Below are 57,671 nucleotides of genomic sequence, written 5' to 3'. Positions count from 1 at the left end.
TCACACATTCGAAAATGGAATTGAACATGAACATTAAACAGACCCTCGCCGCTTCCCTCCTCGCCCTGTCCATCGGCAACGCGTTCGCCGCCGGAACCTCCGGTGTCGAACACAACACCCAGGCCTTCCTCAACGCCCTCGCCGCTGGCGGTGGCAAACCCCTTGAGCAACTCAGCCCGAAGGATGCCCGTGCGGTGCTGACCGGTGCGCAGGCTTCGGTGAAAGTCGACTTGTCCGGTGTTGAAGTCAGCGACAAAGCAATCAAGGTCGACGGCCAGACGATCAACCTGAAAGTGGTGCGTCCGGCCAAGGTCAAAGGCGAGTTGCCGGTGTTCATGTTCTTCCACGGTGGCGGCTGGGTACTCGGTGATTTCCCGACGCACCAACGCTTGATTCGTGACCTGGTGGTGGACTCGGGCGCTGTCGCGGTGTACGTCGATTACACACCGTCGCCGGAAGCGCAGTACCCGACCGCGATCAATCAGGCGTACGCCGCGACAAAATGGGTGGCTGAGCACGGCAAGGACATCGGTGTCGACGGCAAGCGTCTGGCGGTGGCCGGCAACAGCGTCGGCGGCAACATGGCGGCGGTTGTGGCGTTGATGGCCAAGGAACAGAAAACCCCGGCACTGCGCTTCCAGCTGTTGATGTGGCCGGTGACCAACGCGCAGTTTGACGACGGTTCGTACCAACAATTTGCCGAGGGCCATTTCCTCACCAAAGGCATGATGCAGTGGTTCTGGGACAACTACACCACCAACCCCGCCGAGCGCGCGCAGATTCATGCTTCGCCGCTGAACGCCAGCGCCGAACAGCTCAAAGGCTTGCCTGCTGCACTGGTGCAGACCGCCGAGTTCGACGTGCTGCGTGATGAAGGCGAAGGCTATGCGCGTCACCTCGATGCGGCCGGCGTGGCGGTGACCTCGGTGCGTTACAACGGGATGATTCATGACTTTGGTCTGCTCAACCCGCTGAGCCAGATTCCTGAGGTGAAGGCAGCGGTGCGTCAGGCGGCGGCTGAGTTGAAGACTCATCTGAATCCTTAAAAACAAAAGATCGCAGCCTGCGGCAGCTCCTACATTGCAATGCAATCTTCTGTAGGAGCTGCCGCAGGCTGCGATCTTTTTACTGGCAAGCACCGCGGAGCTTCGGTCATGACATTCTTCTACACCCACCTGCTGTCCCTGAGCGCCGCCCTGCTGCTGCTCGACGCGGTGCTCTGGCACTTCACGCCTTTCACCCATCGTGCGCCAAGAGTGGCTGTGCGGTTGGCGCTGTTTCTGGCCTTCACCGCGCTGGTGATCAACGCCGGTGTCAGCCCGCTGCAAGCCCCGCTGTTCGCCGAAGACCGCGTCGCGCAACTGGGTGCAACGGCGTTGGGAATTCTCTGGTGGCTGTACGCCGCACGGGTTTTGACCGAAGTGATCGGCCTGGCGCTGATGCGCCGCATCGGCCACAGCGGTCGTTTGCTGCAGGATGTCATCGGCGCGCTGGTGTTTCTCGTGGCCATCGTTGCCGCCGCCGGTTACGTGCTGGAACTGCCGGTCAAAGGCTTGCTGGCGACCTCCGGCGTCGTCGCCATCGTCGTCGGTCTGGCGCTGCAAAGTACCTTGGCCGATGTGTTTTCCGGGATCGTCCTCAACACCACCAAGCCTTATCAGGTCGATGATCTGGTGATGATCGACGGCGTCGAAGGCAAGGTCTTCGACATCGACTGGCGTGCCACGCATCTGCTGACCAGCGCCGGCACCATGGCTGTCGTGCCCAACTCGGTAGCGGCGAAGGCGAAGATCGTCAACCTCAGCCGCCCGAATAACATGCACGGCGTGTCGATCAGCATTCAGGTGCCCAATCACATTCGTCCGCGCCGGGTGCTCGATGCACTGGATCGTACGCTGCAAGGCAGCAGCTCGCTGTTGCTGAGTCCGGCGCCAAAAGCCGTGCTGAAAGAGGCCGGCGAAACCATGTCGGAATACGTCGCCAGCGGTTTCATTGCTGAGTTGGGCAAGAAAGGCGAAGTACGCAATCAACTGTTCGACCTCGCCCACCGGCATCTCGAAGCAGCAGGGATTTCGCGGCATCCGGACGGCGTGATCGAACCGTCGACCCGCGCACGTGCGTTGCTTGATGAAGTGAAAATCTTCCGCTCGCTGAGCAGTGAAGAGCGTGATCGTCTGGCGGAATCGATGGTCGCTCAGCAGTACACAGCAGGCCAGGTGGTGCTGGGGCTGGATGAAGTACCGGACAGTCTGTTCCTGATTGCCACGGGGGTGGTCAGTGCGACGGTGCCGGATGGTAATGAGCAGGCTGAAGCCGGGCGCATGGGCCCGAGTGAGGTCATGGGTGAGCAGAGTATTCTGGCTGATACGCCGTCGCAGGCTACGTTTACCGCGCTGACGTCGAGCATCATTTATCGTCTCGACAAGAACCTCACTCGTCAGTGCATGGAACAGCGGACGGAGGTGGGTCGGGCGTTGAATAAATTGCAGGCGGTACGTCAACAGAACAGTCGCCTCGCGTTGATGGCTAAACCGGTGGCGGTGCGGAAAGGCGGGTTTTTGGGGTGGTTGCAGAAGCGTTGAGGCGTAGATTTTTAAGATCAAGAGCCTACCCCCTCACCCCAGCCCTCTCCCCCAAGGGGGCGAGGGGAAAGGGAGCCGATCTTCAAGCTTGTCAAAATTGAAGTTCGGCTCGGTATTGCAGGTCGGCGTGCCTCGCAAGACCCACTCGGTCAGTCCCCTCTCCCTCAGGGAGAGGGGAAAGGGAGCCGATCGAGGTGGGCTTCAAAACTTGAGTTCGACTCGGTATTGCACGTCGGCGTACCTCGCAAGAACCCCTCGGTCAGTCCCCTCTCCCTCCGGGAGAGGGTTAGGGTGAGGGGCTCTTCCAGCGCTCACCAAATTACTTGGCGGTGAACTTGGTATAGCTGTTGATCAAATTGCGATAGTTCGGCAAACGCTCCGACAGCAAGTGCGCCAAACCTTCCATGTCATTGCGCCAATCCCCCTGCAGCTCGCACGCCACCGAGAACCAGTTCAACAGGTGTGCACCCGCCGCCGACATCCGCGCCCACGCCGCCTGCTGCACGGTGGTGTTGAAGGTGCCCGACGAGTCAGTCACGACAAACACTTCGTACCCTTCGGCAATCGCCGACAAGGTCGGGAACGCCACGCAAACATCAGTCACCACACCAGCGATGATCAGTTGCTTGCGACCGGTCGCCTTGATCGCTTTGACGAAGTCTTCGTTGTCCCACGCATTGATCTGCCCCGGACGCTGAATGAACGGCGCATCCGGAAACTGCTCGCGCAGTTCAGGCACGATCGGGCCGTTCGGGCCGGCGTCGAAACTGGTGGTGAGGATCGTCGGCAGTTTGAAGAACTTGGCGATGTCGCCCAGCGCCAGCACGTTGTTCTTGAATTCGTTCGGGGTGAAATCCTGTACCAGCGAGATCAGGCCGGTCTGGTGATCGACCAGCAGTACAACCGCATCATCTTTGTTCAGACGTGTGTAAGGAACGCTCATGGGAAAACTCCTGATGGACGGATGGATGAAGCGTTGAGCGCCGACCGGATGGCCGGCGCTTCAGAGGAAATCAGAAAGCGAAGCAGGAGCAGCCGAACGCGCCCCAGAACCCGGCAAAGTCGCTGACCGGCGCGTTCGACATCCGCGCCTTTTCATGGCTGTGGGTGTGCACGGCGCAAGGGCCGCTGCACTGGTGAACCTGCGCCTGCAACGGCGAATTCGGCCGCCAGTGGCCCGGGACTTTGACCACCGGCGACCAGTCCGGCAGCACCGGAATCGAGCGCGGCCCGAGGTCTTCAAAGTCACCAGCGGCGTAAACAATCTTGCCGCCGACCACGGTCAGTACCGACTCGATCCACTTGATCGCTTCTTCCTCGACATGGAAAAAGTCCGCACTCAACGCCGCCAGATCCGCCAGTTGCCCGACCTTGATCTGGCCTTTCTTGCCCTGCTCCGAGGAGAACCAGGCGCTGCCGTGGGTGAACAGTTCCAGCGCGGTGGTGCGCGGCAGACCTTCTTCGTACAGCGCCAGCCCGCCGACGGTGCGGCCGCTGACCATCCAGTACAGCGACGTCCACGGGTTGTAGCTGGAAACCCGCGTCGCATCGGTACCCGCGCCGACCGGGACACCTTCGGCAAGCATGCGTTTGATCGGTGGGGTCGCTTCGGCGGCTTGCTTGCCATAACGGTCGACGAAATATTCGCCCTGAAACGCCATGCGATCCTGAATCGCAATGCCGCCGCCCAGCGCTTTCACCCGCTCGATGTTCTGCGGGGTGATGGTTTCCGCGTGGTCGAAGAACCATGGCAAACCGTTGAAAGGAATGTCGCGATTGACCTTCTCGAACACGTCGAGCATGCGGCTGATCGATTCGTTGTACGTCGCGTGCAAACGGAACGGCCAGCGCTGTTCAACCAGGTGGCGCACCACCGGTTCCAACTCTTCTTCCATGGTCTGCGGCAGATCCGGGCGCGGTTCGAGGAAGTCTTCGAAGTCCGCTGCGGAGAACACCAGCATCTCGCCGGCGCCGTTGTGGCGCAGGTAGTCGTCGCCCTGATGCAACTTGACGCTGCCAGTCCAGTTCTGGAAATCGCTCAGTTCTTCTTTCGGTTTCTGGGTGAACAGGTTGTAGGCGATGCGCACGGTCAACTGGTCGTCTTTGGCCAGTTGCTCGATGACTTGATAATCGTCCGGGTAGTTCTGGAAACCGCCGCCAGCATCGATCGCGCTGGTCAGGCCGAGGCGATTGAGTTCGCGCATGAACTGGCGGGTCGAGTTGACCTGATACTCCAGCGGCAGCTTCGGCCCTTTGGCCAGCGTCGAATAGAGAATCATCGCGTTCGGCCGCGCGACCAGCATGCCGGTCGGGTTGCCATTGCTGTCGCGAACGATCTCGCCACCCGGCGGGTTCGGCGTGTCGCGGGTGTAACCGGCGACACGCAGCGCGGCGCGGTTGAGCAGCGCGCGGTCATACAAATGCAGGATGAACACCGGTGTGTCCGGTGCGGCCTGGTTGATTTCTTCAAGGGTCGGCATGCGTTTTTCGGCGAACTGGAATTCGTTCCAGCCACCGACCACGCGCACCCATTGCGGAGTCGGCGTGCGGTCAGCCTGATCCTTGAGCATGCGCAGCGCGTCGGCCAACGACGGTACGCCTTCCCAGCGCAGTTCGAGGTTGTAGTTCAAACCGCCACGGATCAAGTGCAAGTGCGAGTCGTTGAGTCCGGGGATCACGCAGCGGCCGTGCATATCGACCACTTGCGTGTTCGGCCCGCGCAGGGCCATGGCCTGGTTGTCGTTGCCGACGACCACGAAACGGCCATCGGTAATCGCCACGGCACTGGCCAGCGGTTTGGTGTGGTCTACGGTATGAAATTGGCCATTGAACAGAATCAGATCGGCGCTCATCGCAGTTCCTCAAGCAAAGTAAAAAGAAGCAAACCCCGCGCGCTCAGCGTGGCGAGGTTTCTTGGGAATCGAGGTGTTCATGGGCCTGACTGGCTTCGAGCCACGGCGCGAACAAGCGAGTGACGCGCGGCATGAACACGTACACCACCGACACGACGATGGTCAGAGTGATCAGGAACGTGGCAACCACGTAGTTGGAAAGCAGCGGATGCAATCTGAGCAGCGGCCCCCAGATCAGCGGCACCAGCAAGGTGTGCGGCAGAATCACCAGCAGCGTGATCACCGCTTGTTTCCAGCGCGGCGGTGGCGAAGCGGCTTCGGCCAGCGGCGAGAACCAGAACTCGTTGACCGGCGCGACTTCGGTCTGGTCGCCATCGGCAAGCATCGGCGCAGCTTCATCGACCAGCGCCTGACGCTGCGGCGATTCCAGCCACGATTGCATCGCGTCGGTGGAGCAAAAGCGCAGCACGCAGGTGTAGAAATCGAGGCCGGCACGTTTACCGCGCACAACATCAACCCCCAAGTGCCCTTCCCGCTGCCCCGCCACCCGCACGATATTGCGCAGCCAGGCTTCATACGCCGCCTCAAACCCGGCCTTGACCCGGTGCTTGACGATCAGCGTCACGGTCTCATCAGACCCCGGTGCTTTTGGACTCAGGACTTCAGGCATAACGCAGCACTCCGGGCAAACGGACATTGAGCGCCAGCCGTCCCGGCCCGGCGATAAACACAGTGGCAAACAGGATCAACAGCAACCAGCCGAACTGCCCCTCGGCCACACTCCATTGCGGATGCACGACCAACAACGCCACCAGCAGAACAAAGAGAATAGGCACACAGGCCAATCGCGCCAGTACCCCGGCGACGATCAGTAGCGGACAGACGACTTCGGCGAAGATCGCCAGCATCAGGGTGAGGTGCGATCCGAGGTGGAACGGATCTTCGATCAGCTGCAATTGCGCGCTGAAATCCAGCAGCTTGGGCAAGCCGTGTACCCACAGCAAAAACAACCCGCCGCTGACCCGCAGAAACAGCAAACCGACGTCGCGCGCCCGTTCATCGCGTTGCAAAGCGTTCATGACCCCATCCTGGAAACTTCATCGACCTGAATAATGCCGATGCCGGGAAGGGAAAAATTGAACGGGTGTGCTCAGTTCACCAGCGTGCCGAGATATTCAGCACACCGCAAAACCCTGTGGGAGCGGGCTTGCTCGCGAAGGCGTCGGGCCAGTCGAAAAATACTTTGAATGACACACCGCCTTCGCGAGCAAGCCCGCTCCCACAGGGGATGTGTTCAGGCAGGTGGATTGAGGTTATCCAGCACCCGATTCACCGCGAGCTCGCCGAGCATGATCAACTGCGCTATCCCCAACAATGCCCGGCGCTGCGCGGCGGGCAAGAGGTGGGCGACGTCTTGGGCAATGGTTTTGGCCGAGGCGAGGGTTTCGCTGGCGTCGGTCAGAAGATCTTCGTTTTTGGTGTCGGCGGTGACGGCGTACATCCCACGGGTTTTACGTGGAGGCGGCGTAGAGCCGGGTGGGCAAAGGTAATGGTCGAGGGCGCGGTCGGCGGCTTGGTGGAGTTTTCTGGAATCGATGGATGCGTAGGGGGACGTGGGATCGATGTCTGGTGGGTTTGGTGTGATTTTGAACATGGATGTTGCTCCTAGAGTCGATGGAGCTGCCACGATTCGCTGCGAGACGAATTAAGGTGGCAGCTATACGCGGGTCGCAGACCGGGACTCTAGAACCGGCAGACCCGAAGGTCTCCCACGTACAGCCGCCATTACAAAAACGAACAGATGAGTGTTCGACGATGGAAGATGTTGTGCGTCTAGAGATATGCGGGCTGCGAGACCCGATCACTGGTGTCAGTGACCGACCCACAATAGAACCCGGCTCCAGAGCGCACAAGCCGGCGGATTCTGTCTTAGCTGTAGGCAAAGGCGCAAGGTTGCGTAGCCTGAAAGAGTGTCTGCTGGTGTTGCTTAAACAGCGGTGTTTAAAACACCAAAAACTGAAGCATCACGCAGATGCCAATGTGGGAGCGAGCCTGCTCGCGAAGGCGTCGGGGCAGTCGATAAATGCTTTGACTGACACACCGCTTTCGCGAGCAGGCTCGCTCCCACAGGGGATTTTTGTTGTTTGTGAGATCGGCGGAAGGAGTCAGACCGTTGGGATATCCAGCGGCGCCGCCATGAACTGACTGATCCGCGACCGCAACCACTTCTCCGCCGGATCGTTGTCATGCACCCCGCTCCACGCCATCGACAACTGCGCCGCATCGATCGGAAACGGCGGGTCTTCGGCACGCAACGCACAGCCTTCAACCAATGCACACGCCGCATAATCGGGCACGGTGGCGATCATTTCTGTACCCGCCAGCAACGCGCGCAACCCACTGAACTGTGGCACGCCGAGCACGACGCGGCGGCTGCGGCCGAGTTTGGCCAGGTCGAGGTCAATGTTGCCGCTCAAGTCGCCGGAGAACGAGACCATCGCGTGCGGGCGGGCGCAGTATTCGTCGAGCGTCAGCGGGCCTGGGCGATCGTCGCCGCGCAGGACTTTGCAGGGGATGTCGCGGAGTTTTTTGCGTTTGGCGTTGGCCGGCAGGTCGGTGGTGTAACTGACGCCGACGGAGATTTCGCCGGACGCCAGCAGCGCCGGCATCAGCAGGTAGTTGGCGCGGCGCACCACGACGACGATGCCCGGTGCCTCTTCCTGAAGCTGACGCAACAACGGCGGGAACAGGCCAAATTCCGCGTCGTCCGACAAGCCGATCCGGAACACATCGCAGCTGCTTGCTGGCTCGAATTCCTTGGCGCGGCTGACGGCACCGGAGATCACGTCCATGGCCGGTTGCAGTTCTTTGAGAATGTCGAGCGCGCGCGCCGTCGGCTCCATGGCGCGACCGTTGCGCAGCAGCAACGGATCATCGAACAGATCGCGCAAACGGCCTAACGCGGCGCTGACGGCGGGTTGGCCCATGAACAGTTTTTCGGCCACGCGGGTCAGGTTCTTTTCGAACATCAGCGCTTCGAAGATCACCAGCAGATTCATGTCGACGCGGCGCAGATCGTTACGGTTCATGGGCTCGATTTCCTTGTATGGCCAGCCAGACGCAAGTGCTACGCACTTTACTCGATCAACAGCCCTTGCAGCGCGGGTCTGTTAAGCGAATTAACAACGATTAACTCGTCAGCGGCCAGCCCGCGCACAACAATCGGTGGCCTGCGCAGCGTTGTTTTTTGACCTGAGGGAAAGCGCCGAGTGTGCGTTCCCCACCGACACGGATCCTGGCCATGGCTCACTCTCTGCAAACCGTCGCCCTCGCCCCTGCCTGCGAACCCGTCGTGCCACGCACCGGTGGCCTCAGCCCGCAACGGGTGCGGCGGGTCAAGCAAATGATCCTCGACCGTCTCGGCGAAAGTCTGGAAGTCACCGAACTGGCGCAGGCCTGCTCGTTGTCGCGCAGTCATTTTTCGCGAGCCTTCAAGTGCAGCACCGGCGTGTCGCCACAAGACTGGATACGCAGCCAACGCCTCGCCCGCGCCAAACTGCTGATCCAGCACACCGACTTGAGCCTGACGCAAATCAGCCTGGAATGCGGTTTCTGCGATCAAGCGCACTTCTGCCATATTTTTACTCGCAGCGAAGGGATCAACCCGTTCGCCTGGCGCTGCCAGGTCATGCGTGAACCGAGAAGTCCTCGCCCACTGTCATGAAGTTTTGAACCCACCACTCACACCAGCCGTTGCACCGATGCTCAAACCTGAGGATTATGCCCGGACACCGCGAAACAGACGCCCTGCGCGCTCGCCCAGTGCTGTTTCGTCCTGTCCGCTGCAGCACCGCAGGAGTGAGTGGTTGAGTCTTCCGTCAAATCAGGCCATCGGCTTCGGCCCTTATCGGATTTACCCGGCACAACGGCTGGTGCTTGAGGGTGAGCAACCGTTGCGGCTGGGTCGCCGGGCCATGGACATTCTCCTGATTTTGCTGGCGCACGCTGGCGAAGTGGTAAGCAAGCAGGCGTTGATGGCCGGAGTGTGGCCGGACAGCGTTGTCGAAGACATCAATTTGCGCGTGCACATGGCCGCCTTGCGCAAGGCACTCGGCGATGGTCAGGCCGGTCAGCGCTACATCGTCACCGTGGCGCAGCGGGGTTACAGCTTTGTCGCACCGATTCTGCAACAGAATATCGATCAACAACCCGCTGGCACGCACGTTGGGCGACATAACCTGCCGCTGCGGCGCACACGGATGATCGGCCGCCAAATGCTGGTCGACAGCCTGATGACGCAATTGCCGCGTCAGCGCTGCATCACCTTGGTCGGCCCCGGCGGAATCGGCAAAACCACGGTTGCCCTGCGCGTTGCCGAGCAATTGATCGGGCATTATCGCGATGGCATTCGCTTGCTCGATCTGGCACCGCTGAGTGATCCGCGAATGATCTACTCGCACCTCGCCGCCCTCCTCGACACATTGCTCAACGATCACGATCCGCAGACCAGTCTGATCAACGCCCTGCGCGATCGGCAGATGCTGCTGGTGATCGACAATTGCGAGCACTTGATCGACGCCGTCGCCCTGCTCAGCGAGAGCATTTTGCGCGGCGCGCCGCAGGTGCACATTCTGGCGACCAGTCGCGAAAGCCTGCGCGCCGAGGGCGAGTATGTGCAGCGGCTGGAATCCCTCGACTGCCCGCCGGACATCGTCCACGACCGGGCGCAGGCATTGAGTTTTGCCGCGCTGCAACTGTTCGTCGAACGGGCCATGGCCGCTTGCGAAAACTTTGAAATCAGCGACGTCGAACTGCCGCTGGCGATTGAAATCTGCCGACGCCTCGACGGTATTCCGCTGGCGCTGGAGTTGGCGGCAGCGCAGATCGGCGAATTGGGATTGAGCGGTTTGTCGAAGCAGTTGCAGGGGCGTTTGCCGCCCGTGGCGCCGGACAATCAGGATCGTCACGTCACACTGCGGGCCACGCTGGACTGGAGTTTCAATTTGCTCACCGCTTGTGAGCAAACCTGCTTGCGCCGGCTGGGGGTGTTTCGCGGCGGCTTCACGCTAGAGTCCGCTGCGGCAGTCATTGGTGGCCAGCACCTAACGCCCGGTGAAGTGTTTGGCTCGATCACGCAATTGGTCGCTAAATCACTGCTGAACGTTGAAGTCGGCGATGAAGAGGTGTTCTACCGTTTGCTCGACACCACCCGCCGTTATGCCCTGGAAAAACTCTATATGTCGGGCGAGCTTGGACAGACCCGCAAGCGCCACGCGGAGCGCTGTCTGGCGCTGATGCATCAGGCGCAGAGCGCTTGGGAACACACGCCGACCACGCTGTGGATCGAGCGCTATGCGCGAGGTCTGGAAGATTTGCGCGCGGCGCTGGACTGGAGCCTGAACGGTGACGGCCCGGATGAGCTGGCGATTCGATTGGCCGCCGCTTCCGCGCCGTTATGGCAGGAACTGTCGCTGCTCAAGGAATACGGCAGTTACGTACGTCAGGCGCTGGCTTTGCTGGAGGATGCCGAAACGCCGTGTCCGCGTCTGCAAATTGCCTTGAATCTCGCACTAGGCAGCGCCTGTTATCACACTTGGGGCGGCACCCCGGAAACCATTGAGGCTTTCGCCAGTGCCACTGCGCTGGCCCATCAGCATGGCGATGTCGCCGGGCAACTGCGGGCGGTGTCGGGGCACATGGCGGTCAATCTCAGTTGTGGGCATTACCAAATGGCTCTTGAGCAGAGCGAACAATTCGATCGCCTCGGCCTGCACGGCGATCCGCTTTTGACATTAAGTACTCACCGTTTGCGCGTGCTGGCGCTGCACTACGCCGGCGACCAGACGCAGGCGCGCATCCACGCCGAACAAGTGATTCAGCGCATGGCGCAGAGCGGTCACCTCAATCGCTTCACCCACGGTTTCGGCGTGCAATACGACCAGAGCGTCGCTTCGCTGACCGTACTCGCCCGCGTGTTGTGGTTGCAGGGTTTTCCCGAACAGGCGTGGAATACGGCGCGGCAGGCGCTGGACATCGCGGTGCAGATCAATCATGGCACCTCGATTTGCTACACCCTGGCGCTGGCCACTTGTCTGATCGCGCATTACAACGGTGACCAACAGAACGCGCGGGCCTTGTTGCGTCTGCTGCTGGAGCAATCGCAGAAGCATTCGGTGCTGCTGTTTCATACGTGGGGGCGGCATTACGCGCAGGTGATTGATGCTGACACACCGACGGTTATACGGGCGGATGGTGGCGGGTTGATCCGGGAAATCATGGTGACGCTGGACAGTGGTTTTGTGGATGACGCGTTGCTGGAGCGGGCGCGCAGTGGTGCGGCGGGTTGGAGCACGGCGGAGATATTGCGGGCTCGGGCGGAGCAGCTTTTGGCTGAAGATTTGGGCTGTGAGGAAGGAAGCCTTCGCGAGCAGGCTCGCTCCCACAGAGATTTATGCCCGACGCAATGCCAATGTGGGAGCGGGCTTGCTCGCGAAGGCATTAGCCCGATCACCACAAAATCCCAAGAAGCAGAACACCTCCTGCTCCAGGCCCTGTCCATCGCCCAATCCCAAGGCGCACTGGCCTGGGAGCTACGCAGCGCCATGTCACTGGCCCAGCTCTGGCAGCAACAATCGCGCTACCACGAGGCCCTTGATCTGCTGACCCCGATCTACCAACGTTTCACCGAAGGCTACGCCACCCCGGACTTGCGCAAAGTGCGCCAGCTACTCGACAAGTTGCGCAATCAAACGCAAGCCTGAAACCCGGGATGACCGCCGCAGAAAATGTAGATGGCGATGTTCAAAATCACCGCTGATGAGTTTTGCCCGCGCGTACAACCGAGTGGTGTTGAGCATTCGATAGTGCAACGCCCCCTCCCCGCGCTTTACCGTTAGTAATGACTTCTGCACCAGTTGATCAATGATCAACTGCCCGTGTGTCTCGGCGAGCACCGCCAGCGCCGCCTCAAGCGTAAAAGCCACTTTGAACACCGACAAACGTTGCAGCACCCGCTGCTGTTGTTCGCTCAAGCGCTGATAGCTCCAGTCCAGCGCGGCTTGCAGGGTCTGATGCCTTGGCTCAGCAGTGCGCCGCCCCTGAAGCTGTAGACAATTACTCAATTGCGCCTGCAACCCCACCAGCGCCAGCGCATCGATTTGCGCTGCCGCCAGTTCTATCGCCAACGGCAAACCGTCGAGGCGCCGACAAATATCGCGTACGACCTCCAGATCCTGAAGCCGCAGGCAAAATCCCTGCTGACGTGCGCGGGCGCGGCTGACAAACAGCTGCACCGCCGAATAACCCATGGTTTCTTCGACACTGTCCAGCGCGCTCGACGGGGGAAGGCTCAGAGGTGGCAGGTGCTGCACGGTTTCCAGATCGGCTTGCAGCGCTTCGCGGCTGGTCACGAGGATCGACAAGCGCGGCGCCGCATTCAGCAGTTTCGCCACCAGAGACTTGCAGGCGTCGCGCAGATGCTCGCAGTTGTCGAGCAGCAACAGCGTATGACGACTGGCCAACGTGGCGAGATCGGTATTTAGCGTTTGCAAAACGTGATCAAACAGCGCCGTGCGATCGTCGACAAGCGCCAGATCCACCCGCCACACGCCATCGCGAAAGTGCTGCAGCAACAACTCGGCCGCGCGCAACGCCACCGTGGACTTCCCGACCCCGGCCGGCCCCGTCACGCTCATCAACCGGCACAGTGGCAGTTGCCGCACCATCGAACCGACTAACGAATCGCGGCCGGTCACCGGCGTCAGGCGTGCCGGCAGATTGTGCTGGGGCGCTTGCAGAGTTTCGAACACCACTTGCGCGGTATTGTCGCCCTGCACCGGGGCGACGAAGCTGTAGCCGCATTGCGGCACGTTGACGATGTAGCGCTGGCCATTTTCACCGTCACCCAGCGCTCGGCGCAGCGCGGCAATGTGCACGCGCAAATTGATCTCTTCGACCACCGACGTCGGCCAGACCAGCGCAATCAAGTGCTCCTTCTTGACCACTCGACCAGCGCGCTCGACCAGCACTTGCAGAATGTCCAGCGCACGCCCGCCCATGCGCAATTGCCGATCCCCTTCCAGGATCAGCCGCTGGCGCAAGTGAAACGCGTAAGGGCCAAAATGCAGCACTGACGCCGAGGTCAAATCGATGGGGCTGTTCATGCCATCATCTTGGCAGCCTCAAGTGACGGTACAACTGCCACGCGGGGCGCAACACGGACTTCCGAGTGCGCGAAACGGACAGAACCGCTCTAGCTGAACTGTTCGCGGTACTGCGCAGGGGTCAGACCGAGCTTTTCTGCAAACAGAAAACGCATATGGCGGACGCTGCCGAAACCACTTTTGTAAGCCACGGTTTTCAGCGGCAAGTCGCTGGTTTCCAGCAAATTACGCGCGCAATCGATACGCGCACTTTGCAGAAACTCCATCGGCGTCATGTCGACGTCACGGCTGAACAGGCGCGCGAAATGCCGCGCACTCATGTTCGCCAGTCCTGCCATGCGCTCGATGGTGAAAGCCTCGTCGAGGTGTTCAAGGACGTAATTCTGCACGCGGGTAATCGGCGTTTCCTGCGGCGCAACCGCTGCCATCAATGGGCTGAACTGCGCTTGACCACCTTGGCGTTTCATGACGACCAGCAACACTTTGGCGACATTCTGCGCGAGCGTCTTGCCGTGGTCTTGAGCGACTACGGCCAACGCCAGATCGATGCCCGCGGTGACCCCGCCCGAAGTGATCAAGTTGCGATCCTCGACGAAAATCTGATCGGTCGCGACGTTTGCCTTAGGGAAACCCTTGATCAGACGTTCGGTGTAATTCCAGTGAGTGGTGACGCGATAGCCGTCGAGTAACCCGGCGTGTCCCAGCACAAAGGCGCCGGTACAGATTGACCCGTAGCGCTCGGCCCGAGTGACCGCGCCCTTCAACCAATTGAGCAACGGCGGAGACTTGTCGTTGTAGGCACCGGGGCCGCCCGGCACCAACAGCAAGTCGTAGTACTCGTCTGTCTGCTCAATATGGCGGTCGGCGTGTACCAACACGCCATTTGAAGCGCGCAGGGGGCCGGGCTCGGTACCCAGAGTGGTCAATTGGTAATGTGCTTCAGCCTTCAAAAAGCGGTTGGCGACCGAAAAAACTTCCAGCGGCCCAGCCATGTCCAGCAGAAGAAAGTCGGGGAACAGCACCATTGCCACGGTTTTCATGGAGGATTTCACTGAGTTCAAAGAAAGACGCACCGGATACGCGAGGCATTATGGCCAACTGCAGCGCAGACGTCGGAAAAAATGCGTGAACCACCGCGCAAAACTGTCAACCTGATCAGGACAGTCTTTCAATTTTCACCTACTTATTGCACTCGGCAATTACCAGTAACCTTCTTCTCACTCGGACGAATTAACGTCCCGTAAGGAGATTTCATCATGCTGACTCTTCGCAAAGCCTCCGATCGTGGCCTCGCCAATCATGGCTGGTTGAAGTCGTTCCACACCTTTTCCTTCGCCAGCTACCGCGACCCGCGTGAACAGGGTTTCTCTGACCTGCTGGTGATCAACGATGACCGCGTTGCTGCCGGTAAGGGTTTCGGCCAACACCCGCACCGCGACATGGAGATTTTTTCCTACGTGCTGGAAGGCGCGCTGGAACACAAAGACACCTTGGGCACCGGTTCGGTCATCCGCCCCGGCGATGTGCAACTGATGAGCGCCGGCAGCGGCGTGGCGCACAGCGAGTTCAACCACTCGACGACCAAACCGGTGCACTTCCTGCAAATCTGGATCGTGCCGGAAGTCAGTGGTGCTAAACCGCGTTATCAGCAGGAGCACTTCAGCGCCGAGAAAAAACGCGGTCGCCTGCAACTGATCATCTCGCCGGACGGCAAAGATGGATCGCTGAAAGTGCGCCAGGATGCGCGAGTGTATGCCGGCCTGTTCGATGGCAAGGAAAGCGCCACACTGAAACTGGCCGCTGACCGTTATGCTTACGTGCATGTGGCACGAGGCAGCGTTGAACTCAATGGCGTGCAATTGCAGGAAGGCGATGGTGTGCGGGTTCGTGACGAACAGGCACTGACCTTGAGCAATGGCGTAGACGCCGAGGTGCTGGTGTTTGACTTGCGGCCGCAGGAATTGCCGCAGATGCCCTGAGCAGTATTTCAACGCCAACAGAAACGGCCTTCTTTTGAAGGCCGTTTTTCATTGGGGTGGTACCGGTATTTGCAACGAGGCCGGCTTTTGCACGCTGATGTCTTTGCCCAGTTGAATTGCTGCGAGCGTAGTCTGCAGGGTAGTCAGCACGGCGGCTTGATTGGCGAAGTGCGCGGCCACAACGATGGTGATCACTCCGAAAAAATGTACGGCAGTCGCTGCCCAGTAATTAGCCTTCACAGTCGAGGCCTGTTTGATGGCTTCTTTCGACTCTTCGGCGATTTTTTGCACTCCGGCCCACATCAAATCATAGCGTTTATCGCGCTCTGCTTGAGTCTGATCCCGCTCCAATCGAGTATTGTCCCGCTCGGCCTGGGCCGAAAGAAAGGCATCGAATCTCGCCGACACACCCTCAAGCCGAGCATCCATTCTGGCTTCTATGGTTTCTATCTTCGCATTGAATTCTTCGCGACTGATTGCACTCATGGTTTGGGTATTCCGACCTTGTCTCGACAGGTCACTGATTAAGTTTTGACTGAATTCCGTAGTTTTCAATTCGACACCTTCCTGGGTCTACCGATACCGTCCCTGGTACTTCACATCAGTGCGACCCTTTGGCCTCTCACCGAGCTGTCGTAACGATAGAACTCGCCCAGTCGGCTGACAAGCCAGCCGATTCTGCCTGTTTTGTAGGCCGTTTCGTCAGAAGACGTAGCCCTTGCATCTAGTCATTCTCAGCTGCAAACACGTCGACAATCTGCTCGATCACCGCCCTCACCCGCGCGGTATGGCGCAGATCCGCGTGGGTTACCAGCCACACGTCGTAAGGTAACGGTCGAGTACGTTCGGGCCAGAGCCTGACCAGACCATCGCGCTCGCCCATGTACACGGGAATTTCTCCTACACCGAGACCGGCCGCCATTGCCCGGCGCACCAACAGGCTAGAGCCGAGGCCGGCAACAATCCGCCCGCGAGTCATCGGTTCAGAGACCAGCGTCAGGTCTTTGTTGCCCTGCAAATACGGCTGATAGACCACCAGATCATGCCCCTCGAACGCCGAGCCCGGTTGCGGAATGCCCTTGGCATCGACGTACGCTTGCGAAGCGAACAAACCCACCGGCCATCGGGCAATCCGCCGGGCGATCAGATCCGGATTGTCCGGCCGCGTGTTGCGCACGGCGATGTCCGCCTCGCGCTTGGCCAGGCTGAGAATCTGCGTGGACGCGTCCAGTTGCACGCGTACGTCCGGGTGCAACTCGTGCAGGCGGGCAATGGCCGGAATCAGAAAATCGATGGCCAGCGAATCGGTGGTGCTGACGCGCACATTGCCGGTCAGGCGATCGTCGAGCCCCTGAATCTGTCGCTCAAGCTCCAGCGCCGAATGCTCCATCTTCTCCACGTTCTTCAGCGCGGCCTCACCCACCGCCGTCAACGCGTAACCGTCGGAGGTGCGCAGGAACAACGTCGCACTCAGGGACTTTTCCAGCGCAGTGATGCGTCGCCCTACTGTCGCTTGATCAACTCCCAGCACCCGCGCTGCGCCGCGTAACGTCGACTCGCGACAAACCGCGAGAAACACCCGCGCATCATCCCAATTCATGCTGTCTCCTGATGATGCAAATTTGCATCAGTGCGCCGCTTAATCGCTGCGCGAATGCAGCAACGATAGCCGATATCCTCAGCGCCATATACCTTCCTCGAGATCGCTCTCATGCGTACTTCATCACCTACCGGCCTGTGGCTGCCGATCTTCGCCGGACTCTGCGCCAGCCTGGTCAGCATCGGGCTGGCGCGGTTTGCTTACACACCGCTGATTCCTGCGCTGATTCAAGCGCAATGGTTTTCTGCCAACGACGTCGTGTACCTCGGCGCCGCCAACCTTGTCGGCTATTTGATCGGTGCCCTGCTCGGCCGTCCTGTGGCGCGGCAACTTGGCAACAAAAATGCGCTGCGCCTGATGATGTTCGCGGTAACTGCGGCATTTTTCGCCTGTGCCTATCCGCTGTCAGTGAGCTGGTTTTTCGGCTGGCGACTGCTGTCGGGGATTGCCGGTGGCGCGATCATGGTGCTGGTGGCTGCGACCGTGCTGCCGCATGTGCCGGCCGCGCGCAAAGGGCTGGCCAGTGGCGCGATTTTTCTGGGGATCGGTTTGGGCATCGCCGGCTCGGGGACGATTGTGCCGCCGCTGTTGAGTTTGGGTCTGCAGGCGACTTGGCTGGGGCTCGGCACTTTGTCGCTGGTACTGACGGCATTTAGCTGGTTCGGCTGGCCTGCGGATCTGCCGCAGCCGACCGCCTCACATGATGTGGCGGCGACTCAAGCGACTCCGCCCGGCGTTTATCTGCTGTTCGCTCAATACGCCTTCATGGCGGCGGGTCTGGTGCCGGCGATGGTTTTTCTGGTGGATTACGTGGCGCGTGGACTCAATGCCGGGGCGCATGTCGGCGCGTTGGTGTGGGTGATGTATGGCGTGGGCGCGATTGTCGGGCCGGTGAGTTATGGCTTTCTGGCGGATCGATTCGGCGCACGTAAAAGTATTCGGCTGGTGCTCGTCGTGCAGGCGATCCCGCTGGGGCTGCTGGCGGTTTCGCATTCCTTTCTGGCACTGGCGCTGCTCGCGGTGATTCTCGGTTCATTCCCGCCGGGCATCGTGCCGCTGGCCCTGGCTCGGGTGCATGAACTGGTGCCGAATCATCATCGCCAGCAAATCGCCTGGAGCCGCGCCACGGTGTCGTTTGCCACGTTTCAGGCGTTGGCCGGGTTTGCCTATTCGGCGCTGTTCAATGCCACGGGCGGCCATCACGCGTTGCTGTTTGTGATTGCTGCTGGCGCGATTGCGCTGGCGCTCATCCTTGAGCTAGCCATGAACTTATGGACACGCACAAAACAATGTGGGAGCGGGCTTGCTCGCGAAAGCGGTGTGTCTGGCACCACTGCATCGACTGTCCCGACGCCTTCGCGAGCAAGCCCGCTCCCACAGGGAGGTTGTGATTGACTGGAATCTTTGCAGCGTACTGACCTCCCATCTACATATCCGTTTACCGAGAGGAATTAGCATGTCTTTGCCTAACGAAATGACCCAAATTCAAATCACCGAACCCGGTGGCCCGGAAGTCCTGCAACCCAAACGCGTACCGTTGCCAGTCGCCGCTGAAGGCCAAGTACTGATCCGCGTACACGCCGCCGGCGTAAACCGTCCGGATGCCTTACAACGTGCCGGCAAATACCCGATGAAGCCAGGCATGGATCCGATTCCCGGGCTCGAAGTGGCCGGTGAAGTCGTGGCGCTGGGCGCCGGCGTCAGCCAGTTTGCCGTGGGCGACCGGGTGTGCGCGTTGACCAACGGCAGCGGCTACGGCGAGTACTGCGCGGTTCCAGCAGGCCAGACCTTGCCGATTCCCGACGGCATCGACTGGATTCAAGCGGCAGCGATCCCGGAAACCTTCTTCACCGTGTGGGCCAATCTGTTCGTGCTCGGGGCCGCCAGCCGTAGTCAACGCGTGCTGATTCACGGCGGCACCAGCGGCATCGGTACCACCGCGCTGATGCTCTGCCGCGAATTCGGCATCGAAACCTTTGCCACCGCCGGTAGCGCTGACAAATGCGCGGCAATCAGCAAACTCGGCGGCCAGCCGATCAACTATCGCGAAGAGGATTTCGCCGCGGTGATCGCCGAGAAGACCGAGGGCAAAGGCGTGAATGCGATTCTCGACATCATGGGTGGCTCGTACCTCAACGGTAATGTCAGCGCGCTGGCGATGGACGGCAGGTTGGTGATGCTCGGCTTCCTCGGCGGCGCCCGTGCCAATGACTTCGATCTGCTAGCAATGATGGCCAAACGTGCGGTGATCACCGGTTCGCTGCTGCGCGCCCGCACTGCGGCGGAAAAAGCCGAGATCGCCAGCCAACTGCGCGAGCACATCTGGCCAGCACTGGCTGGCGGGCGCTGCCTGCCGATCATCGACAAGGTCTACCCGCTCGCCGACGCGGCCCAGGCCCACGCGCACATGGAGGCCGGCGACCATATCGGCAAAATCGTGTTGCAGGTGATTTAAGCCGTTGCAGCATTTTGTAATCGTTGCCCACGGGCGCTGGTCGAAATTGTCACGCGCAGACCGAGGGTTCTGGTAAAAAGCGTTCTTTGTCTGCGTGGTGAAACGTTTAATGTTCCAGTCCTTCATGACTCGTCTGCGACGCCGCCGTCTGGCGTTCGCCTGCATGGCCGCGCTGATTATCGGCGTGCCAACGAGTTGTGCCGTGCTCGAACACACCGAACGCAAACTGCTGTTTCGCATCGAACCGGGCACGGCCGGCTGGTATCACGGCTTGCCCGGCAGCGTGCAGGAACTCGACCTGCAACCAAAGAGCTTCAAGGCCGGGCAAAACATTCACGCGTGGTGGTGGCCGGCGGAAAAAGCCAATGCTCCAGCCATTCTCTATTTGCACGGCGTGCGCTGGAACCTGACTGGGCAGTTGTTCCGCATTGAGCAATTGCGCGCAGCGGGTTACTCGGTGCTGGCCATCGACTATCGCGGTTTCGGCCAGAGCCACGGTGATCTGCCGTCGGAAAGCAGCGTTTACGAAGATGCCCGCGTCGCCTGGGAGCGCTTCAAACTGCTGCAACCGGATCCGAACAAACGCCTGATTTACGGCCATTCTCTTGGCGGCGCAGTGGCGATCGATCTGGCTGCGAAACTTGGCCAGGACGCCGAGCGTAATCACACACCGCTGCCGGTTCGTGGATTGGTGATTGAATCGACCTTCACCACACTGGCGGACGTCGCCGCGTCTGTGGCCAACACCTCGCTACCGGTGCGCTGGTTGCTCTCGCAGAAATTCGATTCGATCGACAAGATCGCCGACATTCATATGCCTTTGCTGGTCGTACACGGTCTGGCCGACGCTTTCGTGCCACCGCGTTTCAGTGAGCAACTGTTCAACGCAGCGCAACAACCCAAGCGCCTTTTGTTGGTGCCAGGAGCAACGCACAACAACAGCATGGCGCTCGGCGGTCAAAGTTATCGCAAAGCGCTGGACAGCCTGATGCAATCCAAACCCGCTCCCCGCATGGCCGGGCCTGCTTTGTTAAAAAGCTCGGGCGATTCCTGACCTGGATTCAGACGGTACTAAACCAGACGTTTTTGAGAACGAATCCATCTGGAAAACTCCGCCCTTCCTGACGTCCAACGCTTTGCTATGTTTTAACCGCCCAACGCGGAACCTGGCGAATAACCGCCGCTCTCCGCGCTACTGCCGGGAGCAGAGACATGAGAATCAACCCGTACCTGATCTTCAACGGCGACTGCCGCGAAGCGTTCACGTTTTACGAGCAAGCCTTGCAGGGAAAGCTCGAGGCGATGATGACCTTCGGCGAAACACCCGCCGCCGAGCACGTGTCCAAAGAGCATCACCATCTGGTGATTCACACCTGCCTGAAGGTCGGTGATCAGATGATCATGGCCTCGGACACCACGCCCGACCGCCCGACCCAAGGCATGAGTGGCTGCTCGATTTCATTGACGTTGACAGCATCGCCGAAGCCGAGCGCGTGTTTAACGCATTGGCCAAGGATGGTCGCGTTGATATGCCACTGGAAGCGACCTTCTGGGCCGCGCGTTTTGGCATGCTGGTCGATCGCTTCGGGGTGTCGTGGATGGTCAATTGCGAAAGCGAAAAATGACACAGACGCCTCGTCAGGCATGAAAAAGCCCAACCGGTTCAGGTTGGGCTTTTTGCGTTAACGCTGGGCCAATTCGTGGCGTATGCACTGTTCGTAATAAATTTGCTTGATCGCCGCCGGTTTGAGCTTTGAGCTGCTGTTGTAGGTCTGCTCGGTGATCCCCATCGCGGTCATGCGCATCCACGGCTGCTTAAACTTGCGCACCTGCAATTGCTTGCGCGCGCCATATAAAGAAACGCCAGACAGCTTGGACTGCTGCGCTCCGGCAGCCATGTCCGAACCCCAGGTGCAGGCAAACTGATGACTCTTGCTAATCTCTTTCGCCTCGACGGTCGAGGCAAAAGCAGCCAGGGAAAGCGTTGCAACGGTGATGGCAATCGTCCGCATATAGCCAACCTAACCTTTTGAAAAAAGGCGATTTTGACCGGATGTTTCCGATCAGGGGGCCAGCAATTTGCCGCCTATTGAGGATTTTTTCAGATTGGACATAAGGTCGGCGAGGGTTACCACTCGTCCAGCGCGATGCACCTTTAACGCCCTCGCCCTTCCAATGCGGTACATCCCCAGCGTGGAAGGCTCAGACCATGAACAAGAAAATTGCCGCCCTGTCGCTCGCCAGCCTGCTTGTGGCCAGCCCTGTTTACGTCTTGGCAAGTGAACAAAACACGGCGGGATCCGCTGCACCGCCAACCGCCATGCCGGGAGTCAATCAGTCGAAAAGCTCGAAAGCCAACGACGAAAAGGCCAGCAAAAAAGGCGAAGAATCTTCCGGCGGGAATGCCGGTGCGCAGTCCCACGAGACGGCGAAGGATGCTGCGACGTCGAGTGATTCGGAGGACATTAAGAAAGCGCCGAAACCGTAATGACAGACACAAAAAAGCCGATTTATTTAATCGGCTGTGAGTTAGCAGCGGATTTGGCACCGACCAGGACCTTGCAAGAGATTCCGTGCTGACCGCTAGAAGCCGCGGCCGACGGATCTTTCGAGGGTTCAGCGTCACTCAATCGGTGCCAACTACCTGCAAAATGGTTTGTCACCAAAACAGCCAGAAGTCGGGTGAATTTGCGGTCTGTTTGGCACTGCGGTTTGGGCCCAAAAACGTCGAATTTGGAGGTATAGGTCAGGCTCTCGGACGCGATGGTTTGATTCCAACTCAGACCCTGGGCCTTGTGATCAAAGGGTCTTCAGGAGGCCCACAGCCCGTCAACAATCAATTCGAATAGATGCGCCCTCCCCGCGCTCTGTTCCGTTTCCCTAGCGCACAATCGGAAGTCCGGCTTTCGCTGCTTCCGTTTGTCTTCAAAGGCACGGCCCGCGTGACGTACAGACTGTTTCGCGGATGTTGGATGGTGACCTTTAAGAACGAAGAATCGGAACTGAGCTTCCAGGGTTTAGCGTCGCGGAGCGGGTGAGGGAAAACGCCCTAATTGCCCGGAAACAAGGCGTTAGGCAAGACCATCTGACATGCGAAAAAGCTGAGAAAGGAAGAGAAATATCAAACAGTATTGGTGCCAAAGGCAGCGCGAAAAAGGGCCAAAAACGGCGTGAACTCACAATAAAACGAGGCAGCTCGCAAAAAGGTGGCAGCTATCAGATTGCGAGAGTGATGCTCAAAGTAACGCTGACTTAAGCTCGCCCACTCGGTCTAAGGAAACGAATGCGAAGTGAAATAGCCGATATTGGCTCTACCTCCTCGTCACTCTACGCCGTGTGGGACAGCGAAAATTCACCTGACTCTTGGAGAAAAAATGCACGACAATGTTCTTACTCCAGATGTGCTCAAGGCGGCGATTTCGCTCTTTGAGGGAAATGAAGCCAATGCACTGAATTGGCTAAACCAGCCAGCCATAGCTTTGGGCGGGATGAAGCCGGTGGATGCTGATCCAAGTGATGTGATAAAGCTCATAGGGCAAATAGAGATGGGCATCTACTCATAATGGGGATGCATACGCTTGGCTAATTGAGATAGCTCCACAGCATTCAAAGCGCCATCGAGACATATGGCGTACCGAGCTAGCCGAATGCTTACTCAAAGCATGCACGCTGCCCATCAGGCCTATTTAGATTCGAAGTCAGGTCAGAAATTTGCCCCTGATTTAAACGGTTTGCTCCGATCGCCACATACCAGCACAGACCGCTACCAGGTAAGAAATTTCACCTCGCCACCACGTGCGCAAGCCCATATGCCGCCCAACTGGCGGCTCTAGCTTCGAAGTCAGGTCAGAAATTTGTCACCGATTTTAACGGTGTGCTCCGATCGCCACATACCAGCACAGACCGCTACCAGGTAAGAAATTTCACCTCGCCACCACGTGCGCAGGCCCATATGCCGCCCAACTGGCGGCTCTAGCTTCGAAGTCAGGTCAGAAATTTGTCCCTGGTTTAACGGTTGCTCCGATCGCCGGATACCAGCACAGACCGCTACCAGGTAAGAAATTTCACCCCGCCACTACGCGCGCAGGCCCATACGCCGCCCAGCTGGCGGCTCCAGCTTCGAAGTCAGGTCAGAAATTTATCCCCGATTTAAACGGTTTACTCCGATCTCACTTACCAGCACAGATCGCTACCTGTGTTGCCGCTGACCCAAAACTGACCCTTTTAGCGATGAAGATCGCGAGGCTTAGAATGAGCACTCAGCTGACGAGTGCATCCGCATTGCTACCGAATTCGGCAAAAGCAGACGCTTTGAGTTCAGTGGGAAGGATTGAGCTGTGATGTGTGAGTGAGATCGCCGGCCAGCTATAGCTGAAGGGGACCAGCGGGTTCAAGCCAATAAGCCTGGACCATTTCTGCCCTAGGCAGGTTGAATGCCTCAGGCAGCGACACTATTGATTTCTATACGTGAGGTACAGACGACGCTCTGCTCAATCAACATGCCATTATCGCACAGCAGTTGCTTCATTTTCTCGACCGAAATCCTTACCTCCTTTCGAGTCACAGCGATCCTCGCAGTAGCCCTACCATTGTCTTCCTTCAGCACAAAAATCCAGAATGACGAACGCATTTTCCCCTCGGCGTAGATCCGGCCAGTGATCCGCTTGCGGTCAACGAATGCACCACCGCCCTTATCATTCGTTTCGAAGGAACCCACTACTAACTTTGAACCGGCATTCTTAGCAATGAACTCTTCAGCCGCTTTGTATGCTCCATGCTTTATCTTTCAGATTCCACACGACTCAACTCTCCACAACCAATAATTAATTACAACACACTGAACACTATATTTACGCGCACAGCTCAATATTAGTCATATTTTTCAAACATATTAAGTTAAACTTGGCGGGTATTTAGAACGCGGAATATATCGAACAAAACCATTAAACCAACCGATTCAAACAAAGCATTAAAATTTATTAGCCAACTCCCCAACAAAACTGCATTGAGCGCAAAAACGATTTTTGCTAATTAGCCATGAGCGTTCAGAGGCAGGTGGCTCAAAGATCTATTAATGGTCCTCTCGACTCACGTGCGGCGACCTGGGACAATCATGGAAATTCAGTTCCTCCGGCACCTCTCTCGTTTAGGTAACAATGACATCACTCCATCACAGTATCTAACTGTATCGACACGACCAACGCTCGACGATAATGTAGAGGTGATGCATGAAAATCAACGACCACCACTCGAGGAGCAACTGACATCAATGTTTTTATCCGCTCCACAGGAACTGAAACGTAGACCGAGAGCAATCGGCCATTTGCGCTCATCGAGCCAATACTCGGAGTAACAGTCTCATTAGAGATCAAGGTAATACCTTCCACCAATTGAATCTCTATCTCCGGATACTTAAATTCCTCTGGATAAACCACAGTACCTTTGAAAGTGAGGACAGCGAATTCTTGGATAGCGTCCTCCCCAGACGATACTTCGCGTCGGGTAGCCATTCGAAATGTCCACGAGAAGTCCCAAGAAGTAATCTTCGCCTGGTACCATTTAAGAGAATATGGTGAGCGAGTTTGACCACGCCTAGCAATTTCAACTCGACCGTTGTTAGGCTTGACCATATCCACCTCCCTACAGGGCGGAGTGCCGAGCTAGACAAGAAAACCAACTCCCAAACTCAATAATTAAAGCCTAGACCTATCCGGTGAATTACACACTGTGCATAGCTCTACTTTCTTTACACGAGAGTGGTCATACCTCCGGCCCTCTATAAATACATCCACTTGTACATGTCTCGTGAATACGTACTGCGGATAGCTCTGGAAGCAATGGTTTTAGCTCCTGCCAAACCCAAACGGCTAAAACCTCGCTCGTCGGATTTTCCAGTCCGGGAATTTCATTAAGATAATTGTGATCTAAGCGTTCATACAGAGGCGCGAAAATCTCCTTTATCTCGGAAAAATCCCTGACCCAACCCGACGTTCTATCGACAGGGCCATCAATATAAATTGCAATACGAAAGGAGTGACCGTGCAGGCGCCCACATTTGTGCCCATCTGGAACATTGGGCAGTCGATGAGCGGCCTCAAAAACGAACTCTTTAAAAATCTCCACTGTTCCTCCGGCATCTCACGCGACAAACCAAACAGCTAGACTAAACTTTCCAAGACTCAAGGTCGACGCATAACGTTTCAAACAAAAACTCTACAACTTTGGCTCGCCCCTCACCCAGCGCTGATGCAATGGTGATCACGGAAACCAAAATGGAGTTAACAGTGTGCAAATCGGTTACATCACTCAAACAATTCAATATTTCTTCGAATTTCCCCAACATAGCAGCTTGGGAAAAATTTAATGCCTGCACCACATGGGTAGATGGCGTCAGGTAAAGAATATTCGCACGCGTCCGTAAACCGTAGGCTTCAGTCAGCATGCCATACCCTTCCGAAGGGAAAGCTTCGTCCTGCCCTGAAAGCCTTCTCAATGCTTCCTGAAAAGCCATGGATAGATGAAGAATGACTTCAGAGAACTCTTTTACACTGGCGTCACTGGCCAGGGCTGGAGACAGATCCGAGGAAACCAAAGTAGTCATAATGCCTCCTAAATATTAGTAATGAGCACCAGTTAGCTAGGTACGAGTTCCGAACTTCGAACTACCCTGGTCAAATGATCAGTCAAAAGATGAATATCACCATGTAAATTCTGAACTCCATTCCATGGCCGGTTGCCTGTTTTAAAGGACCACTCTCCCGAATCGAGCGTCCAAGCTGTATATCCTTGTAGCTTTCTAAGGCCTAACTTGAATACTGGGGCCAGTGGCGCTCCTGTAGCACACAACTGCTCCATGACGAACCCCATGGAAATAATCCCCGCGCTATGGACGAGACGAGAGCTTTTAGGCGTGTGCCCATGCCAAGCATTTCCAAACACCTCCTGGACCGCCTGGAAAAACTCACTGATGGCCAAGAAACACCGATCCTCACCTCCCGACAACTCAATCACCTCCCGACAGTAACCGTCAGATAGCGAATTCATTACCAGTTTCTGGAGCGACGTATCACCGATGACCCCTGAGGGGTTGGTATGCTGCTTAATCTGTCCTTGCAAAGAAGATCGATCGTCATAATTCAGCATTTCCACGATGCGGGCTGCGCGGGCGCGGGAAGTCATTCTGAATGGAAGGCCGCTGACAGACGGGAGCAGTTCATATACCAGCGACTTCGGTAATGGACTGGTGTTGTTGACGAGAATAAATTGCCGGCGAAGCTCTTCCTGATTTTCACACACAAGAGCAGACACCAGTAGCTGGAACGAACTCCCCTCGAGCCCAGCTAACGCAGATAGGCGCTGCTGACCATCCACAACGAACCCAGGAGGGCCGGATGATATATCCACCTCAATTTCTGCATAGGCTCCATTTCCTTCCACCACCCGGACTCCACTGGTAAACGCTAACACCACCGCATTGGGCATTACCGCATCGGGACGGGAGAGGTAGTCGCGGATCTCTCGTATGTGCTTGGACACCTGTGGCCGCTGAAAGCCATGAAGGGCGCCACGATCATCACGCTTGACTCGGTCGATGCTAGCGATCGCCAAAATCTGCTCAACGGTAGCCGCAAACGATACCACTTGGTGGGTTGGGCTCTGTAACGCCTTGATTGCGCTGAACTTAAGCAATGAATCTCTTCCTTCATCGAACGGCCCCCCAGAAAGAGGGGTAGCAGCAGTATTGAGGCTCTTATACCAACCCTTCCACATAAAAACTAGCCTAAGCGCATTGGCCCATACAGTTATTAAATGGTAAATTGTCAGCCTCAGATAAATGCAACACCCGTCAAAACAGGCCTACAGTTTTCCCATGAGAACCGTCATCATCACCAACTGCACCAATCGAAAACGTCTCGACGGCCTGCCGCCGGTGGTGCTGAACGACGAGTGTTATTCATCGATTGCAGCCATGGCAAAGGCGTGGAAGGGGCAAATAGACGAACGTCCCACCACTCTGATGGCATCTTCACTTTACGTGGGCAGAAGCGTTTCTGACGCGAGGCGCGTAGCAACGAAGTTGGACGCGAAGCTAATGTTTGCGTCGACCGGCTTAGGGTTGATTGAAGGCGATCAGAGATGTCCACCGTACAACCTGACGGTGGCTCAGGATCCGAATTCTATCATCCCACGTCTCGAAAAATTGGGTGCGCGCGCATCAGATTGGTGGGAAGCCGTGAATGTCACCCAATCAAAGGGAAGCGCCCTAGCGGACCTCGTCAGCCAACCCGACATCGACTTGGTGCTCATTGCCCTCTCTTCAAACTATGTCCAGTTGATAGGCGAAGACCTTGGAAAAATCAGGGACACGCAGATCGACAAGCTCAGAATATTCACTTCGCGCCCTGGCATCGAGATGCTTCCCAGCCATTTACGACGCATCGCGATGCCCTATGACGAACGCCTTGAAACCTCAACACTACCAGGCACTCGCAACGATTTCCCTCAGAGAGCCCTGCGTCATTTCATTGAGATTCTTGAACTGTCGAGTGCTCCTGCTGAGATCGCTCGAAAGAGCGTCAGCGCGGCGATGGATCTTTTATCCATAACAAAAGCGACCATCCGGCGGCGCGCATCGGACAGTGAAATTGCCTACATGCTTGAGTGTGTGTGGGCTGACTACCAAGGCAGTTCCACCCGATTGTTACGCTACTTAAGGGACGACGCCCTGGTGTCGTGCGAGCAATCGCGCTTTCGGAGGATCTGGCAGGACATCAAAGGTCAAGACAGCATAGAGAGCAAAGCATGACGAGCGAAGATGCGATCGTGGTGCGTGCACTACGCACCACGCAAGGCGATAACCTTGATGTGTATGCATTATTCATCAGGGGATCTGACCTGGTCCGAATTGCCGACATCAGCCGCCTGTCGCGGGAAGACAGCAGTCCCCTCAAGGGTTTTCAGCGCCCCGAGATTAAGAGTCATGTCAAAGGGATCACTGAGTACCTCAATCAGGGAAATGTACTTTTTCCCAATGCAATTATCTTAGCGCTGTCTCCTGACCTGCGTTTTGTTGCAGCACGCGGAAGCAAGCCGACAGGCGACGCGGGGCTTTCGCAAGCGGGTACGCTGACGATCCCTATCAGGGAGGAAGGGATGAGGTCTGCCTGGATCGTGGACGGGCAACAGCGCTCATTGGCGTTGGCGAAAGCGGCTAATTCGGATCTTCCTGTACCCGTGATCGGCTTTGTGTCCGACAGTCTGACCACCCAGCGCGAGCAATTTATTTTGGTCAACAAGGCCAAACCCTTGCCCACTCGACTGATCAACGAACTACTGCCGGAGACAGGCAGCATCCTTTTGCCCCGCGAACTGAGTGCTCGCAAAGCGCCAGCTGAGTTATGCGGGCTTCTTAGCCGTGACCCCAACTCCCCTTTCCACAAACTCATAAAGCGGTCGTCCGAGCAAAATAGCAAAGCAGTAATCACTGACACCGCTGTAATAACGATGATCCGCAACAGCATCGGTAATCCATTGGGGGCGTTGGCTCCCTACACCTCCAGCATCGACGGAGCGGCGAACGTTGAGTCCATGTACAACCTACTGACGACCTTCTGGCGGGCAGTGCGTGATACGTTTCCAGAGGCGTGGGCACTTGAATCCAAGAGCAGTCGACTCATGCACTCAGCGGGGATCATCGCCATGGGAGTGCTTATGGATCGGATCTACGCCAAAATCGGTGGTCAGCGCGAAACCTACGAAGCCGTGCTACGAGAACTGGCCAGAGTCGCCCCTTACTGCGCATGGACAACAGGTCAGTGGCCGATGATTAATGTCCAGTGGAATGAAATCCAAAGCACCCCTCAAGATATCAAGGCGCTGCAAGAAACCTTGATCCGCCTCTATATGACCAGCGCTCACCAATGAAATTTTTATACGCCGACACCCAAGACTACGTAGACCCGGACTACGATTTCATCAACGATCGAAATGCGCCGGGCCGGAAGAGATACTGGGATGACCAGTATGCGCACGAAATGATGACCCCCGTCCCTTATGATGGGCTCTTGGTCTCGATGAGCGCAGTGCGACCTGCAAATGGCGTCGCTAATTCAAAGGTTCGGTACTCGACTTCCGAGCAGCAGCGCTTCCTCAGAGAAGGCGCGCGCAAATTTCTACGACTCGATGGCATTCAGTTCAAAGATACGATGGTCCTAGGTGACTGCGGGGCTTTCGCCTATGTAGAGCACCCTACCCCTGCGTATAGCCCAAGCGAAGTAGTAGAGTTTTACTCAGATGCGGGATTCACCCACGGTTGCTCGCCGGACCACATCATATTCAACTGCGACTCCAGCAATCCTCCAGCGCTGAGCCAGTCAGAAGACGTGCTGTTTCGGTACGAAATCACGCTTAAAAATGCGCAAGAGTTTCTGCGTTTAGTGAAGGAGGCGGAATGGCCTTTCGAACCTCTTGGTGCGGTACAGGGTTGGTCTCCCCAAAGCATGGCGAACGCTGCAAAACAACTCGAAGACATGGGTTATCGCTACTTGGCGATCGGAGGTCTAGTACCTTTGAAAGTCGATCAAATCCATGAGGTTCTGAAAGAGCTTCGAGCGGTGCTTAAGCCCGAGACAAATATTCATCTGCTGGGTTTCGCTAAAGCTGAGAACATCCATGAATTCACTGGATATGGCATTACCAGTTTTGACTCAACCTCCCCCCTTATACGCGCATTTAAAGATGCGAAGTGTAATTATTACATGGGCAACAATACAACCAAACTGGATTACTACACGGCTATCCGCATTCCGCAGGCGATTGAAAATCCACGCCTGATGCAAGGAATTAAAAAAGGCACTCTGAGCGCAGAAGAGTTACAAATCAAAGAAAAAGCGGCGCTGCTAGCGATCCGCGACTACGATAAAAATCTTCTCGACTTTGATTCTACCTTAGCCGTACTAGTAGACTATCTCCGACTGACTCTATCCGGCACGATATTGTCACCAATAGAAATGGAAAAAGAAATCGCCAAGCATGTCCGACTAATCTCACCCACGCTGAGAGATAAACCGTGGCAAAAATGCCAATGTTCGATTTGTCAGGCAGCGGGCATTGAAACTATTATCTTTCGAGCCAGCAATCGAAACAAAAGGCGCGGATTTCATAACTTAGGCGTGTACCACCGCCACCTTCAGAAAACTCTGGAACTTTCGAAACAATGATCTATCGATTTAAGGGTGTGCGCGCCCAACAGGCCTCCGGGCATGATGTATTTTCGTTTGCGGCCACTCCAAATGAAATTTTGGAGTTTTCTGAAATTGAGAGAGTCGGCCGCGATGAAGAAGGTCACCTCAAAGGCTTTCAGCGCCATCAAGTCGCGTCGCACATCAGAGATATTCGTGACTATCTTCAGCGTGACGATGCATTGCTTCCTAACGCAATTATCTTGGCATTCCTGGATGGGGTAACGATTAAAGACCTCGGCGAGGGTATTGTAGAAATCGTTATTGATACTGCCGAATCCAAGCCAGGCTTCGTGGTCGATGGACAACAACGACTCAGCGCCCTTGCGACGATGGAAAAACCTGGATTCCAGGTATTTGTATCTGCATTGATTTGTAAAGACTACAACGAACTGCGACAGCAGTTTGTGCTCGTCAACAATACGAGGCCGCTGCCAAAATCGCTCATCTATGAACTTTTACCGACTGTTGACGGCCTGCCAGAACGGTTCACGAGCCGTAAATTTGCTGCTCGCATTATTGATTTATTGAATTTTCTGCCTAACTCCTCTCTATTTGGCGAGATCAAACAACACACGAATCCTAAAGGAGTACTAAGCGACATGGCGATGCAGAAGTTCGTGATGAACTCTGCGAATGATGGCGCGATTCGTAGCTTCATGAAGTTTGATGACTTTGAGGGGCGCAGCATCGAACTTATCAATAACTTCTTCCATGCGGTGCGTGTAGTTTTCAAATCGGAATGGGAAGGACAAGCGCCCAGGAATTCACGTTTGAAGCACGGCGCGGGCCTGGTTTCTTTGAGCTTCGTTATGGAGTTGCTTTACTCCGATCAAGGCACAACCAGCAAGGAAGGCTTTATCAAAGGTCTAAAACTTTTGAAACCTCATACGGCATGGACAAGTGGCGATTGGCACATTTCTGAAACCGACCGACGCCCCTGGAATGGTATCCAGAACACGCCCACTGATATCGGATTGCTCACCAAGTATCTGACCGAAAAACTAAAGCAAGAATTGAAACGGCGCTAAATCTGAACCCAGTTCCAAGGAGAGAAGTATGCACACTAAAGCCTTAGTTTTATTCTCAGGCGGACAAGACTCAACCACCTGTCTGGCTTGGGCGCTGGAACGTTACGAGCACGTCGAGACCATTGGCTTTGATTATGGCCAGAGGCATCGAATCGAACTCGAATGTCGGCTGAATATTTTGCGGGAGGTACGTAATAGATTTCCGAACTGGGCCCAGCGACTCGGTGAGGACCACGTGCTTGACCTCAAATTACTCGGCCAGATCAGCGATACGGCGATGACCGCTGAGAAAACCATAGAGTTTGAAAAGAATGGACTTCCCAATACATTTGTACCCGGGAGGAATCTACTGTTTTTGACGTTCGCAGCCACGATTGCCTACCGACGGGACCTCACAGTGCTGGTCGGGGGAATGTGCGAAACCGACTACTCAGGCTACCCAGACTGCCGGGACAACACCCTCAAAGCCACCCAGGTGGCCTTGAGCCTCGGGATGGACGCTCCGGTGATCATTGAAACGCCCTTGATGTGGCTCAACAAAGCGCAGACCTGGCGTTTGGCGGAAGATCTAGGTAATCGAGATTTTGTCAGCCTGATCCAAGAAGAGTCCCACACCTGCTACCTCGGGACCCGACAGCAGAAACATGAATGGGGCTACGGGTGTGGAACGTGCCCAGCTTGCGAACTGCGCAAAACTGGATATGAGCAGTACGCTCAACAACGAGATTGATGATGGTTCAGCGGTGGCGGATCAGTGCACTCGCCACCTATTTGAATCAGATGAGTAAACCTAATGACTTACAGCATCAAAGAAATGTTTTACACCCTTCAAGGGGAAGGCAACCAAGCGGGTCGACCCGCGGTATTCTGCCGATTTTCAGGATGTAACCTCTGGTCGGGCCGGGAACAGGACAGAGCAAACGCGGTCTGCACATTCTGTGACACCGACTTTGTGGGAACAGATGGTGAAGGAGGGGATAAATTCAAAAACGCTGAAGCCCTCGCCCACGCCATTGATTCATTCTGGCCTATCTCCCATCAAAATCAAAAGTACGTAGTATTGACTGGAGGAGAACCTTTGCTTCAGGTCGATGCCCCATTGATACTCGCTCTACATAAACTAAATTTCACCATTGCCGTAGAGACCAACGGCACAATTACACCGCCTTCTGGAATCGACTGGATTTGTGTGAGCCCAAAATCAACTGCCAACCTAAAAATCACTAAAGGTGACGAATTAAAACTCGTATACCCTCAACTGGACTCGCTGCCTAACCAGTACGAACACTTAGACTTCAAACACTTCTACCTACAACCGATGGACAACACAAATACAGAAGACAACATACAAGGGGCCATGAATTACTGCAAAAATAATCCCAAATGGCGCCTAGGTTTACAGCAACATAAAATACTAAGAATACCTTAAACCACCAACAACCAACAACCAACAAATTTTCAACGTCAACTAAAGCCACTTATTTAAGCAACCACACACCAAGAAGTAACCCCGTAGCACCCAACCAGAAGATCAAAATATCGCCTTAACCCAAATCCAGATTAACACCACCAGAATACGAGAAATATGCGCAGACCAAGAAATATTAATGACATTAAATCGTGATACTTCTTAATGTACTGCGCACTAAAAAACCTAAACGAATAGAATATTATTCTACTCATCAGAATTTAGATAAAGAGGATTTCCTTTACGCCAATCAAAATCGGAGCCACGGTTATTTATAACCTGCCTTTTTAGTTCACGTATGCCGCGACTAATAATGTCCCTGCCCGCGGATGTATCCAAACTTTTCATCCTCCACTCCTCCTGCCAAAATTCCACAGGAATAGAATCAATCAGTTTTCTTGCAGCCACTCCCGCCTGATGAGCGTCTCGGGACATAATATTCCCATCAGAAAATACCGGATCAAACTCTTTAACCAAAAACTCAACAACCATTTCTGTAATTCGCTGCATCACCGGCTTTTTTGTCAAATTATTAAACGTCTCTATATTCGAATAATTCACACCGTAATATAAAAATATTTCTCTCCAGATGGCAGTAATTACTGTTATTGCATTAGCATCATCCGATTTCGCCTCTAAAAACCCACCCTTAATAGCCTTTAACCCATTCTCAATTGCCGACGGCGAAATAATAAGCTTTTTATCCTCATGCCTGTTATTTACCCAATCGACCACTTTATAAAATGGGCTTTCAGGATCCTCATTCATGACATCAACAAGAGTGGCAAATTTCGGGGCAGTAATTGAAGCCTGGGTTAGTCTAATACGCAAACCCTCCTCAACATCCGCAAAGTTAGTGATCAACGCTTTTAAATTATCCGTAGGAACCTTATGAGACTTATTATTAATTGTTATAAACTGAAACGCTCTTTCAAACTGGGATAGCGACGGAAACAAACAAACCGGCACCCAAATATCCTGATCAGCCTCGGCCATACCTTTCAAGCGGTGCTGTCCATCAATAATAAAAGAAAATGGTTGAACGGCATTAGAGAACTCTATATCAACCATGCCATCAACCGCGTCCCCCATAAAATAAGACGCATCAACGCCAGATACCTCTCCTTTTGACGCGCAGCGCTGCAAACCTTCATCAAAGGCAATGGTTACGCTTGTAGGAATGACATTCCGATCGGACGCTCTAAAAAACTTACCAACTTGCTTCCATCTAGATTCAATCAACGCCCGTTGAACATTACCTCGATCAAGACGAATATCATCTGCTTGCGCCCATTGAACTACATCTTTCGCTCTTGCAACAAAAACGACAAAATCGATCTCCGACCTATCATGCTGACGAACTAAAAAACCTTTGTAGTTATGCACTAAGAATCACTCCATTCCTTGAAAATCTGTTATTACACACCAGACATATTAGCATCATATTAAAAAAATGATAAGGCTGTGACTCTTCGCGCTTTATAAGAACCAAGCTCTCATCATCTAAATCATGAAAGTTTATCTCACAAAGAGAGCATTTTCCTTGTTGACACCACACCAACGAAAATCGTTGCTCTCTGGATATTGCCGAACTGATGTTTCTACTATCCATTGTATGTGTCATTACCTGCTCGACCGGCATATCTGAAAAAGTCAAGAAGTGCTTTTTAAACTGATTACACTCATTACAACTAGCTGCCAAATTTGACCTATCTCTGCTTCCGCCCCGTGCTCGATTCCATACATGCTCAATCTCGAACGTTCTTTTTTGTCGGATTATTTCTATATAGTTGTCTCCAGGAGAACCATACGGCCTACTTTTGTAATGCAAATCCTTTCCACAAAGATAGCAACGATGGCCTTTTATTGCTGCGAATTTACGAATGGATCTATTTTGCCCCTTTGATGGCATTGCCTCATCTCTGATCACCCGCTTCGCAATACGCTCCAAATACCATATTATTCTATGCTTTATTTCTTCATCGATATCTAAAAGAACATCAATAGACTCACTTAAAGCCTCAGCAATGACTTTCTCACTCCAAGATTTTTTGTGCGCAATATTAAAAACATACACAGCGCCAATAACCAATCTTGAAAATATGTAATTAACAAACCTCTCATGCAATACATCTTTTAGAGCTTTTTCACGTAACGAACCCAAGTCTACCGAAAATGGGACCTTTACCTTTACGAACCCCCAAAGATCTCCTGCCCAATCCTCACATCTAAATTCTTCAGCCTCGACAATAGGATATGTTTTTTTCAAATTGATTCGCCCTACCATCTCACTTAGCTCAGGCATCCTTTCACCTCTTATTATTAAATATACAAATAACTAGCCTAAATAAACCTTACCAGAAATATTTTAACCCCCGCGAAATATAGCCCTCCCAACATGCGCCACTCACACTAGAGCGCCTAATCGAACGATCACCCCACGCACAAAACTATTGTTATGGAGAATACACACAATACGCCAGCACCTGAGTCCGCATAGTTTTAGTTTCCAAGCCATTATCAATGTAGCTTATAACTAAGATCGGGATCACGCTACTACGACTGTCTACAGGCAAGATCAGAGTGGTCCGTCGCTTCGTGTGTACCGGTTTCGATGCATAAACGCCTCATCCCAGCTTTTCGAGTTCCGTCAATACACAACTCAAAATGCTGGCACTTCCCTTCCCCATGGGGAGCAGGGTTTGCAGGTCGCCGCGTGCTTCCTTCGCCGCGTAATAGGCCTGGTGCTTACTGCTCCTCCAGGCAAAAACGAAGATATCGGCGGTTACCGCCAGATGCTTAAGCCTGTCAGTTGCTACCACGTCGGCATTCAACTCTACCCGTGCAAGCGGCAAGAGCATTCGCAGGAATTGACGCGCACGCTGCCCGGCGGATTCAGTCAGCGTATAGATGCCGATTAAACCGTCGAAATCAGCATGCGCTGTTTCCGCATGCCCCTCTTCCTGAAAGGAAAAGGACTCCAGCAAGTTGGTACAACTGTAATCCTTTGCCAGTAGAGACAGGATTGCATGTTGAGTCGGCTTGAGACGATGGTGCTGGGTGCGCGCCAACTCCACGACCGCCATAAAAAACCGCAGTCGAGATTCACTGTCTGGAGATCCATGCAGGGCCAGCATTTCAGCTGCATTGAGCGCCCAGTCGATGTTACCGGGCGTACTGTTCGCGGTAATTATCTCAGAGTAGGCATCGAGCGCTTCGACGTAGTCGTCCTTCGAGGGACCAAGGCTAACCAACGCCTGTATGAGAGCAGAGGCCAATTCGAGTTCATTGGCCGAGACCACGCCATTCCATGCAACGATGCGGATTAGCATGGTGTAAAGCGGTATGAAGCCACGCACTGGATGTGCCAAGCGATCGACAAAGAACTCCACCAAGGCGCCGAAGGCATCGCGAAACACACATTCTGCCTCACCGCTCGCGTTGCCGATCTTCTCGGCCAACTGACGGCAGGCCTCTGGATCCGAAGCATAGGCCTCAGCACTCCAACGCGTGAGTGCCTCCTCCAGGATCTGCAGCGGAGGACGCTCACAGCGCCCGGCTTCAACATAGCGAACCCAGGACATCCAATCGGTGTCAGGACGCTCTTGCGACGCTTCTGACGGCTCTGACTGCAACTGCTGCAGTCTGCTCAGATCACGTTTTGTCCATGTTGCCCGCGCGGCTTCGGGTGCATTACCCACCGCTTCGAGCACCCGCCTAGTGGTTTCAATATCCTCTAGTTCCACTGCGCAACGCAGCATGGCACTGTACGTCCAAGCGCTGGGGAAGGATTCAAAGGACAACTGCAGTGCCAACTCATAGTCGTCATCAGCTAAGGCCTGACGTGCCAATTCAAAGACATCGGAACGCAACGACGGGGCAGACACCAAACGGCTGGACCAATACTCGATCAGTTCTGGCCCGGCTTGAGCCGGATAAGCGGCAGCAATGGCCCCGCAACGCGCCATATTCGGTTCGTCCTGCACAAGTTCATAAAGCAGGAAGGCCTTCAGTACATTAGGTTGACGAACACCTTTCCGTTCCTTAAACAGCGGGCCGAAGTGACGCGCGATGTCATTTCGAAAAACTGTCAGGATGGCTTCAACATTCGGGTCATCCTCGATGGCTGCGATATAAGTTGCATAAAGCGCCTCGACCAAGTCGGTGATGGTCTGAGCAGGTAAAGACAGACCTAGAACAGACTTGATCAGCGAGTAATCGTGCGCCAGTTGATACTGGCGACCGAGACCGGCCAACATGCGAATATCCAAATACTTGTGCTGTTCAACATCAATACGGCCGCTGGCAACCAATTCGTGGCGTAAACGTTGAGCATCTGCCTCGTTACCGGCCAGTAGCGCCCGATCAAACTCAGCACGGATCTTGCCGAACGGGCGTTGCGTGCGGTCAGGGATGTCTGGGCGGCGGCGCAGCAAACTAAGATACAACTGCAAGGATTGTGTAACATCGCTGCGCGCTGCCGCATTCACTGGCCGCAAGCAGAATACGAAACGGCCAAAGCGTTTCTGCAAGGCACACTCGATTTCGTCGCCACAATCGACCTGCAGTGGTTGGCCACGGAAATCGCTGTAACTTGGGCCGACAACAGCTGTCAACTCCTGCACCAATGCAACTGCCGATGCCTCATTGCTAGCCATTGCATACCAATGAGACGGCCCATCAGCATCGAATACCGGCAGCACAATAGGCAATTGGTAGCCTTGAGTAACAAAAGTTGCGATCCACGGGTTTACCTGCTCCAGCCATGCCGACGGCGCGCTACCACCGACAATGGCTTCCCAATGCAGGGCATTGCGCCCAAAGAAAAAACGCCCTAGCCAGGACTTTTCCTGAGAGGGCAAGACGTCAATCATGCAGCCTCCCTGTAGCGGGCGAATTCAAGGCGGGTTCGACCAAGATCCTGCTGATCGAGCGAGAACTCGACCCATTCGTCATTGATCATCATGCCGTTGTAGGTCAGGTTCATTGAACCCATCAACAGGCAACGCGTGAGCAGGATGCCCTTTGTATGCAATTGGCCGTGGATGTGCATCGCGAGTTGATCTTCCAGACTATGCTCACGAGTCAAATCGGCGATCCGGGTACGGAAGGCATCGTTGCTGGCTTCGCTCCGGGTGACGATATGCACTTTTGTACCGTAATTCATCAGAGTCACAAGGACATCGGCGAGGCGGATCTCTCGCCTCCCCCATTCGGGATTGAGAGCATCAAAGCTACCGGACCGATTGTCGATCAAGACAACATTGCTGATCCAAGGAGAAACGATCCAAATCTCGTGGCCGGGTTGCAACACTTCGGCCACGAACATAGTCTGCAATAACTCCTGGATCGTGGTGACGCCAGTGGTTTGCGTCTTGAAAATGCGTCGATGGAGAATGTTCATTGCACTGCCTCGACGAGTTCAATATCCGCTTCGATCATTGATTGGGTTTGGCGGATGCCCTGTAGGCGGGCATAAGCGCGCAAGTAGCCGGATTCGACCGGATTGGTTACCAGTGCATTGAGCGCGGAAGCTAGGCGAGCACGTTCGGTTTCCGGGCAGGTCAATGTAACTTGGCGGCCGGCGTTGAGTTGCTCGGCAGTTCGCAGCAACCAGTCACGGTCCAGCAGCGAAATGCAGACACGGTCGTCGCCGATGGTTTCCACCACCAAGAGGCGCTCGATCAAAGGCAATTCACTGAAGGGATTTCTTATCTTCAGTGCGGACTGGCGAATCGCCCGACCGCGGGGCCATAAGAGGCCATAGATAGCGCCAATGCGCCAAGCCGCGCGGTCGTTGCCTGGAGGGGAGCCGATGTCGGGCACAATACGATCGATATCGTCCGATTGGCTTAGGTAATAACTCATAACGCGCAGATCGACCTCTATGCCGATACGCGCCTCCTCACTCTGCCAATGATCAAGCACTCGGGAAAGGTAGAGATCCGTCGCCGCGCCCGATCCCGGTCGCAGAACACGGTTACCAAGCGCCACTAAAAAGCCGTGGAAGGGGGAAAAACCTTCCTGCAACAACTTCCGACGTAAGCGTTGGAAAGACTGTGTCATTTCTTCCTGGCTGGCGGCGGCACGGAATTGGCGCGCCAGTGCGGCGCTTTCAGAATCTCCATTACCATTGTCCTCGGCAAGCACGGTGACCATTTGTTTGAGTTGATGGTCGATCAACTCAAACTCGCCCATGCTCAGATTGGCGCGTACGGTAGCGAAGAAGCGCCGCGGGTCTTCCGCGTAGCGCCGCATAAATTCCTCGATCAGTCCGTTGCCCCCTGGACTACGCTCGGTAAACCACGCCTCCACCACTTCTGAGTCAAAGCCGACGGCTTGGCCGGGGAGTGCCGGGCCGCGTTCTAAGTCGACCGTCAGGTCTTCCGGATCGATGCTCGGGCATAGGTCGGTAATCGAACGTAGAAGTGCTGCAGCAAGCGTGGAATGGTAGACCCCACGTAGCCACAGCTCCCAGCCGGAATCGATTGGCTCCCAAAGCATGGCGCCAAACTCGTGCAATTCCGCAATCACGATGGGATCGCGCAGACAGGCATCCAGTTCCTGGCGTAACTTTTCTGGACTGCCCACCGTCTCGTCGCCGCCCTGCACCTCCACAACTTGCGACTGAAATAACAGGCCCAGCACCTCTGGAAGCGAGATCGATGCCTGACCCTGTCGAATCGAGGCGTCGGCCTCGGCCAAGCCGATCTGTCGGTGCATCGCTTCATAGGTCATGGCAGACAGGTAGATCTGTGCTAACCACTCGCGCATGAAGGGGCTCGCAATCATGGCCAAGCGCTCACCGCGCCAAGCAAGGTCAATGAACCGAGCGCTGCGTAGTGCGCGCCACTTCGCTTCATCGCCCAGAATCTGGCGTAGGTGCAAATCGGGGGGGATATCGATCTGGAACACCATACCGTCGGCGGCAAATTGCGCTCCCAGCCCCACCGCTTGGTTCTCACGTTGAAACACCGTGTCGGTTCGCACCTTCTCCGCGCCAACACCAATCTCCGCCGAAGCGCCCACCGCGAAGCGCCGAATCTCTACTGGAGCATGGCGCGAGTGCGTAAAAAAGCCGATACGGGTGACGATCTCTGCCCACCGACTGCCTGCGGGCGGCGTCAGCCAGCCCGGTTCGATGGTGGCGACGATTTGGCTATGCCATTCCAAGGAGGCATTCGACGAGTCTTTAACTGCCGCCGGGGGGGATTGCGGTGCCAGGCGTACCGGGCGGTAAACTGGCAGAGCTACCGTTTTACCGCCCCGGCGTACCAGATACTCCCCTAGCAGCACGTGGTTACCGATGGCTTCGACATCGAGGCCGAAGACATCGCTGCAGATGCCCGATCCGCTTTGGAAGTCCGGCGACGGTGCGATCCAGTGGCGCTCAGTACGATAGCGCACGCCATAGCGCCGGCTGACGCGACCGGGCGCGAACTCGCGCAGTGCGGCGAACACCGACATAACAGATGCATTGGAAGGACTTGCCGAGTGCGACTCTGGCAGATCGATGGCGACCTCGGCTAAATTGAGGTCAGCGAAAAGAGAACCCGGAATAAAGTCCGGTAACGGAGTGTTGAAGGCTTTGTAATCCTCCTGCGGGTTACCGTCTGCACTCCAGTGGCTCGCTAGACGCCGGAGCGCGGTCGGCAGCACAGTTGTCAGCAACGGTCGCGGGTACTCCCACAGTATTGCCGACAACTCCTCGTCAGACAGGCGCAGCGCGCGGCGCAAATAGTCGGAGAGACGCCCGCTACCCGCTTCGGTTTCAAGAATACTACGCAGTTCACGTATTAGGCGCTGACGACGCTGCGCATTGAGCTTGTCGCCACCGCTCAGGTCGCTCCAAACGCTACCTACAGGACCGTCCTGCAGTCGCAATGCCAGATAATCTATGGTGGCATACACTGCTTGCATTCGGGTGATGTATCGGTTCGCCAAGGGCAATGTACGAACAGGCAGTTCCGGATCGAACAGCAAATCGTAACTCTGGTAAGCAGCGCGATCGCGACCATAATCAGACAGCACGACCGCCGTCCAGGGCCGCATGCCGCGGGTGCGGCCGCCGCGGCCCTTACGCTGCAGAAAGCCCGCGATTCCGCGCGGCGCCTTGTGCTGGATCACTGCACCAACGACCGGATCGTCGAAACCCACTTCCAGGACGGCAGTGGCGACAATAACTTCCGCACTGGCGTCAACACCACGATCCTGGGAGCTAACCCGCTTGATCACTAAACGGTGCTTGAGGCCCATATGCAAGTCTTGGCAGAAGCGCCAGTCTTGCCCGTTGGCATAGCGCAAGAGAGAGGAACCGGCCTCGCGCAGCACTGCCAAACCGCCGTCAGGCGCATGGCGCATGTCAGGGTCACCATAGCTATTGCGTCCTTCAGCACTGAGCAAGTCGAAATACAAACGATTGATCACATCTAGGTTATCGGTGAAGACGAAGGTGCGCTGGCCAAAAACGCCGCGACTGACCGACTGTGCCGGCTGCGAGGCTTTTGGATCGAGGCAGCGCTGCAGCACCATGGCAGTCTGAATGGTTGTGGACAGCAATGCCGTGCGCGAGACCGGATCGCCGCGCAGGGCAATCATATACTCGGCACCTTCGGATTCGATCTCGTCAGCACGCGGTGACACTTCATCTACAAGGTTCGTGCGACAACCTGTTAGCGCCGCAAAGAACTGTGAAGCTTCGCGCAAGGTCGCCGACAAGCCGACGAAGCGCAACGATTGATCGAGTAGTCGCTGCCAGCGCCGCATTAGATATGCGACTTGCGCACCGTGCTTACCTTCGTAAGTATGCACTTCATCCATCAACACCAGTTCCGGCGCATGCAGCGCCCTGGGGCCAACGCCGAAAAGATGCATCATCGAGTTGTCCGAGAGGCGTTGGTTCAGCATCTCGGTGGTGGTGAACAGGATGTCTGGTACGGAGTTCTTGAGCGACTCCCGGGTGAGCGGAAACACACTGCCGTCTAACACTGCTTCGCAAACAGCGCACACCAAACGTTCGCGTCCCTCCTTTCGATCCTTGTGCAACCAACGCAACTCACCGCCACAGTCGAGACAGGCAAGAGTCGGACAGACCTGATCATTGCCTATTTTTGCCCACTCACAGAACTGTGCGGAAAACGGGGTATCGCCATAGAGCGCACCAACGCGAATCGACACCTGATCCTTTTGCGGTAAACCGGCTTGGAGGCTTCGGGTGCGCTGCAAGACTTCGCGCAACTGATCTTTTAGCAGTTCGGTGCGGGGATACAAGGCAACCGCCTTGACCCAGCGCTCGGCTTTGCCTTCTGCCAGCACATGGCGGTATATCGATGCTAGCGCCGGTATGTAAAAGGCAAGCGTCTTACCACTGCCAGTACCCGCGCAAACGATGGTCGCCAAGTCCTTCCCAGTTTCGATCGCGCGCAAAATGCGCTGGGCAGCGCGTACCTGAAAGCCGGACAGACGGACAGTGCGATCGGGGGGCGTTAGCAGCGCTTTTACAGCCGCTAGCAGCGCCGGACTTGAGGACGCCTCACCTATCATGGTCAACGCTTGGTCGACGGAGATGTCTCGCGCCGGATAACGACGACGACGACGCAGAAAACGGAAGTCGGCAACTAAGCTAGGGGCCTGCTGCCATCCACTTGAACCTGAGTGTTTCGGGAACAACTGCCGCAAGCGCTGCAGTAAGCGCACGGTTTCCGCCATGCGTGATCGGTAACCGATTGCGCCACCACTCAGGGGCACCTCGACAATCCATTTGCGTCGTCGTAGTTCCTCCAGGACATCCTCAGCAGAGAAAAAGGCTTCGATACCATCATCGATGGCTTCGTCGATCAGGGGATTGAGCAAGTCGCTGAGTTCTTCTTGACTGAATACACCATCGACGATGCCCCAGACCAGCAACCTTGCTTCACGCTCTTCGATGCAATCCAGTACCGAGGCAAGAAAACGTTCGCGTGCTTCCAAGGTGACTCCGTTCAATTAGCGTGCCCGCACTACATAGTTAGCCAGCATGTTATTCGTGCGTAGCCATTCAATGACTTCTTGGGTCAGCAGGTCGAGGTTAGCTCCGTTCCCAGTCGCGGTGGCGTCAAAGAACGCCTTAACCGGAACTGGCACGTCGTTACTCTCGACAAACTGGATGTTCGCTAAGTCCTTCGAACACGCGAGCACCTCGCGCAAAGCCTCAACAGTAGCAGGCACGAGATTACGGTATTGATTGAAACGCTGATACAGGCGCGTATAACGATCCAAAGATATCTGGTTCTCCGGCAGTGCCTGCAGAATGGTCTGCTTGCGTTGCTCGGGAGGGACTCCACCAAACAACTTGCTGCTGAAGTAGACTTTCCAGTCCTGCTTCTGCTGTGCCTCTGCCGAAGCTCTGAACTCGGTTAGTGTCGACACCAACTTACTCCAGCGCTGCTTGTTCACCAAGGTAGTGGCCTTAGGTGACTCGACAAAGCGGGCATTGATCTGACTGATCAGTTGTTTCGCCTTATCGATGGCCTCAATTCGCGACAGGGGAACGTTCTCCTCCCGAAGCAAGGTGTTTCGGCGTGCCACGGTCACGATCCGATTGGCCAGATCCTGCAGTTCATTCCGCTTTGCCGCCAACGCCTCAGCTTCCTCGATGCCACTGCTGGCGGCTTCAGCATGCATCAAACGCACGCGGACATTTCGTGCATCGTTTAAGAGCATGCGGTTGCTCCTTCCAATTCCAGAGCATTCATTTCACTCATGAGGTTTTCGAACAAGATCTGGATCTCGCTAGCCTGCGCCTGGGGGTCCACGCCCTGGTACTGGTCCTCCAATCCCTTAGCGCGCTTCTCCGAAGCGCGTACCACCTTGCCCGCCGCTTCGACGAACCGCGACGCCACGATGAGCGGATGGACGTCAAAACGCCCCATACGACTGATCAACTGGCCATCGCTCTCCCCCGCTTCCCCTTCTCCGGAATTCACAAGCACGGACAGTGCCTCGAGCAGCGCGCCGCTGCGGAACTCTTCGCACAAATTCTTGAAGGCCATGTGGCCCATGCCAATTTCATCCAAGTTCCAGACGCCGGACTCCTTCAACTGATCTGCGAGCGCCTTGAGTTCTACTGCAATTTCTTGCTTGTCGAAGTTTTCGCCGAGTTCTGATGTTAACTTTGCTCGAATATTACCCGCCCCCTGCAATACTCTGCGCACTAGGAGCTTCACACGCGCTTCGCTCATCACCGCGAGCGCCTGCTTCAACTCGGTAGAGATCAAGTCAAGCGAGTTCAGATTGGTCACTTCGCTCTCAGGCAGCAAGTAGTCGGTTACCCTCGCCATGTCTATGGCATATGGCGTCTTACCAGCGCCTTGGAAGCTGCCGCAGTAGAAGGCAACGAGTTGGAGTAACTCGGGACGTATTCGTAACGCCTGCTCCTGCAAGGCGCGCCAATCGCCGAATTCTGCAGGTACTCCGTCAGGCAAACGTTGGGGGATACTTGGCGCACCGAACAAGAATGCAGCGAGACTGGCTGGGGTGCGGTAGCGCTCCATAAGACCGAGAATCCTGCTATTTATGGATAGCAATCGTACTGCCATGCCGAGTTTCTGCCGTATTTTAGCCCGCAGGAGCGCCAGCGCCTGCGGCATCAGTCGGTCAACAAGATTGCCGATCCAAACCAGGTCGTCGTCAGCTCCTTCGTAGTACATCTTCCCGTCATTCAATTCGTAAAAGCGAACCACGGCGGCCAGTTCTGTTCGCAATTGGCCGGAGGGATCAGTGTGATTGTCCGCCACCAACAACGCGTTTTCCCCCTTGTTACCTCCCCCCCCGGCGTTTGGTATGAATACATCCGTGGGCATAATAGGCGACTTGATGCAACGCTCGGCTGACCAATCGATCCGCTCATTGAGAGCGGACGCGATCGATTTCCGGATTTGGTTAGCAACTGGTTGCTGGGGTAGACGCTCACTCTTTTGCGCCCATCTCTCAAGAGCCTCAGTGAGGTACTCGTCCTTTGGCTTTGGTTGTGAATTCGGAGACGGTTGAATCGGGTCAATCTTCGGCTTACGTTGTAGGGCGCTGCGGAACTCGATGTTCGGCCGACTCAGCTTGAAGGCATCGAATACCTCCTTCGGAATGCAGCCGATCTCCTCCGAGGTACGAGGAGCATTGCCCCAGATCGCGACGACACGTCGGTAGCGCTCCCGCACTTCTTCAGACACTGGAAGCGAAGCTAGCCACTGCGTGACCTCCGCATTCGTCCCAGGGGCATTGACGTCTGGTGGCGGAAACTGCCCACGTTCGAATGCTGGCCTGCCTGACAAAAGCAAGTCACGCAAAATATTGTCAATAATGAAACGCGGAGTAAAGGCCAGGGCATTGTTCCGGGTGAGCACAGACCGCGCGAGTTGTTCAATGGCTTGCTCTGTGTAAGGGAATAGCGGAATCTCGCCCTCTTTCCCAAAAGCGGCCAACACAGGGTCATCGCTAGTATCTTCATGGTCGGCATATGGCCCGATCCAGGCTTCCTGCCCGGCATGCGCACCACCCTTTATCTCAAAGTGATGCACTAACTCACGGTAGCCCCAACGCGCAGCATTCAAGTAAGAAGCAACGAGCGCCTTAGTACGGCGCAAAACTTCTTGCTCGCTGGATAATTCGCTTTCCACTTTCCATTCACGCTTCGCACGGGTTGCGATTGTGTCCTCGGAATCTAGATAGCCATCTGTCACTGCGATGACAGAACGCATCGTCGCCAACTCCCTAACCCCATTGCGCACACCTTCCTGGATGAGCACCTTTAGCAATATATCCTGGATACCGGTCAGTGCCTTGAAGTCTTCCACAAAGATCACCAGTTCGCGATGTTGCTGAAGTAACAGGCGGCGAATCTCCTGGATGACTTCTTGCAAAGTCATACCACCCAAGGATTGGTGCAGATTGAATAGCTGGCGAATCGCTTGGTCGACAACCTTGCTCTCGTTGAGCAGGCGAGTAGCTGTACGTATGCCTTCACCTTCCCGAACTAGCAATGTCCGAGTGTAATAAGCGTGCGTAGGAGAAGCGGCCTTGCTGATGTCTATGGCATCTGGCAGTTGAAAGTCGCTCGGATCAAAGTCTTTGACGGATGCCTCCTGCTCAGCCTGATTCTGCCCAGCAATAGCTCGCTGCACGAACCTTGGAAATACGTTCTCGCGAAAATAATCGACAAGTACTGGATCACCCATGAACTTTGGTAAATTAGCAGCATGGCCCCATTGCTCTTTCAATGCCGAATCTCGAGGATTAGCCCTTACACGAGCCTCTAACCCTTTCGTTAATTCGCCCAAAGCGATCTCTAGCTCTCTTTGGAACCTGACAACTGCAGTTTCGATGTTGAGTTCTTCAGTAAACGCCTTAGAAAACTCTGCCTTGACTGGCGCGTACTCCTCCCCTGGCAGTTTTTCCAGGATCAGTTCCACAACTCTCCGGAGACTGGCGCTCTTTGGGATGCGGATGATCACATATCGGTCATCCTCATTCGTGCTCTGCAGACGAGCCGTTAATATACGCACCATGTGCGATTTGCCGACACCAGATGCCCCGGTGATGGGAACAACATGGACTCCGGTGGGTACATCCTTTGTGATCAGGTACTTGAATAGATCTTCTTCGCTAGCTTCGAACTTTACGCCCGAAGAAATCTGCTTATAACTTAGTGGCGAAGGTTTGTGGACAGCTAGCAAGACGGCATCGTGGGCGCCCTCAGCTTCGTGTTTGATGCAGTCATTAATTTCGTCAGCATTAGGCCAATAACTCAGCAAACTCATGATGCGTCCCTCAACAAGCTGATATGGGTAAAGCTTTCCCATGTCCGCCCCCCCTGCCCGACGAGCGTTAGTCGTGAACCGGCATCAGCCAGAGTCACCAAGCCGATCATTCCCTGCTTCTGCAAACGCCGCAAAGCGAATGACAGCGCAGTCGACAAGTGTCCGGTAGCAGGTGCTATCCAACTCTCAGGCCTCAGGACCTGTTCCACTTCAAGACGGTAGACGCCAGAATCCAACACCGGCAAACGTACGGCCAAGCGCGACACGAACTCGGCCGCAGGCACTGTTTCGCCTATTCGAATAACCTCTTTTAATTCCGAGCGCACCGCTACTGTCGGGTCGAAGAAAAAGCTGGAGTCGTCACCAGTGGCAAAGCCAAGGAATCTCGCCCAAGACCGGAGCCCAGTCCAACGTGTGTCGTTCAGAAAGATAAATCGTCCTGTTTGCACCTGGGTTGTAATCAAACTTTCGATTTCACCATGCGTGCTTGGTAGCGCGTAGATATCCTGAGTCAGGCACCAGGCCAAACCGCGGCATAGGTCGGCCGTGCGCCCAACCTCCTCTTCCGAAATGCTGCCATTGGCGGGCCACAAGGGCATCCCGTACTCCAGGCGCAAGGCAAGGCCGCGGCAAATGGTGGGAAGGCGCTCCGTAAATGCGTCAACAGACTCCCCTCGTGTAAATTCAATATCCAAACGAACTTGGTCGCGGTCTTCGGCGAACAATCCGAGAGCGACCCAACGGAGCAGCGTTGCACGAGCCCGGGATGCCAGGTCCTTGCGTTTGTCGTTATCGGTTTCTTTGCCGCTTTCCTTATCGATGCCGGAATGCGGGACGCAGACATTAATCAGATCATCGCGGGAAATGGCTTTGTCTCGGGCGACGATTCTGGCCAGAGTCAGGAGTATCGGATGGAGACCATCGTTTTCACGGTTAAGAATGCTCATTGGGTTATCACTTGAATTAGTTTTTCCAGATGCAGCGCATTCGGGGTGACGTCGGCAAGACGGCGCAAGCTATTACCAGGATCCGGCATGCCGAGCGGTAGCAGCACAACATGGAAGGGCCGCTGCAACATCTGGGTATCCATGATGAGTTCAGGGGAGCAGTCCGGTTCCAGCACCGTCAAACGGGCCAGCGGGGAGTAAGGCTCCAGATCGGAGTCCAAAACCGACCGATGTAGCAGTACCCGGTCGCGCGCGAACTGATATAACCGGGTCCACTCGGGAAGGCACATCAGTGGCGATTCAGGGTGGGCTGCCAACTCACGTACACCGCATGACTGCACCAGCCATCCAGCGAATTGCAGGATGGCTTGTCGGACGCCATCCCTGGGTCGACTCTCGTCGTAGAAGACATAGGCAAAAGCGGGGTCCACCCAAGGAAAATTTTCCCGCCAGGCGTCGGCAGACGACGATATGACACGATTCACCGGAACGACGACCGGTTCGGCATAGTGCCTGCGATCCTCAGTGTCAAAGCGATCCGCCGGACAGCCGCCGCAAACTTGCGTTACCTGAACCGGCCAGCGCAACGACCGAATGCGGTACAACTGTGTAAGGGTGGCACCGACTTCTTGACCGATCTGCTGGTCCAGGCCGCAGGACCGGGGCAGCAGTTGCCGCATCATTTGCAAGTTCCGCTCAGCCGCCTCTAGCGTCTTGTTTCGCGAGGCTCTGATCGCGTCTTCCCAGACTTTGGAAATAAGATGGCCGTCGTTTCGGATTCGTACTCGCACGTTTGCCATTGCCGCTAGCATTGACGAAGCATCCTCGCCCGGTTCGGTATCCTGCTCGTCGCGATTGACCTCTAGTTCGAGAGTTAATAGGCCAGCACGCGCCATCAGGATGAGGGTTCGCATGTTCCAGTTAACGTTGTGTTCGCTTCCCCCCGGTAATCCTTCGCGCACGGCGTCGATATTGATGCCCCACAAGTCCTCTTCAGTAGTTGGCTGGCGTGACTGGTACATGGCCTTCCAGCGGCTGAATCCAAGCTCATCGGAAATTATCTTGGGCTTTGCGAGTCGCTCCGGCAAAGCCCAGTCGGTATCGTCGAATACCAACAGGCTGACCGACGACTTGCCATCACGGCCACCGCGCCCCACTTCTTGATAGAATCGGTCCAGAGTTTCCGGAATCGTCGCGTGGATCACCGTGCGCACATCAATCTTATCGAGACCAACGCCAAAAGCTGACGTGGCGACAATGCCATCGAGGCGATTGGCTGCCCACTCCAAAATGATTCGCTGCCGCTCGCGATCGGGCGTCCCACCGTCAAACGTGGCTAGGCGGCGCAGGCCTCCGCGAGAACGCAACACTGTGTTCCAAGACGCGATTTCTTCTCGCTTAGTGACGTAAAGAATGAACGGCCGCGGCGCATGTCGCAGTGCCTCAAGCACGCGTTCTTGCTTTTCGTACGTCGATGCAGCCTTGTAGAACCAATATTGCGGTTCCGGGCGAAGATGCACCGCCGATACCATTTGTACCCGTTCGGGGGGGCCGAATAGGCTAGCCAATGTTTCTACCGTTTCATCCGTGAAGGTGGCACTCATTAGCAAGGTTCGAAAACCACGCGGCGCCAACCGAAGCAGGCTGTGGCGCAGACCTGCCAAGGCCTGAAAGGAAGGACGGAACTCGTCACCCCACTGGGTGACCAGGTGAGCTTCATCAATCACGAAGTACCGCAGCATGCCGTCGGTGGTGGCATCCGACACAACACGTAGTAGCGAAGTGGTGAGCGCTTCTGGTGAGGTGAACAGGATTCGCTGGGTGCCATTGCGCAGACGCTGCCGAATCTCTGCACGCTTTTCTTTCGATAAGCCGCCGTACCAAGCCAGCGGCCAGTCGGGACGGGAAGGACTATTACTTCGAAACAGTTGCTGCATAGCGCGCTCCTGGTCGAGAGCAAGGGCGACCGTCGGCACGACGAAGATGGTCAGATGGCCATCCTCTTTATTTACTAAAGCGGGGGCCTGCCCGACCAAGCTTTTTCCAGAGCCCGTCGGTAAATTGACCATCAGGGTATCGCCTTCTGGGATCAGAAAGGCGGCACGCACCGCCTCGCGTTGACCCGGGGACGAATAGTTCGTAAAGCCGGTTCCATCATGAACGAAGGGATCCACCTCGCAATGCACCATCCGACGTACTTTCTTGTCGGAAAAGGTATCGGCGAACACGCCATGTTCTCCGCTACCAAGCCACTCAGGATGCCACTCACGAGCTGTTAGCAGATATGCAGTGGGTCCCGCTTCCATCGCTTCCACCCCATGGTCAGCCCAACTTGCCCGATCGGGCCACCCCCGATCGGCAGGCACACGCAGCCTCATATTCTTGCCCGCGCCGTCGCTGGCGCGGAGCAAAACATGCCGCAACAAGGGTTGCAGGTCGGCATGCCATGTTAGTTCGCTAGGCTGGGCTTGCGCTGCACTCAACAACTGGAAAATCCGCTCCAGCAAGCTGTCATCTGCCTTTTCCGACCAATCAGTGGCTACTGGCCAAATCCCGAGGACAGTCTGTAATTCATCGAAACCGAAACTCATGCGCCTTCCTGTATGAAGCGTTGGATAAGGGATACAGGTTCGCTAGTGAGGAAGACCACGCCGGCGACGTCGACCTTTATCGAAGGGGACAATATGCCCCGATGGAGAGCGCGGTTAAGCTCCTGTTCTAATATAAGCTGGTGTGCCTCGGCCTGCGCCTCCCGACCTTGCAAGGACTGGATACGGGTCTGCAACTGAGCGTAGCGTATCTCGTCTTCGGCCACCGCCCGATCCAGCGCGCGGTGCTGCCGCCCCTTCAATTCCGGCCTCGCCATCACAATAGCCAGCGCGCGGTCGCGCATCCGCTCACAGCGCTCCTCCCAGTTGGCAAAAGTATCCGGCGCCACCCTCCGAAAAGCACGTAAGTAAGGTGTCTCAAGATTCTTGTCGATGTATCCCTTACCACCCTTTTTTGCATACTTAGCAATCAAAAAACGCTCAATAAAATGTTGCGGCAGTTCATCTCCGTCCTCGTCCACCCAGACTTGCACCACCGCAGGGCTAAACAAGGAGTCTCCGCGTCTTGCCAGTACAGCCTGTGCTGCTTCGCCCGATTGGCCATGATCGGCAGTCAGAACCGCGATGGCATCATCCAAGCACGCCTCCACCACAAAGTCGAAGCGGAAACAAAGTCGGATTTCTGAAGGCGAAAAATGGTCGAACACTTGCCGCCACATCACATAACTACGGCCACGGTCGTCCAAATCCGAAAATGACATGACAGCCTCAATAAACGCTGTTCCGTAACGCAATGGGCTCACTCTGCGCCTGACGGCAGTAGGACGGTGTACAGCATACGGATAGGATTTCGGTAGGGCAGCACGACTGCCTGGTGCTTCGAAATCAATAGCGCCCAAAAAATCGTTAATGAATCCAGACGAGGGAATGAGTGTCGGTGACTGATTGTTGCCATCCGGCGGGTAGTAGTGAAAGCGGAACGGATCGTCCACCGAATGGGTACCAGGAGTTCGCGGTTCATCTTCCTTGCGGAACAGAAGCGTATCCTCGATCCAATACATCATCGTGTCACGGATGGTCCTCCAATCCCCATCTACTTCGAACAAGTCGTCTAGATCCGCTTCAGGCAACGGCGACAGTTGGTCCAGCGCGTCTTGCTGATCAATAAGTTTGAGTTCACGGGCCACTAAGCCGGAGGAACCAGCCAAACGATCACGCAACGCGTCAAGTGCTTCTACGCCGCCATTGATCAGTGCCCCCCTTAAAACCTCTAGCTCAGCCTCAACCAGGTACTGCAGGCTCGAGATGGACTGGTTAAAAACGCCCCATCCCTGGTCGAGAATGCCGAACCATGCGGCTTGGAGCGGCGCGTCTTCATCGAGCAATACGTATGACTGCACCGAAGTGCCGGCGCCGTAGCGGTCAACACGCCCGATGCGCTGTTCGATGCGATTTGGCTGTAGGGGGAGGTCAAAATGCACCACGACCTTATCCCCGCCCTGCAGGTTGATGCCCTCTTCTGCCTGGTGGTCGCAGACAATGACCCGAATCGCGGAATTGGTTAGAAATTCTCGCCAACAATGCTCATTAACCCCATCACTAACCTCGCCAACATCGTGTCGTATCAGGCCGAGGTTGCTGCTCCTTAAGTGAGCAAAGACTTTGTCGGCGACACTCTCGCTGGCGCAGAAAACTACCGCCTTGGTCGACTCCGGCAACGTTCGCAACCCCACATACAACCGGTCGAGGCGGGTCTCCATCCACTCCTCATCCTCAATCGCACGGGTGACGGCCCTGAGGAGTACCTCCTCTCCGATAAAAGACTTAGACGCGTCGCTCTCAATACTGCGTTGGCGCTCCGTGCAAAGTTGGCGAAGGACACCTAGATCCTCCAAAAGAGCGCAAGTCACGGTCCAGTAGAACGCCACGAGCGCCTGCGCAACAGTGGCATCCGCTGACCCGATCGACAGCGAGGCACTAACGCGCCAGTCCTCTACAACTGATTCGAGACGCTTCATCGCTGAACCCTTAACCGTCCAGACTTGCGCTCCTTTGCGGTCGGGCGTTAAACCCTCTACTTGGCTACGGCGGTTGCGCAGGATGCGGCGATTGAGACGGTAAGTCTCTGAGATATGAGCTCGCAGGCGCCGCACAGCAATGCAAAATTCCGCGTCATCCTCGTCGGGCAACTCGAGCAACTTCTCCTTCAGCGCTCGAGTCAACTGCGCCAAACGCAGGTCGTTCGGAATACGCTCAGTCAAATCATCGAGCGCAGCATCCATGAAAAAGAAATTGCTCGGATCTAGGGCCGCGACCGTCTCAGCGAGCGCCTGTCGATTGACTATCTTGGCATGGAAGTTCTCTAGGTCATCGAGTTGGTAAACCACCGGATCCAGCAGATGAAGCATGCGCAGAAAGCCTTCCTCGTTACGCAAAATCGGCGTCGCCGACAGTAGGAGCAAACGGTCAGTACTCTGCGCCACATCGCTAATTAGACGGTACAAGTCTTGCTTTGCATCGTCAGCGTGAGGGTCGGCCAAATGATGCGCTTCGTCGATGACAAGCAAAGTTAGGTTGGACAGAACGTCGCGCAAACCCTCGTTATCTTCCTGGGGCAGCACGAATACCGATTCATCGATGAAATCGCGCAATCCAAAACGAACGATTAACTCATCCCGCCATTGGGTCACCAAGGCATGCGGGACTAGCACGAGGACTCGATGCTTACGCAAATCATCGAGCACAACTTGGCGGATGATAACTCCCGCCTCGATCGTCTTACCGAGGCCAACCTCGTCCGCAAGCAGATAACGCTGAGAGTGATCGGTCAAAACGCGTCGCACTACATCAATCTGGTGAGATTCCAATTCGATAGCAGAGGACAGCAAGGCAGAAATGCCAAACGCAGCGCCGCGTTGATGAAGGTAATTTTGTAAGAAACCAGAACGGGCCTCGGCAAAGCGTGGCGTTTCGGTAATAAAGTTACCCAGGAAATCGACCGGGTCGTGGATTGGGCGCTTCCATCGAACAAAAACCTGCTCATAGTCTAGATAGACATCTACCTTGTCAGCCAGGCGGACTTCAACGCCTTCCCCGTCGTCCTCACGTACCCGTCCCATTCGCCATTGATTACTTAATTCGTCATAGGTAAATACTCGGGTATTACGTCCCAACCGCCTCGGCTTAACTGACGATAACGAGACGTCCACCCGTTGCCGCACTGCGCTTGATGGGCTGTCGAAATACTCAACCACAGCCCGCGTCCCTTCATGGCCCACAAGCTTACATAGGCCCTCTCTTTCAGCATTCTTTACTAAACAGAACATGATCTCTCCTGCCTATGTACGTTAGGGCACGGCAAGAGAAATATTTCCAGCACTTCCCTGGCTGCCTTCATCGTTGCGCGATGAATGTGCGCAAAGGATACAACCGTCGATCATGGGAGTGTACGAATTTTTAAGTAGCTGGCTCATGAGTGAAATATCACTCCCGACTGGACACACCACGAGCCTATCGAAATCCATTAGCTTCGAGGATTTGTTGGATCAACTCTTGACCTTGATCGGTGCCGACAGCATTCTGAAAAACGAATGTGCCGCACCGCCGTGCGTGTAGCCAACGCCAACCATTTGCGCGATGCGATAAACGTGCACCCCCTGGCACTGATTGGCTGCATAGCCTGGATGAAGAGAACCTTCAGGTTTGACATATAACTAACAAACAACACCCCAAGGCAACGCAGATAAGAAAGCTATCCTTGGCCGGCCAAGGCATCACCATATGGTGATATCAATGCCGACTGCTAACCAAAAAAACTTAATCCAGCGATGTCGAAAACCGCGCGAACCCACTGACTTGTGTCAAGTTCTTCTACTCGGCACCACTCATTGCAAATTTAACCGCTTCAAAATAGTCATTAACAACAACTGTTGCAGATGAAATATTAGAAGGCACATGCCAACTTGGAAGGAAGCCACCAGGAAAATAAGCAGCATTAAATCCAGCAGAAATGGCGGGCAATACATCTCGATCTAATTGATCACCGATCACCCATTGAGAATCACAATCAACCGACTCAGATATACGACAATACAACTCACTTGTTTTAGCCCCTTCAACGCAGGCAGATACGAATTCACTCAAGCGATGAATCCTGAGGCAGGAATCGATACGCGATTTCGCCCCCTCTGTAGCTACGACTATAGTCGCACCATATTCGGCCAACTGTGCAACCCCCTCTAACACGCCCATCCTAAGGTCTGGAGTTAAGGAGATAGTTTCAGTGAACTTTTCTATAGCATTAGAATATCTAGCAACTGTGGCAATCTCTCCCTTCAAAACACTATCGACGGAGTGAGTAACGGACCCTCCTCTCAAGCGACATTCAACCCCAGCAATAAGTAATTCAACTGGATAGCGCAACCCCTTCGCATGCATAGAAGCAATCATTTGGTCAACATCACGTATGTATTTCAAACGATCCGGGGAACCGCAGGCGATGCCGAGAAGATCCTCAACTGACGCAAGCAATCCAAGGTGGGCGCGCTCAAAAATCGCGTTAGTATCCCATAATGTATTATCTGCATCAGTAACCCATAGGAGTGATTTAGATTTAGTTTTCATACATAGCAAGGACGTTCACATCCCCCCCCTGCTTGAGAGTTCCGACTATTTTAAGGCCGAATTTTTTACAACGCCTGATAGTCTGATAGGCAAAAACACCAGAGTTGAATTCACCCCTTGGCGTTAAATGTAAATGCAAAGGAATAATATCGCCGCCAGAACGAGCCATTAGTCGATAGTCGATCCAATCATACCGAGCACCCTCGCAAGCTCCGTCCTCTACAACCTCCATTGCTATTTTTGAATCAAAAATCAAATCCAAGCTTTCCCAGTACAACTTGTTTGCGGCTGGTGACTTATCCGAAGGATAATCCGGAACAGTATCTTTTCCAGGAGACTTACCGACTAAATCCTCAAATAGCCTCTTAACCTTTCCGCTGGTTAACTCACCAGCCATTGGAATCAACTTACTTTCTGCTGGCAAGTCCAAAACTATCAACGGCCGAGGACTACACCCATTAATACACTTAGAAACATCATCCCACGTTAAGTTTTTACCATCAGTATCATTGAGTATAGACACGTCACTCGTAGTCCAAAATATCTGCCCAGGATAATGCTCAGCATAGAAGCTTACAATTTTTTCAAATCTCATTTCCGCCGATTTGTTTGCCTCTTGTGTCAGACTTGAAGAGAGACTCGAACTTCGCACTTTCTTTTTAGAACCCTTCCCAGTTACAGAGGATTTGGCAAATGGAGGAATGCCATACTCAACCGACAATGCGGCTTCGGTTTGATATTCAGATCCTTCGGATGTAACCGTGCCAATAACGCGTGACGCAGTATCAAAATCTGGCCGAGAAAGGGCATCATATAACTGGCGCACCGCTACACTATCTATGAATAATGGAATGTCGACAACGAACCACAATTTTTGCCATTTTCGAAGACGCGCATTAAAAGCGGCGTCTCCAGTACTTGGAGACAACCAAAGTCCAAACCTACAAACCAACTGCCCCAAGCGAAGAAAAAGAGCCCCAAGCTTTTTAATTAAATACATAATCCCCCCCACAAACCAAATCAAAAAAATCAGGTAATCCGTGCCTGCGCTAACATCATACTAAATTTCAAACCTGTTGCCGAAACGTGACTCTGGCAAACCCATCACACTTCACCACTCTCTAAATCAACCATGGTGATCAATTAGCCGCCCTGAAATGCCGTCTTTCATTGTCGATTACTGCCATCGGGCCAGCATTTGGAGGAGAGTGCCGTGCGTCTACATCCGGTTTTCATAGTAGCCAAGCAAGGTGAAAAAACAAGCGATTGTATTGATTTGGCTGGAGTTCCTCCCCCGCAAATCCGCACCATAAACTCAATCATCGCCATCAGTTGATACGAGATGCGACTCTCGGTCATACGCAACCTGCCGTGGATGTGCATTACTTCCGAACAGCGCAGTTACCAAACCCTCCATTTTGACTGGATCGCAGGTTTTAGGGATACGAATGTATCTAGCCGACAAGATTGCTGCACTCAAGGCGCACGTTATCTACGAGAGATGCCTCAGGGTGTCGGTTTTAATGGGAGATTGTTAATCGTGGAGGCCGCATGATGCCGTGTACAGGCGCCAAAACCCTACAATGCCGAATATTGGGAAAAAAATGGAGCCTGGCGCGGCATTAACTACGCCAATCATCGTGCTACGCAGTCCTAATCTGTCGCCAAAGTTACAAATGCGACGAGCAGCAAAAAATCTGTGGGGGTAAATGCGGGGGTATTTTTCATACGTGAAAAAGCCCAACCTTTTCAGATTGGGCTAAGCCATTGATAAATATGGTCGGGACGGAGTGATTCGAACACTCGACCCCTAGCACCCCATGCTGGGGACAGTAGCGACCTAAGCAATTGTTTCATAAGGTAAACGTCCCTTTTTCAAGGTAGCAAAACATCCGTTTTTTTGTGCTTATGCAAACGGAAACACGGGGGCGCCAGAGGAGGTTTTGCGCAATTTTTTTTCACAGCCACGTGACGACCCTTGGAAACTGTACGATCCTCGATTACCGTTCGTTCAAACAAAAGCAATGGAATGTCAGTATGAAAAAACTAGCGCTGTCTTTGATTTTTATCTCGGTCACAGCCTGCTCCACACCGCCACGGCCAGAGCCTGCAAAGCCGCTGATTCTTTACCGATATCCGATGAGCGAAAACGCAGTCAAGCTTGCTCACACGATGGCGAGTTACGATCTGAAGGATCCGGATAGTGCAAAGTTTCGTGATACTTTTTTCGTGACACCCGACAGCAGAGGGGAAGCGAGAGACAAATCGAAAGACTCCTGGTGTATCGAGATCAACGGCAAAAATAGCTACGGCGCCTATGCTGGGTTTAGCTGGGCACTCCTTCCAGCGGGTGGTAAGTCAGTCATCATGGGCAGCTCGCCGGCCGGTGTAAT

General features: G+C 55.0%; 45 protein-coding genes, 1 tRNA gene and 1 pseudogene (1 of these 47 only partly in view). 18 read left to right on the top strand and 29 right to left on the bottom strand.

What is annotated here, in order from left to right; genetic code table 11:
• Positions 1–26 precede the first annotated feature (26 nt).
• Together ACIP1X_RS05725 and ACIP1X_RS05720 are read left to right on the top strand one after the other, a co-directional pair.
• Positions 27–1,046: an alpha/beta hydrolase gene (locus tag ACIP1X_RS05725; protein WP_400750180.1), complete on the top strand. Its 1,020-nt coding sequence runs from the start codon at positions 27–29 to the stop codon at positions 1,044–1,046.
• Between the two features lie 108 nt (positions 1,047–1,154).
• Positions 1,155–2,582, top strand: coding sequence for a mechanosensitive ion channel domain-containing protein (locus tag ACIP1X_RS05720; RefSeq protein WP_400750177.1), 1,428 nt, complete (start codon positions 1,155–1,157; stop codon positions 2,580–2,582).
• 319 nt (positions 2,583–2,901) lie between these two features.
• Here ACIP1X_RS05720 and ycaC read toward each other — a convergent pair whose 3' ends face one another.
• The 6 genes from ycaC to ACIP1X_RS05690 form a co-directional block, all read right to left on the bottom strand.
• Positions 2,902–3,525 carry an isochorismate family cysteine hydrolase YcaC gene (ycaC, locus tag ACIP1X_RS05715; RefSeq protein ID WP_007913541.1) on the bottom strand — a complete coding sequence of 208 codons (624 nt, stop codon included), beginning with the start codon at positions 3,523–3,525 and terminating at the stop codon, positions 2,902–2,904.
• Positions 3,526–3,595: 70 nt separating this feature from the next.
• Positions 3,596–5,434: an amidohydrolase gene (locus ACIP1X_RS05710; protein ID WP_400750173.1), complete on the bottom strand. Its 1,839-nt coding sequence runs from the start codon at positions 5,432–5,434 to the stop codon at positions 3,596–3,598.
• A gap of 43 nt (positions 5,435–5,477) precedes the next feature.
• On the bottom strand, positions 5,478–6,104 hold the full coding sequence (locus ACIP1X_RS05705; RefSeq protein WP_053119045.1) for an antibiotic biosynthesis monooxygenase: 627 nt from the start codon (positions 6,102–6,104) through the stop codon (positions 5,478–5,480).
• A complete protein-coding gene (locus ACIP1X_RS05700) occupies positions 6,097–6,513 on the bottom strand; it encodes a DoxX family protein (protein ID WP_159815775.1) in 417 nt (138 codons plus the stop codon). Before ACIP1X_RS05700 ends, ACIP1X_RS05705 begins: the two co-directional genes overlap by 8 nt.
• 215 nt (positions 6,514–6,728) lie before the next feature.
• On the bottom strand, positions 6,729–7,088 hold the full coding sequence (locus ACIP1X_RS05695; RefSeq protein WP_053119041.1) for a DUF6124 family protein: 360 nt from the start codon (positions 7,086–7,088) through the stop codon (positions 6,729–6,731).
• Between the two features lie 511 nt (positions 7,089–7,599).
• Positions 7,600–8,523, bottom strand: coding sequence for a LysR family transcriptional regulator (locus ACIP1X_RS05690; RefSeq protein ID WP_212549110.1), 924 nt, complete (start codon positions 8,521–8,523; stop codon positions 7,600–7,602).
• 212 nt (positions 8,524–8,735) lie between these two features.
• On the opposite strand from ACIP1X_RS05690, the gene ACIP1X_RS05685 reads away from it, so the two are divergent.
• Positions 8,736–9,158, top strand: a complete 423-nt coding sequence (locus tag ACIP1X_RS05685; RefSeq protein ID WP_400750170.1) for a helix-turn-helix domain-containing protein — start codon at positions 8,736–8,738, stop codon at positions 9,156–9,158.
• A 142-nt stretch (positions 9,159–9,300) separates the two neighbouring features.
• A complete protein-coding gene (locus ACIP1X_RS05680) occupies positions 9,301–12,195 on the top strand; it encodes an ATP-binding protein (RefSeq protein WP_400750167.1) in 2,895 nt (964 codons plus the stop codon).
• On the opposite strand, the gene ACIP1X_RS05675 is transcribed toward ACIP1X_RS05680, so the two are convergent.
• Entirely contained in the window at positions 12,160–13,596 is a 1,437-nt protein-coding gene (locus ACIP1X_RS05675) for an ATP-binding protein (protein WP_400750164.1), read from the bottom strand. The two genes, ACIP1X_RS05680 and ACIP1X_RS05675, sit on opposite strands and share 36 nt — an antisense overlap.
• A gap of 89 nt (positions 13,597–13,685) precedes the next feature.
• Positions 13,686–14,636: a GlxA family transcriptional regulator gene (locus ACIP1X_RS05670; protein WP_400750161.1), complete on the bottom strand. Its 951-nt coding sequence runs from the start codon at positions 14,634–14,636 to the stop codon at positions 13,686–13,688.
• A gap of 216 nt (positions 14,637–14,852) precedes the next feature.
• Between ACIP1X_RS05670 and ACIP1X_RS05665 the strand changes: the two genes are divergently transcribed.
• The gene (locus ACIP1X_RS05665; protein ID WP_400750158.1) at positions 14,853–15,575 is read left to right on the top strand and encodes a pirin family protein; all 723 of its coding nucleotides are present in this window, start codon (positions 14,853–14,855) and stop codon (positions 15,573–15,575) included.
• A 48-nt stretch (positions 15,576–15,623) separates the two neighbouring features.
• On the opposite strand, the gene ACIP1X_RS05660 is transcribed toward ACIP1X_RS05665, so the two are convergent.
• Positions 15,624–16,061: a hypothetical protein gene (locus ACIP1X_RS05660; RefSeq protein WP_282354515.1), complete on the bottom strand. Its 438-nt coding sequence runs from the start codon at positions 16,059–16,061 to the stop codon at positions 15,624–15,626.
• A gap of 238 nt (positions 16,062–16,299) precedes the next feature.
• Positions 16,300–17,175, bottom strand: coding sequence for a LysR family transcriptional regulator (locus tag ACIP1X_RS05655; RefSeq protein WP_400750155.1), 876 nt, complete (start codon positions 17,173–17,175; stop codon positions 16,300–16,302).
• A gap of 111 nt (positions 17,176–17,286) precedes the next feature.
• Between ACIP1X_RS05655 and ACIP1X_RS05650 the strand changes: the two genes are divergently transcribed.
• From ACIP1X_RS05650 to ACIP1X_RS05635, 4 genes and pseudogenes are all read left to right on the top strand, one after another.
• Positions 17,287–18,570 (top strand): YbfB/YjiJ family MFS transporter, encoded by a 1,284-nt coding sequence (locus ACIP1X_RS05650; RefSeq protein WP_400750153.1) that lies wholly within the window; start codon positions 17,287–17,289, stop codon positions 18,568–18,570.
• Positions 18,571–18,631: 61 nt separating this feature from the next.
• On the top strand, positions 18,632–19,630 hold the full coding sequence (locus ACIP1X_RS05645) for an NAD(P)H-quinone oxidoreductase (protein ID WP_400750150.1): 999 nt from the start codon (positions 18,632–18,634) through the stop codon (positions 19,628–19,630).
• Positions 19,631–19,739: 109 nt separating this feature from the next.
• On the top strand, positions 19,740–20,684 hold the full coding sequence (locus ACIP1X_RS05640; RefSeq protein WP_400750147.1) for an alpha/beta hydrolase: 945 nt from the start codon (positions 19,740–19,742) through the stop codon (positions 20,682–20,684).
• A gap of 158 nt (positions 20,685–20,842) precedes the next feature.
• Positions 20,843–21,255, top strand: a pseudogene (locus tag ACIP1X_RS05635) (VOC family protein).
• A gap of 57 nt (positions 21,256–21,312) precedes the next feature.
• Here ACIP1X_RS05635 and ACIP1X_RS05630 read toward each other — a convergent pair.
• Positions 21,313–21,642, bottom strand: coding sequence for a hypothetical protein (locus ACIP1X_RS05630; RefSeq protein WP_053119016.1), 330 nt, complete (start codon positions 21,640–21,642; stop codon positions 21,313–21,315).
• Positions 21,643–21,839: 197 nt separating this feature from the next.
• On the opposite strand from ACIP1X_RS05630, the gene ACIP1X_RS05625 reads away from it, so the two are divergent.
• The gene (locus ACIP1X_RS05625) at positions 21,840–22,118 is read left to right on the top strand and encodes a hypothetical protein (RefSeq protein WP_400750144.1); all 279 of its coding nucleotides are present in this window, start codon (positions 21,840–21,842) and stop codon (positions 22,116–22,118) included.
• Between the two features lie 886 nt (positions 22,119–23,004).
• On the top strand, positions 23,005–23,193 hold the full coding sequence (locus ACIP1X_RS05620; RefSeq protein ID WP_400750141.1) for an antitoxin Xre/MbcA/ParS toxin-binding domain-containing protein: 189 nt from the start codon (positions 23,005–23,007) through the stop codon (positions 23,191–23,193).
• Positions 23,194–24,068: 875 nt separating this feature from the next.
• On the opposite strand, the gene ACIP1X_RS05615 is transcribed toward ACIP1X_RS05620, so the two are convergent.
• The 5 genes from ACIP1X_RS05615 to dbpB (ACIP1X_RS05595) form a co-directional block, all read right to left on the bottom strand.
• Positions 24,069–24,347: a hypothetical protein gene (locus ACIP1X_RS05615; protein WP_400750139.1), complete on the bottom strand. Its 279-nt coding sequence runs from the start codon at positions 24,345–24,347 to the stop codon at positions 24,069–24,071.
• A 445-nt stretch (positions 24,348–24,792) separates the two neighbouring features.
• Complete coding sequence (locus ACIP1X_RS05610) at positions 24,793–25,260, bottom strand: hypothetical protein (protein WP_400750136.1); 468 nt, start codon at positions 25,258–25,260, stop codon at positions 24,793–24,795.
• A gap of 130 nt (positions 25,261–25,390) precedes the next feature.
• A complete protein-coding gene (gene queD / locus ACIP1X_RS05605) occupies positions 25,391–25,753 on the bottom strand; it encodes a 6-carboxytetrahydropterin synthase QueD (protein WP_218394887.1) in 363 nt (120 codons plus the stop codon).
• A 40-nt stretch (positions 25,754–25,793) separates the two neighbouring features.
• Positions 25,794–26,231 (bottom strand): hypothetical protein, encoded by a 438-nt coding sequence (locus tag ACIP1X_RS05600; protein WP_400750134.1) that lies wholly within the window; start codon positions 26,229–26,231, stop codon positions 25,794–25,796.
• A 32-nt stretch (positions 26,232–26,263) separates the two neighbouring features.
• Complete coding sequence (gene dbpB, locus ACIP1X_RS05595; RefSeq protein WP_095974524.1) at positions 26,264–27,319, bottom strand: DGQHR domain-containing protein DpdB; 1,056 nt, start codon at positions 27,317–27,319, stop codon at positions 26,264–26,266.
• A 181-nt stretch (positions 27,320–27,500) separates the two neighbouring features.
• Between dbpB (ACIP1X_RS05595) and ACIP1X_RS05590 the strand changes: the two genes are divergently transcribed.
• From ACIP1X_RS05590 to queE, 6 genes are all read left to right on the top strand, one after another.
• Positions 27,501–28,436 (top strand): hypothetical protein, encoded by a 936-nt coding sequence (locus tag ACIP1X_RS05590; protein ID WP_400750131.1) that lies wholly within the window; start codon positions 27,501–27,503, stop codon positions 28,434–28,436.
• Positions 28,433–29,554 carry a DGQHR domain-containing protein DpdB gene (gene dbpB, locus ACIP1X_RS05585; protein WP_400750129.1) on the top strand — a complete coding sequence of 374 codons (1,122 nt, stop codon included), beginning with the start codon at positions 28,433–28,435 and terminating at the stop codon, positions 29,552–29,554. The genes ACIP1X_RS05590 and dbpB (ACIP1X_RS05585) overlap by 4 nt, the downstream gene beginning before the upstream one ends.
• Positions 29,551–30,849 (top strand): tRNA-guanine transglycosylase DpdA, encoded by a 1,299-nt coding sequence (gene dpdA, locus ACIP1X_RS05580; RefSeq protein ID WP_400750126.1) that lies wholly within the window; start codon positions 29,551–29,553, stop codon positions 30,847–30,849. The genes dbpB (ACIP1X_RS05585) and dpdA overlap by 4 nt, the downstream gene beginning before the upstream one ends.
• A 17-nt stretch (positions 30,850–30,866) precedes the next feature.
• On the top strand, positions 30,867–31,901 hold the full coding sequence (gene dbpB, locus ACIP1X_RS05575) for a DGQHR domain-containing protein DpdB (RefSeq protein WP_400750123.1): 1,035 nt from the start codon (positions 30,867–30,869) through the stop codon (positions 31,899–31,901).
• A 28-nt stretch (positions 31,902–31,929) separates the two neighbouring features.
• The gene (queC, locus tag ACIP1X_RS05570) at positions 31,930–32,631 is read left to right on the top strand and encodes a 7-cyano-7-deazaguanine synthase QueC (protein ID WP_400750120.1); all 702 of its coding nucleotides are present in this window, start codon (positions 31,930–31,932) and stop codon (positions 32,629–32,631) included.
• Positions 32,632–32,694: 63 nt separating this feature from the next.
• On the top strand, positions 32,695–33,330 hold the full coding sequence (gene queE, locus ACIP1X_RS05565; RefSeq protein WP_400750117.1) for a 7-carboxy-7-deazaguanine synthase: 636 nt from the start codon (positions 32,695–32,697) through the stop codon (positions 33,328–33,330).
• 246 nt (positions 33,331–33,576) lie between these two features.
• Here queE and ACIP1X_RS05560 read toward each other — a convergent pair whose 3' ends face one another.
• The 13 genes from ACIP1X_RS05560 to ACIP1X_RS05500 all read right to left on the bottom strand — a co-directional run bounded on the left by ACIP1X_RS05560 (position 33,577) and on the right by ACIP1X_RS05500 (position 57,150).
• The gene (locus ACIP1X_RS05560) at positions 33,577–34,755 is read right to left on the bottom strand and encodes a DGQHR domain-containing protein (RefSeq protein ID WP_400750115.1); all 1,179 of its coding nucleotides are present in this window, start codon (positions 34,753–34,755) and stop codon (positions 33,577–33,579) included.
• Positions 34,748–35,674, bottom strand: coding sequence for an HNH endonuclease (locus tag ACIP1X_RS05555; protein ID WP_400750112.1), 927 nt, complete (start codon positions 35,672–35,674; stop codon positions 34,748–34,750). Before ACIP1X_RS05555 ends, ACIP1X_RS05560 begins: the two co-directional genes overlap by 8 nt.
• Before the next feature lie 322 nt (positions 35,675–35,996).
• Positions 35,997–38,243: a protein DpdD gene (gene dpdD / locus ACIP1X_RS05550; RefSeq protein ID WP_400750110.1), complete on the bottom strand. Its 2,247-nt coding sequence runs from the start codon at positions 38,241–38,243 to the stop codon at positions 35,997–35,999.
• Positions 38,240–38,773 carry a phospholipase D-like domain-containing protein DpdK gene (gene dpdK / locus ACIP1X_RS05545; RefSeq protein ID WP_400750108.1) on the bottom strand — a complete coding sequence of 178 codons (534 nt, stop codon included), beginning with the start codon at positions 38,771–38,773 and terminating at the stop codon, positions 38,240–38,242. The genes dpdD and dpdK overlap by 4 nt, the downstream gene beginning before the upstream one ends.
• Positions 38,770–43,353: a protein DpdJ gene (dpdJ, locus tag ACIP1X_RS05540; protein WP_400750106.1), complete on the bottom strand. Its 4,584-nt coding sequence runs from the start codon at positions 43,351–43,353 to the stop codon at positions 38,770–38,772. The genes dpdK and dpdJ overlap by 4 nt, the downstream gene beginning before the upstream one ends.
• Positions 43,354–44,070, bottom strand: a complete 717-nt coding sequence (gene dpdI / locus ACIP1X_RS05535; protein WP_400750104.1) for a protein DpdI — start codon at positions 44,068–44,070, stop codon at positions 43,354–43,356.
• On the bottom strand, positions 44,061–47,201 hold the full coding sequence (gene dpdH, locus ACIP1X_RS05530) for a protein DpdH (RefSeq protein WP_400750102.1): 3,141 nt from the start codon (positions 47,199–47,201) through the stop codon (positions 44,061–44,063). The genes dpdI and dpdH overlap by 10 nt, the downstream gene beginning before the upstream one ends.
• Positions 47,156–48,106: a protein DpdG gene (dpdG, locus tag ACIP1X_RS05525; protein WP_400750100.1), complete on the bottom strand. Its 951-nt coding sequence runs from the start codon at positions 48,104–48,106 to the stop codon at positions 47,156–47,158. Before dpdG ends, dpdH begins: the two co-directional genes overlap by 46 nt.
• Positions 48,103–50,697 carry a protein DpdF gene (dpdF, locus tag ACIP1X_RS05520; protein ID WP_400750098.1) on the bottom strand — a complete coding sequence of 865 codons (2,595 nt, stop codon included), beginning with the start codon at positions 50,695–50,697 and terminating at the stop codon, positions 48,103–48,105. Before dpdF ends, dpdG begins: the two co-directional genes overlap by 4 nt.
• A complete protein-coding gene (gene dpdE, locus ACIP1X_RS05515) occupies positions 50,694–53,981 on the bottom strand; it encodes a protein DpdE (protein ID WP_400750096.1) in 3,288 nt (1,095 codons plus the stop codon). The genes dpdF and dpdE overlap by 4 nt, the downstream gene beginning before the upstream one ends.
• Positions 53,982–54,525: 544 nt before the next feature.
• Positions 54,526–55,278, bottom strand: coding sequence for a hypothetical protein (locus tag ACIP1X_RS05510; RefSeq protein WP_400750094.1), 753 nt, complete (start codon positions 55,276–55,278; stop codon positions 54,526–54,528).
• Positions 55,268–56,278 carry a hypothetical protein gene (locus ACIP1X_RS05505; protein WP_400750092.1) on the bottom strand — a complete coding sequence of 337 codons (1,011 nt, stop codon included), beginning with the start codon at positions 56,276–56,278 and terminating at the stop codon, positions 55,268–55,270. Before ACIP1X_RS05505 ends, ACIP1X_RS05510 begins: the two co-directional genes overlap by 11 nt.
• A 777-nt stretch (positions 56,279–57,055) precedes the next feature.
• Positions 57,056–57,150: transfer RNA gene (locus tag ACIP1X_RS05500), tRNA-Pro, on the bottom strand.
• Between the two features lie 165 nt (positions 57,151–57,315).
• On the opposite strand from ACIP1X_RS05500, the gene ACIP1X_RS05495 reads away from it, so the two are divergent.
• A protein-coding gene (locus tag ACIP1X_RS05495) for a hypothetical protein (protein WP_400750089.1) crosses the window boundary here: on the top strand, positions 57,316–57,671 show its 5' portion. Its footprint extends 46 nt past the window's final position; 356 of the gene's 402 nt are visible here — the first part of the coding sequence; it begins with the start codon at positions 57,316–57,318; its stop codon lies off the right edge, out of view.

The organism is Pseudomonas sp. NPDC088885, assembly GCF_044750025.1.
GTDB classification, from domain to species: Bacteria; Pseudomonadota; Gammaproteobacteria; order Pseudomonadales; family Pseudomonadaceae; genus Aquipseudomonas; species Aquipseudomonas rustica.
This window is presented reverse-complemented; position numbering and strand designations above follow the sequence as displayed.

What these genes read in the sequence shown, in the direction of transcription:
- ACIP1X_RS05725 (WP_400750180.1), top strand. Translation starts at nt 27, where the DNA reads ATGAACATTAAACAGACCCTCGCCGCTTCCCTCCTCGCCCTGTCCATC.
- ACIP1X_RS05720 (WP_400750177.1), top strand. Translation starts at nt 1,155, where the DNA reads ATGACATTCTTCTACACCCACCTGCTGTCCCTGAGCGCCGCCCTGCTG.
- ycaC (WP_007913541.1), bottom strand. Translation starts at nt 3,525, where the DNA reads ATGAGCGTTCCTTACACACGTCTGAACAAAGATGATGCGGTTGTACTG.
- ACIP1X_RS05710 (WP_400750173.1), bottom strand. Translation starts at nt 5,434, where the DNA reads ATGAGCGCCGATCTGATTCTGTTCAATGGCCAATTTCATACCGTAGAC.
- ACIP1X_RS05705 (WP_053119045.1), bottom strand. Translation starts at nt 6,104, where the DNA reads ATGCCTGAAGTCCTGAGTCCAAAAGCACCGGGGTCTGATGAGACCGTG.
- ACIP1X_RS05700 (WP_159815775.1), bottom strand. Translation starts at nt 6,513, where the DNA reads ATGAACGCTTTGCAACGCGATGAACGGGCGCGCGACGTCGGTTTGCTG.
- ACIP1X_RS05695 (WP_053119041.1), bottom strand. Translation starts at nt 7,088, where the DNA reads ATGTTCAAAATCACACCAAACCCACCAGACATCGATCCCACGTCCCCC.
- ACIP1X_RS05690 (WP_212549110.1), bottom strand. Translation starts at nt 8,523, where the DNA reads ATGAACCGTAACGATCTGCGCCGCGTCGACATGAATCTGCTGGTGATC.
- ACIP1X_RS05685 (WP_400750170.1), top strand. Translation starts at nt 8,736, where the DNA reads ATGGCTCACTCTCTGCAAACCGTCGCCCTCGCCCCTGCCTGCGAACCC.
- ACIP1X_RS05675 (WP_400750164.1), bottom strand. Translation starts at nt 13,596, where the DNA reads ATGAACAGCCCCATCGATTTGACCTCGGCGTCAGTGCTGCATTTTGGC.
- ACIP1X_RS05670 (WP_400750161.1), bottom strand. Translation starts at nt 14,636, where the DNA reads ATGAAAACCGTGGCAATGGTGCTGTTCCCCGACTTTCTTCTGCTGGAC.
- ACIP1X_RS05665 (WP_400750158.1), top strand. Translation starts at nt 14,853, where the DNA reads ATGCTGACTCTTCGCAAAGCCTCCGATCGTGGCCTCGCCAATCATGGC.
- ACIP1X_RS05660 (WP_282354515.1), bottom strand. Translation starts at nt 16,061, where the DNA reads ATGAGTGCAATCAGTCGCGAAGAATTCAATGCGAAGATAGAAACCATA.
- ACIP1X_RS05655 (WP_400750155.1), bottom strand. Translation starts at nt 17,175, where the DNA reads ATGAATTGGGATGATGCGCGGGTGTTTCTCGCGGTTTGTCGCGAGTCG.
- ACIP1X_RS05650 (WP_400750153.1), top strand. Translation starts at nt 17,287, where the DNA reads ATGCGTACTTCATCACCTACCGGCCTGTGGCTGCCGATCTTCGCCGGA.
- ACIP1X_RS05645 (WP_400750150.1), top strand. Translation starts at nt 18,632, where the DNA reads ATGTCTTTGCCTAACGAAATGACCCAAATTCAAATCACCGAACCCGGT.
- ACIP1X_RS05640 (WP_400750147.1), top strand. Translation starts at nt 19,740, where the DNA reads ATGTTCCAGTCCTTCATGACTCGTCTGCGACGCCGCCGTCTGGCGTTC.
- ACIP1X_RS05630 (WP_053119016.1), bottom strand. Translation starts at nt 21,642, where the DNA reads ATGCGGACGATTGCCATCACCGTTGCAACGCTTTCCCTGGCTGCTTTT.
- ACIP1X_RS05625 (WP_400750144.1), top strand. Translation starts at nt 21,840, where the DNA reads ATGAACAAGAAAATTGCCGCCCTGTCGCTCGCCAGCCTGCTTGTGGCC.
- ACIP1X_RS05620 (WP_400750141.1), top strand. Translation starts at nt 23,005, where the DNA reads ATGCACGACAATGTTCTTACTCCAGATGTGCTCAAGGCGGCGATTTCG.
- ACIP1X_RS05610 (WP_400750136.1), bottom strand. Translation starts at nt 25,260, where the DNA reads ATGGTCAAGCCTAACAACGGTCGAGTTGAAATTGCTAGGCGTGGTCAA.
- ACIP1X_RS05600 (WP_400750134.1), bottom strand. Translation starts at nt 26,231, where the DNA reads ATGACTACTTTGGTTTCCTCGGATCTGTCTCCAGCCCTGGCCAGTGAC.
- ACIP1X_RS05590 (WP_400750131.1), top strand. Translation starts at nt 27,501, where the DNA reads ATGAGAACCGTCATCATCACCAACTGCACCAATCGAAAACGTCTCGAC.
- dbpB (WP_400750129.1), top strand. Translation starts at nt 28,433, where the DNA reads ATGACGAGCGAAGATGCGATCGTGGTGCGTGCACTACGCACCACGCAA.
- dpdA (WP_400750126.1), top strand. Translation starts at nt 29,551, where the DNA reads ATGAAATTTTTATACGCCGACACCCAAGACTACGTAGACCCGGACTAC.
- queC (WP_400750120.1), top strand. Translation starts at nt 31,930, where the DNA reads ATGCACACTAAAGCCTTAGTTTTATTCTCAGGCGGACAAGACTCAACC.
- queE (WP_400750117.1), top strand. Translation starts at nt 32,695, where the DNA reads ATGACTTACAGCATCAAAGAAATGTTTTACACCCTTCAAGGGGAAGGC.
- ACIP1X_RS05555 (WP_400750112.1), bottom strand. Translation starts at nt 35,674, where the DNA reads ATGCCTGAGCTAAGTGAGATGGTAGGGCGAATCAATTTGAAAAAAACA.
- dpdD (WP_400750110.1), bottom strand. Translation starts at nt 38,243, where the DNA reads ATGATTGACGTCTTGCCCTCTCAGGAAAAGTCCTGGCTAGGGCGTTTT.
- dpdK (WP_400750108.1), bottom strand. Translation starts at nt 38,773, where the DNA reads ATGAACATTCTCCATCGACGCATTTTCAAGACGCAAACCACTGGCGTC.
- dpdI (WP_400750104.1), bottom strand. Translation starts at nt 44,070, where the DNA reads ATGCTCTTAAACGATGCACGAAATGTCCGCGTGCGTTTGATGCATGCT.
- dpdH (WP_400750102.1), bottom strand. Translation starts at nt 47,201, where the DNA reads ATGGGAAAGCTTTACCCATATCAGCTTGTTGAGGGACGCATCATGAGT.
- dpdG (WP_400750100.1), bottom strand. Translation starts at nt 48,106, where the DNA reads ATGAGCATTCTTAACCGTGAAAACGATGGTCTCCATCCGATACTCCTG.
- dpdF (WP_400750098.1), bottom strand. Translation starts at nt 50,697, where the DNA reads ATGAGTTTCGGTTTCGATGAATTACAGACTGTCCTCGGGATTTGGCCA.
- dpdE (WP_400750096.1), bottom strand. Translation starts at nt 53,981, where the DNA reads ATGTTCTGTTTAGTAAAGAATGCTGAAAGAGAGGGCCTATGTAAGCTT.
- ACIP1X_RS05510 (WP_400750094.1), bottom strand. Translation starts at nt 55,278, where the DNA reads ATGAAAACTAAATCTAAATCACTCCTATGGGTTACTGATGCAGATAAT.
- ACIP1X_RS05505 (WP_400750092.1), bottom strand. Translation starts at nt 56,278, where the DNA reads ATGTATTTAATTAAAAAGCTTGGGGCTCTTTTTCTTCGCTTGGGGCAG.